Source organism: Nonomuraea recticatena, from assembly GCF_039533245.1.
GTDB classification, from domain to species: Bacteria; Actinomycetota; Actinomycetes; order Streptosporangiales; family Streptosporangiaceae; genus Nonomuraea; species Nonomuraea roseola.
In genome coordinates, this window is sequence record NZ_BAAATE010000001.1 from 563294 (window position 1) to 617772 (window position 54479).

Here is a 54479-nt window from a genome sequence, read left to right on the forward strand (position 1 = left end):
TCCTAGCGAGCCATGCGCCCGCGTGGAGGGCGTCGCCGCCGTTGTCGCCGCTGCCGACGAGGACGAGCACGCGTGAGCCGTACACCCTGCCGAGCAGGCCCGCGCAGACGACGGCCAGGCCGGTGGCGGCGCGCTGCATGAGCGCGCCCTCGGGCAGCGTGGCCATCAGCGTCAGCTCTGCGGCCCTGATCTGGTCGGCGGTGTAGGCGGTGCGCATGATCCGAAACTAACCTTCGGCGATCACGTAGGCCAGCGCGATGCCCCCGTCGTGGCTGAGCGAGAGGTGCCAGCGCTTCACCCCGAGCCCGTAGGCCACCTCGGCGGCCTGGCCGCTGATGTGCAGCTCGGGTTTGCCGTGCTCGCCCGTGCGGACCTCGGCGTCGAGGTGGCTGAGACCGGGCGGCGCGCCGAGCGCCTTGGCGACCGCCTCCTTGGCCGCGAACCTGGCCGCGAGCGACTGGGTGCCGAGCGTCCGCTCGCCCTCGGTGAACAGCCGCGAGCGGAGCCCCGGCGTGCGCTCCATGGTCGCCTCGAACCTGGCCACATCGACCACGTCCACCCCGATGCCCAGAATCATCCACCCAGCGTAGCCAGGGCTAGAAGCCGCCTCGGTGCCACGGCCCCCAGATGGCGAACGACAGGCCCTTGCCGGACTGGATGTTGACGTACAGCGTGCGCCCGCCGGGGCCGAAGGTGGAGCCTGCGAACTCCGCGCCCGAGTCGCCCGCCACCGGTTCGAGCCGCGCGAAGTCGAAGATCTCCCCACGCCTGGTCAGCCCGCGCAGGTAGTTGCCGTCTCCCCCGTCCTCGCACAGCACCAGCGCGCCCTTCGGGCTGGTGGTGATGTTGTCGGGCAGGTCGAGCACCATCGAGCCAGGCGACTCGTAGACCAGCCGCAGCCGCTTGCTCCACGTCTCGTACGCCCACACCTGCCCGCGGCCCTTGCCGAACCCCGACGGCGGGGTGTCCCCCGTGGCCGTGGCCCCGCCCTGGGTGGAGACGAAGTAGATCACCCCATGGTGGTGAACCGCGCCCTCCAGCCTGGAGAAGAGCGCCGCTCCCTGGTCGCGCCCCTGCTTGCCGACGGCCTGGATGGCCACCTCGTTGGAGGGCGTGCCGGAGAAGGCGGGATCGGGGTCGTCGATGTCCACCCACGTCACGTCGTACGAGGCTCCGGCGGGCTGGCCGGCCGACAGGTCCTTGTTCGGCGCTCCCCTGACCGCCAGCATCTGCAGCCGCCCGCCGTCGTCGATCCTGCCGCTTTTGAGCGGGTTGCTCGGCGGCAGGTACCTGTAGAAGCCCGACGCGAACGCGAAGTTGTCCTCGGTCAGGTAGATGGCCCCGCTCAGCGGGTCGAAGGCCGCCGACTCGTGCGCGAACCTGCCCGCCGACCTGATGGGGCGCGCGCTCGCGGCCGCGTCGATCGGGACCTCGAAGATGTAGCCGTGCTTCTCGCGCAGCTTGGTGTTGTCCCCGCCGGAGAAGTCGTTGCCCACGTCGGGCCCGTTGACGGTCTCCTCGCACGTCACCCATGAACCCCACGGCATCGGGCCGCCCGAGCAGTTCATCTGCGTGCCGTTGAGCGAGGGGCCACTGTGCAGCACCTGGCCGTCCCTGGTGACCTGGAGCGTCGCCGTACCGCCCCCCGCCGCGGGATCGTAGGCCGTGGAGAGGTCGCCGAACGCCCCCACGGGCCCGTTGACCTCGTGGTTGCGCACCAGGATGGTCGTCCCCCTCGGACCGCGGAAGGCGGCCATCCCGTCGTGGCGTCCCGGCGTCGGCGATCCGTCGGTGAACGCCTCTCCCGCCGGGTTGAACGAGCGGTAGCCGAACCCGTCGGGCAGGTGGAGCCTGACCTGTCCGTCTCTGAGGTCCTGCACCGGCTTGAGCGGGCCGTAGTCCGCCCCCGGTCGCGGTCCTCCGTTGACCGCGGCGCTGGCGGCCCCGGTGAACGGCCCTGCCACGCCTGCGGCAACGGCTCCTGCGAGAAAACGGCGACGATCCATCAGCCCTCCCTGGCGACGTTCACGTCACGTTAATCCCATGCCACCAAATGGCCATATGTCAGAAATCGCCAAGGCGGGAGGACCCAGAGGGCTACCCACTTCTCGCATCGGTAATCCCATGTGTTTATCCACAGGCTGTGCATGACCGGGTCATGGCCGAGGGCATGCCCCGCCTCCATGCACTGTTGCGCGGTCAATAGGCTTTCAGGGTGAACAACGGCTACGTGGAACTGAGCAGGGAGCAGTGGAGCGAGCTCCGCAAGAACACGCCCTTGACTCTCACCGCAGACGAGCTGGAAGACCTCCGTGGCGTCGACGATCCGATCGACCTGGCCGAGGTCACCGACATCTACCTCCCGTTGACCCGGTTGCTGAACCTCCACTTCACCGGGTCCAAGCAGCGCAGCAGCGTGCTGAGCGCCTTCCTCGGCAACGACGGGGAGCGCGTGCCGTACATCCTGGGCATCGCCGGCAGCGTCGCGGTCGGCAAGTCGACCACGGCGCGGCTGCTCAGGACCCTGTTGACCAGGTGGCCCGAGCACCCGAACGTCGCGCTGATCACCACCGACAGCTTCCTCTACCCCAACGAGGTGCTGGAGGCCAAGGGCATCATGCACCGCAAGGGCTTCCCCGAGAGCTACGACAGGCGGGCGCTGGTGCGCTTCGTGGCCGAGGTCAAGGCGGGCGGCGCCGAGGTGCACGCGCCCGTCTACTCCCACCTGGAGTACGACATCGTCCCCGGCGCGACCCAGGTCGTGAAGAAGCCCGACATCCTCATCATCGAGGGGCTGAACGTCCTGCAGCCCGCCCCGCCCACCGCCCTCGCGGTCAACGACTACTTCGACTTCTCCATCTACGTGGACGCCAAGGTGGAGGACATCCGCAACTGGTACGTCCACCGCTTCCACCAGCTGCGCCGTACCGCCTTCGAGGACCCCAAGTCGTACTTCAAGCACATCGCCGAGCTCTCTGAGGAGCAGGCCACCGCCTTCGCCAAGAACGTCTGGCGCGACATCAACGAGCGCAACCTCGTCGACAACATCCTGCCCACCAGGGGACGCGCAGGCCTCGTGCTGCAGAAGGGCCCCGACCACGCCATCAGGCGGGTACGGCTGCGCCGTACCTGACCAACTCCAGCTCCTCCGCCACGAAGGCCGCGAACCGGCCGTGGCACCCGAGATCGTCGATATCGGCGAACCAGCACGGCTCGCCCTCCTCGTGACAGCAGATCGTCATGGAGGGCAGCCTGCGGGAGCCCCGTCAACGCGCGGTCACAAACGAATCGACGACAATGGGCGGCGTGCTTCATCTGCGACTCATCAGTCCCTCCGCCCGCACGGACGAAGTCGTCAGTGTCCTCGAGGACTGCACGGGCGTGACCAACATCGCCGTCGTCGAGGGCGCGGCGCGCGAGCCACGCGGCGACCTGATCTTCTGCGACATGGCGCGCGAGGCCGCCAACGAGGTCATCGACAGGGTCAGGTGGCTGGAGCACGAGGGCTCGATCGCGGTCGAGCACGTCGACCTGTCGATCTCGCACGCCGCCTCCGAGGCGGAGGAGCAGGCCCCCGGCGACGGCGACGACGCCGTGGTGTGGGCCGAACTGGCCCAGCGCGTCGACGACGACCTGCGCCTCACCTGGGCTTACCTGGCCTTCATCGCCATCGCCACCCAGCTCGCCGGCATCGGCGTCGTCACCAATTCCCTGGTGGTCATCGTGGGCGCGATGGTCCTCGGGCCCGAGTTCGGCGCGATCGCGGCCGCCTGCTTCGGCCTGCTGACCGGCCGCTTCCGCCTGGTCGGCAGGGCCCTCAGGATCCTCGCGATCGGTTTCGCCGTGGGGATCGCGATCACCTTCGCGTGCGCGCTGGTCTCAAGGGGATTCGGCTGGATCGACGGCGACTCCCTGGACGTCGGCCACGAAGAGGTCCAGTTCATCGTCAAGCCCGACAGGTGGTCCTTCATCGTCGCGCTGCTCGCGGGGGCGGCCGGCGTGCTGTCCGTCACCGCGGGCAAGTCCTCCGCCCTGGTCGGCGTCTTCATCTCGGTCACCACCATCCCCGCCGCCGGATACGCCGCCGTCGCGATGGCCCTCGGCGACTGGCCCGAGGTGGGCGGGTCGGCGCTGCAACTGTTCGTCAACATCGCGGGCATGGTCATCTCCGGCACGGCCGTGCTGTACCTCCAGCGCACCATCTGGCCCCAGGGGATGAGCCGCGGTTCGTCCGCGCGAACGAGGCCGCAGGGCGGGCTTCGCGGGTAGTGTCCGGATCATGCACATCCTCGCGACCGAGGGGCTGACCCAACGCTTCCCCACGGTGACCGCGCTGGACCAGCTCTCCGTCACGGTCGAAGCGGGCGTCACCGGCCTCGTGGGCGCCAACGGAGCGGGCAAGTCCACGCTGATCAAGATCCTGCTCGGCCTCCTGCCCCAGACGGCGGGCAGGGCCGAGGTGTTCGGCCTCGACGTCGTCACCCAGGGCCCGCAGATCCGCGCTCTCGTCGGCTACATGCCCGAGCACGACTGCCTGCCGCCCGACGTTTCCGCGACCGAGCTGGTCGTCCACCTCGCGCAGATCTCCGGGCTGCCGCGCACCGCCGCCCGCGAGCGCGCCGCCGACGTGCTGCGCCACGTCGGCCTGTACGAGGAGCGCTACCGCGCCATCGGCGGCTACTCCACCGGCATGAAGCAGCGCGTCAAGCTCGCGCAGGCGCTCGTCCACGACCCGCAGCTGGTCTTCCTCGACGAGCCGACCAACGGCCTCGACCCGCAGGGCCGCGACGAGATGCTCACGCTGATCAGGCGCATCGGCACCGAGTTCGGCATCAGCGTCCTGGTCACCTCGCACCTGCTCGGCGAGCTCGAACGCGTCTGCGACCACGTCATCGTCATCGACGGCGGACGCCTGCTGCGCTCCAGCGCCATCACCGAGTTCACCCAGAGCACCCAGATCCTCACCGTCGAGGTCGAGGAGGGCGCCGAGCCGCTGGCGGCGAGGCTGGCCGAGCTCGGGCAGTCCGTCACCGCCCACGGCCGCGGCCTGCTGGTGCAGGTCGACGGCCCCGAGACCTACGACACCATCCGCGACGCCGTGTGCGACCTGGACCTGTGCCTCATCCGCCTCGAACAGGGCAGGCAGCGAATCGAGGACGTGTTCCGTGTCTGAGATCTACGACATCGGCTACCGCCACTACGAGGGGCCCCGGCTGGGCCGCGCCCACGCCGTGCGCGCGCTGATCACCCAGAACCTGCGCAGCATCTTCGGCCTGGGCCGCAGGGCCCGCAGCAAGCTCATGCCGTTCCTGCTGGCCGCCTCCATGCTGCTGCTGCCCGTCGTGTCGATCGCGATGATGGCGATGCTCGGGCGCAACGACATCGGCTACACCAACTACCCGGTCATCATGCAGGCCGTGATCGCGATCTTCCTGGCGTCGCAGTCGCCCACGATCACCGCGCCCGACCTGCGCTTCAAGGTGCTCCCGCTGTACCTGTCGCGGCCGGTCTCGACGCTCGACTACGTCGCCGCCAAGGTGGTGGCCATGACCACCGCGCTGTTCGCGCTGGTCGCCCTGCCGCTGACGGTGATGTACGCGGGCGAGCTGCTGGTCGACCCGCCGGGCCCTCCGCACACCAAGGAGTACGTCGCGGGGCTCGTCACCGCGCTGCTGCTGGCACTGCTGCTGTCGACCTTCGGCCTCGCGCTGGCCTCCTTCACCCCGCGCCGCGGGCTGGGCGTCGCCTCGGTCATCGCGGTCTACCTGCTCGCCTCCGCCGTCTCGACCGTGCTGTTCGCGACCTTCGAGTCGATGGGACGCGCCGACGTGGCCCAGTGGGCGTGGCTGGTCAACCCGTTCTTCCTGGTCGACTCGGTGCAGTCGTGGCTGTTCGGCACCACCCCCGCCAACGGCTACACCTACCCGGCGGGCGTCTTCTCCGCGCTCCTGCTCGCCGCGCTGCTCGGCCTGAGCCTGACGGCGTTCATCCTCCGCTACCGGAAGGCGGCCTCCCGGTGAAGATCGAGCTATCCCAGGTCTCACGCTGGTACGGCAACGTCGTGGCCGTCAACGACATCTCCATGACCATCGGCCCAGGCGTCACAGGGCTGCTCGGGCCCAACGGCGCGGGCAAGTCGACGCTGCTGCACATGATGGCGGGATTCCTGGCCGCCTCGGGCGGCACGGTCACCCTCGACGGCACGCCGACCTGGAAGAACCACCAGATCTACCGCCACATCGGGCTGGTGCCCGAGCGCGAGGGCGTCTACGGATTCCTGACCGGCTGGCAGTTCGTGCTGTCGGCGGCCAAGCTCCACGGCCTGCCCTCGCCCGAGGACGCCGCCACCAAGGCGCTGGCCATGGTCGAGATGGAGCCCGCGCGCGACCGCCGCGTCGAGACCTACTCCAAGGGTATGAAGCAGCGCGTCAAGGTGGCCGCCGCCCTCGTCCACGACCCCCAGGTGCTCCTGCTCGACGAGCCCTTCAACGGCATGGACCCACGCCAGCGGATGCACCTCATGGACCTCATCAAGGCCATGGGCACCGCGGGCAAGACCATCCTGTTCAGCTCGCACATCCTGGAGGAGGTCGAGCGCGTCGCCCAGCACATCGAGGTCGTGGTGGCGGGACGGCACGCCGCCTCCGGCGACTTCCGCGAGATCCGCCGCCTGATGACCGACAGGCCGCACCTGTTCAGGATCCGCTCCAGCGACGACAGGAAGCTGGCCGCCGCGCTGATCGTGGACCGGTCGGCGGGCGGCGTCACCCTCACGCCCAACGGCCTGGAGGTCCAGGCGACGGAGTTCCGCCGCTTCGCCTGGCTGCTGCCGCGCGTCGCCCGCCACGAGGGCGTCCACCTGCACCAGGTCTCCCCCGCCGACGAGGACCTGGAGAGCGTCTTCGCCTACCTGATCACGAGGAGCTCGTAGTGAACGGCGTCGTAGCGGGCATCACCTACCGCGCGGTCCTCGGCCGCCGCCGCATCCTGCTGCTCATCCTGCTCCCGCTCGGCCTCGTGGGCCTGGCGGTGCTGCTGCGGCTGGTCGGCAGCGCGGACGAGCGCTCGGCCGTCACGCTCATGCAGAGCTTCGCCATCGGCACCATGCTGCCGCTGCTCGGACTGATCGCGGGCACCGGCGTGATCGCGCCGGAGATCGACGACGGCACCGTGCTGCACCTGCTGTCCAAGCCGATCTCGCGGCCCGTCATCGCCCAGACCAAGTTCGCGGTCGCCGCCTCGCTGCTGGCCCTCTTCGCCGCCCTGCCGACCTTCGTGGCGGCCTGGCTGCTGGTCGGAGGGGAGTCGGGCATCGCCACCGGCTTCACCGTCGGCGCGCTGTGCGGAGGGATCGCCTATGCCGCGCTCTTCCTGCTGCTGGGCGTCGTCACCAGGCACGCGGTCACCATCGGGATCATCTACGCGCTGGTGTGGGAGGGCCTGATCGGCAACTTCGTGCCGGGAGCCAGGCAGTTCTCCGTCCAGCAGTGGGCACGCTCGATCGCCGACCAGCTCAGCTCCTCGCCGTTCCTGGCGACCGACGTGAAGCTGAGCTTCGCCGTGCCCGCGCTGATCGTCGTCACGGTCGGCGGGGTGCTGTGGGCGGGCCAGCGCCTGCGCGCCTACTCCCTGACCGGCGACGAGTAGGCCGCCTGCCCGGAAAGAGAAGAACCGGAAAGAGAAGAGAGGTACGGCACCGGCGTGCCGTACCTCTCTTCTGTCGTGCGGAACTCTCAGACGCAGGCCGTGCGGACCACGTCGGCGAGCTGACCTGCGACCCTGCTGGCCTGCTCCTCCGACGAGGCCTCGACCATCACCCTGATCATCGGCTCGGTGCCGCTGGGCCTGATGAGCACGCGGCCCGTCTCGCCCAGCTCCGCCTCGGCCGCGGCGACGGCCTCGGACAGCTGCGGAGCCGCCGCCTTGCCCCTGTCGACGTCCTTGACGTTGATCAGGATCTGCGGCAGCGCCGTCATCACCGAGGCGAGATCGCGCAGCGACCTGCCCGTCCTCGCCACCACTGACAGCAGGTGCAGCGAGGTCAGCAGGCCGTCGCCCGTGGTCGCGTGGTCGAGCAGGATCACGTGACCCGACTGCTCGCCACCCAGGTTGTAGCCCTCGGCCTTCATCGCCTCCAGCACGTAGCGGTCGCCGACCGCGGTCTGGATGACGTTGATGCCGGCCTCACGCATGGCCAGCTTGAAGCCCAGGTTCGACATCACGGTCGCGACCACGGTGTCGCGGGTCAGGCGACCTTCGGCGTGCATGGCCAGCGCCAGGATGGCCATGATCTGGTCGCCGTCGATCACCGCGCCCTTGTGGTCGACCGCGAGGCAGCGGTCGGCGTCGCCGTCGTAGGCGATGCCGAGGTCGGCGCCGCGCGAGATGACGACCTGCTGCAGCTTGTCCAGGTGGGTGGAGCCGCAGCCCGCGTTGATGTTGAGCCCGTCGGGACGCGCGCCGATGGCCTCGACCTGCGCGCCCGCGCGCAGCAGCGCCTCGGGCGCCACCACGCTGGCCGCGCCGTTGGCGCAGTCGACGACGATGTTGAGCCCGTCGAGCCTGCCGTCGACGGTGTCGAGCAGGTGCGAGATGTAGCGGTCGGCCTCGCCGTACGCCTCGCGCACCCGGCCGACCCCCGAACCGACGGGACGCTCCCACCGCTCGCCGAGCCTGCGCTCGATCTCGTCCTCGACCGTGTCGGACAGCTTGAAGCCGCCGCGGGCCAGGAACTTGATGCCGTTGTCGGGCGCGGGGTTGTGGGAGGCCGACAGCATGACGCCGAGATCGGCGCCGAGCGCGGCCGTGAGATGGGCGACGGCGGGGGTGGGCAGCACGCCGAGGCGCAGCACATCCACCCCGGACGACGCGAGGCCGGCGACCACCGCGGCCTCCAGGAATTCACCTGAAGCGCGGGGGTCCCGGCCAACGACCGCCACAGGCCTCTTGTGGCCTGTGGCGGTGAAAGCGCCTGCATCGCCGAGGACATGAGCCGCCGCGACCGAAAGGTCCATGGCGAGCTCGGCCGTGAGGTCGCGACCAGCGACCCCACGTACCCCGTCGGTGCCGAAAAGGCGCCCCAATTTAGCGCTTGCTGTACTGCGGAGCCTTGCGGGCCTTCTTGAGGCCGTACTTCTTCCGCTCCGTGGCGCGGGCGTCACGGGTGAGGAAGCCGGCCTTCTTCAGCGGCGGACGGTTGTTCTCGACATCGAGAACGGCCAGCGCGCGGGACAGGCCCATGCGCAGGGCACCGGCCTGGCCGGTGACGCCGCCGCCGTCGATGCGGGCGATGACGTCGAAGGCCTCCTCGGCACCGAGCACCACGAAGGGCTCGTTGACGATCTGCTGGTGGACCTTGTTCGGGAAGTAGGTGTCAAGCGAACGACCGTTGATCGTCCACTTGCCGGTGCCGGGGACGATGCGCACGCGGGCGATCGCCTCCTTGCGGCGGCCGGTGCCGTACGAGTTGCCCGTGGTGATGGGCTTGCGCACGGGAGCGTCAGCGCTGGCAGCGGACTCGGTGGTGTACTCGGACGGGAACTCCTCAGGGGAGAAGTCCTCCTGCTCGGCCTCGATCACGGCCGTCTCGACACCGGTGGGCTCAGCCACGGTTCTCCTCTAAATCTTTCGCGAACTACTACTGGGCGATCTGGGTGATCTCGAACGGCACGGGCTGCTGGGCCGAGTGCGGGTGCTCGGACCCGGCGTAGACCTTCAGCTTCTTGGCCATCTTCCGGCCAAGAGCGTTCTTGGGGAGCATGCCCTTGACGGCCTTCTCGACGGCGCGGTCGGGCCGCTTCTCCATCAGCTCGCCGTAGGTCACGGAACGCAGACCGCCCGGGTAGCCCGAGTGGCGGTAGGCCTTCTTCTGCTCGAGCTTGTTGCCGCTCAGCGCAATCTTGTCGGCATTGATGACGATGACGAAGTCACCGGTGTCGACGTGGTTTGCGAAGATCGGCTTGTGCTTACCGCGGAGCAGGGTCGCGACGTGGCTGGCCAGCCGGCCCAGCACCACGTCGGTAGCGTCGATGACGTACCACTGACGCTGGACGTCGGCGGGCTTCGGTGTGTACGTGCGCACGGTCGTAGCCTTCTTTAATAGCGTCTTCGGCGCTGTCGGATGCGACAGCTCTATGGTCGGTCGGTGCGGGCGCACGACAGCCCGGACCTTCCGTCTCCAGCAGATGGGAGATGACGCCGGACGCGCCGCGCATCGGTCACTGACGGACCGACTCGCATACAACGAACGCTTAGGTTACCGCTACTCCATGACATGGGTCAAAACGAGCGGGGGCCACCTCGGCACAGTCTACCCGCGGCACGGTTCTGTTTCGGTTCGCGGCATCCCCTTCTCCAGGAATATCTGACGTCCCTATCGTTGACTGCGGTATGTGGCAGTCCCCTCACACCCGGCACACCCAGCCCAGTTCCCGGCGCCGGAACCTCCTGGGGCTGCTGGGCTGCCTGCTTGCCGTCCTGTTCGCGGGCGTGCTCATCGGCAGGCTCTCGGTCAGCCCCCTCGACGCGTCCGACCAGATCTACCTGAACAACACCGCGCCGCCGTCGGCGAGCACGCCGGTCGCCTCTCCCACGCCCTCCGCCTCCCCCTCGGCCAAGCGGCCCCGCGCCCACGTCGAGAGCCGCGCGCGCCGCACCGCCAAGCCGCCGGCCAAGCCCTCCACGACGGCCTCGAAGCTGACAGAGGTCCCAGGAGAGCTTCCAGGCGATCCCACCCAGGTGCTCGGTTCACCGCTGATCGAGGTCTCCTCCTCGATGGCCACGCAGGTCGTCACGCTCACCAACGCCGCCCGCGCCCGCAAGGGCTGCCGTCCGCTGCGGGTCGACAGGCGGCTGACCAGCTCGGCGCGCGCCCACTCCCTGGAGATGGCCCAGTCGGGCGTCTTCTCCCACGACTCCCCCGACGGCGCCTCCCCATGGAACCGCATGGAGCGCGCCGGATACCGCGACGGCGCCGCCGAGAACATCGGCCGCGGCTACGTCAGCGCCAGAGAGGCGGTGAGCGGCTGGATGGCCAGCCCCGAGCACCGCCGCAACCTCCTGCACTGCGGCTACCGCGCGATCGGGGTCGGCGTCGTGGCGGGCCCAGGAGGCCCCTGGTGGACACAGGACTTCGGCTTCTCGTGACCTCGCCCACGGTCAAGCCCGGCTAATCTCGGCGCATGGGTTCCGCCAAGAAGACCGAAGAAACCCCCTCCCAGCCGCGCAGGGCGATGTGGAGCCCCTATGACGAGGGCCCCCGCTCAAGGACGCCGCTGTGGTTCGCCCTCGGTGGCCTCGCCGTCCTCGCGGCGCTGGTGGCCGGTCTCGTGATGATGTGGAACACGAAGGGCCCCGATCCCACGGCCGACCCCGCGCAGCGCGCGAGCACGCCCCCGGTGGCGGCGCCCGTCGTGCCCGCCGACAAGTACGGCTACGCCTCCGCCCGCGAGACCGACCCGCAGTCGCTCACGCAGAAGGAGCTCTTCCCGAAGAAGAAGTTCACGGCCGCGGGGCGCTCGTACGAGATCACCATCCTCAAGACGGACAAGAAGTGCGCCGACGCGGCCGAGGGCGACAAGCTCGACAAGGCGCTCAAGTCCGGTAAGTGCACGCAGCTCGTGCGGGCCACCTTCAAGGACAAGACCGGCAAGGTCGTCGGCACGGTCGGCGTCGCCAACCTCGTCGACAGCAAGGCCGCGGGCAAGGTGGCCGCCTCCGTGCGCACCAAGGGTGAGAGCAAGCTCTTCGTGAAGCCGCTGGCCGGCACCGACACCGTCACCAAGTTCATCGGCGCAGGCGAGGCCAGCGTCCACGTGGCCACCCACGGCCACTACGCGGTCATGCTGTACGTCCAGTTCAAGGACGGCCACAAGCCCACCAAGAAGGACGCCAAGCTGCTCTCGCAGGCCAGTGCCGACGTGACCCAGGCGACCGTCTATCGCGCGCTCGACTCACGTTCGCTCAGCGGCCGCAGGGCGAGCTGAAACCGGTCAGTCGCCATCTAAGGCCGACAAAGCACCCCGCAGATCAGGGCGAGAACGCCCATACGGGCATGCCGATCTCCTGACTATGGTTAGGCTCCCCCTATGCGTGGCCAGGAATCTGGGTCTGAGCACGAGCGCGAGACGGACGGCTCGGCCGCACCGGCGACGCCACCGCCGAGTTTCGGCAGGCCGGCGGTGCGGACCGAGCCGAACGTCTCCCCGCCCTACCCCGGGGGCTCCCACCACCCGTCGCACGGCGACGCGCTGGCCGAGCCCCCTTTCGCCGACCCCGGCGCGGCGGGCGCGAGGCCGCCCATCCCCGTCTACCAGGGGCCGCCGCCCGACCTTCCCTCACCGGAGCCCATCCCCGACTTCGCTCCGCCGGGAGCCGACCCTTCGCAGGGGGGCGGGTTCCCCCCGAGCGGAGACGACGCCACGGCCGAGCACGCGCGGCAGGGGCTGCCGCTGACCGCCAGGCCGCTGCCGGCCTTCCCTGGGGTGCCTGCCGAGTCGTGGTCGAAGTCCGCGCAGCCGTGGGAGCACGGCACGGACGACGCCCGGCCGTACGACTGGTTCGCCGATCCCGAGCCCGACGCCGACCCGTCGTGGCCCGACCCCCAGCAGCCCGTCTCCCGGCAGCCCGCGTCCCAGCAGGCCGCGCCCCAGCAGCCCTCGTCGCAACAGCCCTCGTCGCAACAGCCTTCGTCGCAACAGCCTTCGTCGCAACAGCCCGCTTCGCCGCAGCCCGCCCAGCAGGCGCCGCATCAGCCGAACGGGCAGTGGGGCGGCCCCGCCGAGGGCCCGCGGGACGACTCGCCATGGGCCCCCTCACCCGCGGCGTGGCAGCAGGGCGTCGAGCCGGTCGTGCCGGGCGCGCCGCCCTGGCAGCCCCCTCCGGGCTTCACCGCCGCCGCCGCGGGGATGAAGGTCTGGCCCTCGCCCTCCGACGACGGCCCCGCCATCCCGCCGTGGCCCGCCGCCACCGGTGAGCCCATCGACGACGCCACCGGCGACGACGAGCCGCTCGACCCGTCCATGACGGTCCCCTTCGCGCACAGCGCCGAGCCTGGCGACATCCCCGTGTGGCCTCCGCTGCCCCCGGGAGAGGAGCCCGACGACCGCATCCCCGACCTGCCGTTCGACAGCTCGACATGGGGACGGCCCAAGGACAGCGACACCCCCGCCGACGTCCTCGACGACGTTCCGGCTCCGCCCGTCACCGGCGAGGAGAACGCCTTCCCTTCAGACGCGAAGGACCCCGACCCGCGGCCCGAGGCCGAAGGCCCCGCCCGCTTCCACGGAGCCATCCCGCTGCCCCCCGGCGAGGCCGCTCCGCCCCCGCCCGACGGCGCGTTCGCCCCGCAGGCCGCCCCCGCGCCCGGCGCTCAACCTTCGGCGCCCGTCAGCCCCGGGCAGGAGCCGCCCGCGCAGGGATCACCCGCTCAGGGCGCGCTCGCAGGGCCGCCGTCCGGGCCGCAGCAGGGGCCGCCCATGGGTGGCGGCCCATCGGGGCCGGCAGGCTCGCCAGGCACGCCCGTGGCCGAACTGCCGACGCCGCCGCACGGCGCGCCGATGGCGCCCTTCGACCCCTTCTCACCGATGCCCCCCGGCGGTCTCCTCCCGCAGCCCGAGCCCCCCGCCAAGGCGGGCAACGGCAAGAAGGCCCTGTTCGCCACCCTCGGCGTGCTGATCGTGGCGGGGGTGGCCACCGGCGGCTTCTTCGCCTACAGGTCGATGAGCGCCGACAGGCCCGCCGACGCGAGCGTGGGCCCCACCGCCCAGCCGTCCGTGTCGGCCGCCCCCGGTGACGCCGCGGGGAGCAGCTCGCTGCTCGACTCCGAGGGCAGCGACCCGGAGAAGATGTCGGTCAACGAGGCCTTCCCCGACAAGAAGATCGAGGTGGGCGGGCGCGTCTACACGCGCGTCAAGGTCGACATGGCCGACGACTGCAAGGCGGCGGCCACCGGGCCCTTCGCCACCGCGCTGCAGGACAAGAAGTGCAGCCGCGTGCTGAGAGCCACCTACGTCGACGGCAAGAAGCGCTACGCGGTCACCACGGGCATCGCCGTCCTGCCGACCAAGGAGGCGGCGGCGGAGGCCGACCAGGCGAAGGACCTCGGCAAGAACCTCTGGTTCCGTCCGCTGCCGGGCTCGGCCTCCAGCGGCGCCGACCGCGTGCACATCGCGGGCGGCTACGCGGCGGGGCTGCTGTGGGGGCGCTACATCGTCTTCAGCTACGCCACCTACGCCGACGGGCACACGCCGACCGCCAAGGAGAAGGGGCTGGACACCGTCAGCGGCGCCTTCCGCGACCACACCTCACTGGTGCTGGAGCGCAGGATCACTGAGTGAGCGTGCGGACCCGTCGCGTCGCGGCCGCCCTGGCGGCCAGCTCCGCGGGCGGCGGGTAGCCGACCTCCTCCAGGCACAGGCCGTGCGCGGGCGCCACGTGCACCCCCGAGTCCCGTACGGCTCCCGCCAGCACCCGCGCGGGCCACTCGCGTGGCCGCCTGCCGTCGCCCACGGCCAGCAGGCACCCCACCAGCGCCCTGACCATCGAGTGGCAGAACGCGTCGGCCACCACGGTCGCCTCGAGGACGCCTTCGGCCGTCCGCACCCAGTCGAGCCGCTGCAGCTCCCTGATCGTGGTGGCGCCCTCGCGCTTCTTGCAGAAGGCGGCGAAGTCGTGCTCGCCGAGCAGGTGCGCGGCTCCGGCGATCATCGCGTCGAGGTCGAGGGGGCGCAGGTGCCACACGATCTCCCCGCGCCGCAGCGGATCGACGCCGCCGGGCGCGTCCTGCACGCGGTAGACGTAGCGCCTCGAGAGCGCGGAGAAGCGGGCGTCGAAGCCCTCAGGAGCCACGCTGACGCGATGGACCCGCACATCCGGCGGCAGGACGCCCGCCAACCTCCGCAGGAGCGCAGGGAGCCGCTCATCGACGCTCGCGGGTTGCGGGTCGCGGACCAGCTCGTCGAACGACGCCTCGGGCAGGTCGACGTGGGCGACCTGCCCTCGCGCGTGGACGCCCGCGTCCGTCCTGCCGGCCACGGTGAGCGAGACCGCGTCACCGAGCCGCAGGATCGTGCCCAGCGCGTCCTCCAACTCGCCCTGCACCGTGCGCCGCCCCGGCTGGCGCGCCCATCCTGAGAAGTCCGCGCCGTCGTAGCCGAGGTCGAGGCGGAGCCGTACCACGATCACCCTCCTGGAAACGGGGAAGGCCCGGCACCCCGAGGGGTGCCGGGCCCATGGGCCTGAAGGATCAGGCCTCGTCCTTCTTCGCCTCGGCGGGGGCCTCGGTGGCCTCCGCCTTCTCGGCGGACTCCTCGGTCTCGGCCTCGGCGGGAGCCTCGGTCGTCTCCTCGACGACCTCGTCCTTGGCCTCGGCGGGAGCGGCGGCGGCGGCCGGAGCCGTGCGCGCGACGCTGACCTGGTTCAGAGCCTCGGTCACCAGCTCGATGACCGCCATGGGCGCGTTGTCGCCCTTACGGTTGCCGATCTTGGTGATGCGGGTGTAGCCACCGGGACGCTCGGCGAAGGTCACCGCGATCTCGGTGAAGAGGTGGTGGACGACGCCCTTGTCCTTGACGACGGTCAGCACCTGGCGACGGTTGTGGATGTCGCCCTTCTTGGCCTTGGTGATCAGGCGCTCCGCCAGCGGGCGGACGCGCTTGGCCTTGGTCACGGTGGTGGTGATGCGGCCGTGGCGGAACAGGTCCGTGGCGAGGTTCGCCAGGATCAGCCGCTCGTGAGCCGGGCTGCCGCCAAGACGTGCACCCTTGGTGGGCTTGGGCATTGCGTTCTCCTTGAGAGTGAACCCGCCCCGGCCGTGTCAGGTACCGGAGTCGGGCCGCCAGGCCCCCGTGAGGAGGCCCGCGATGATCTTCTAGTACTGCTCGGTCTCGACGTACGCGCTGTCGTCGTCGTCGTAGCCGCCGCCGGCCACCGCGCTCGGGTCGAACCCGGGCGGGGAGTCCTTGAGCGCCAGCGACATCTCGTGCAGCTTCTGCTTGACCTCTTCGATCGACTTGGCGCCGAAATTCCTTATATCGAGCAGGTCCTGCTCGCTGCGGGCCACGAGCTCACCCACGGTGTGGATGCCCTCGCGCTTGAGGCAGTTGTAGGAACGGACCGTGAGGTTGAGCTCCTCGATCGGCAGCGCCAGGTCGGCGGCCAGGGCCGCGTCCGTCGGCGACGGGCCGATGTCGATGCCCTCGGCCTCGACGTTGAGCTCGCGGGCCAGGCCGAACAGCTCGACGAGGGTCTTGCCCGCCGAGGCCACCGCGTCGCGGGGCTTCATGGCGGCCTTGGTCTCGACGTCGAGGATCAGCCTGTCGAAGTCGGTGCGCTGCTCGACACGGGTCGCCTCGACCTTGTAGGTGACCTTGAGCACCGGCGAGTAGATCGAGTCGATCGGGATGCGGCCGATCTCCTGGCCAGGCTGCTTGTTCTGCGCGGCGGAGACGTAGCCGCGACCGCGCTCGACGGTCAGCTCCATCTCCAGCTTCGCCTTGCCGTTCAGCGTGGCGATGCGCAGCTCGGGGTTGTGCACCTCGACACCGGCAGGCGGCGCGATGTCAGCGGCGGTGACCTCACCCGGGCCCTGCTTGCGCAGGTACATCACGACCGGCTCGTCGTGCTCGGAGGAGACGACCAGCTCCTTGAGGTTCAGGATGATGTCGGTGACGTCTTCCTTCACACCGGGAACGGTCGAGAACTCGTGCAGCACGCCCTCGATGCGGATGCTCGTCACGGCCGCGCCGGGAATGGACGACAGCAGCGTGCGACGCAGCGAGTTGCCGATGGTGTAGCCGAAGCCCGGCTCCAGCGGCTCGATGATGAACTTGGACCGGGTCTCGTCGATCGACTCTTCGAGAAGAGTCGGACGCTGAGCGATCAGCATTTCTTCGGGTCTCCCCTTGTCGTGCGGCGCCCGCTATATGACGCCACTCCGATATACAGCCTAAATGGGGTACGGCATGCCGTACCCCATATGTGCCCTCTCGGGGCCAGGAAACCCTGGCCTTCGAGGCAGCTCCCCGGACCTGAACGGCCGGGGCAGGTCTCGCGAGGCCCGGCGAACCGGGCGCTCGCAGCGAGCTCCTACTTGGAGTAGAGCTCGACGATCAGCTGCTCCTGGACCTGGGTGTCGATCTGCTGGCGAACCGGCAGCTGGTGAACCAGGACGCGGAGCTTCTCCGGCACGACGCCCAGCCAGGCCGGGACCGTCTTGTCGCCCGCGGTCGCCTTGGCCACCTCGTAGGGCAGCAGGTTGGCGGCCTTCTCGCGGACCTCGACGATGTCGTGCTCGCGCACGCGGTACGACGGGATGTCGACCTTCTTGCCGTTCACCAGGATGTGTCCGTGACGGACCTGCTGGCGAGCGGCGTCGCGCGACTGGGCGAAACCGGCGCGGTAGACCACGTTGTCGAGACGGCTCTCCAGGATCTGGAGAAGGTTCTCGCCGGTCTTGCCGCCCTTCTTGTTGGCTTCCTCGTAGTAGTTGCGGAACTGCTTCTCGAGGACGCCGTAGATGCGGCGGGTCTTCTGCTTCTCACGAAGCTGGAGCTGGTACTCAGACTCCTTGGGACGACCGCGACCGTGCTCACCCGGGGGGTAAGGACGGATTTCGATGGGGCACTTCGCGGACTCACACTTGCTGCCCTTGAGGAAGAGCTTGGTCTTCTCGCGACGGCAGAGCTTGCAGTCCGCACCCGTGTAACGAGCCATTTCTCAATATCTCCTGGGTGTCAGACGCGGCGGCGCTTCGGCGGACGGCAGCCGTTGTGCGGAACCGGGGTCACGTCCTGGATGGAGCCGACCTCGAGGCCCGTCGCCTGCAGCGAACGGATCGCGGTCTCACGGCCGGAGCCGGGGCCCTTCACGAAGACGTCGACCTTGCGCATGCCGTGCTCCATGGCGCGGCGGGCGGCGTTCTCCGCAGCCATCTGCGCGGCGAACGGGGTGGACTTACGGGAGCCCTTGAAACCCACGTGGCCCGCGCTGGCCCAGGAGATCACGTTCCCGTTCGGGTCGGTGATCGAAACGATCGTGTTGTTGAACGTGCTCTTGATGTGGGCGTGCCCGTGAGCGACGTTCTTCTTTTCCTTGCGGCGCACCTTCTTGGGCGCACCCTGGCGGCTCTTAGGAGGCATTCTTTGCCTTCACTCCTGAGTTCATCGGTCCCGCGGCTGCGAGGACTACTTCTTACCGGGCTTCTTCTTGCCGGCGACGGTCTTCTTCTTGCCCTTACGGGTACGCGCGTTGGTCTGGGTGCGCTGGCCGTGGACGGGAAGACCCTTCCGGTGCCTGATGCCCTGGTAGCAACCGATTTCGATCTTGCGGCGGATGTCGGCCTGAACCTCGCGGCGCAGGTCACCCTCGATCTTGTAGTTCGCCTCGATGTAGTCACGCATCGGGACGAGCTCAGCGTCGCTCAGCTGGTGAACGCGAAGGTCACCGCTGACGCCGGTGGCCTGGAGGATCTCCAGAGCGCGGGTGCGGCCGATTCCGTAAATGTAGGTGAGAGCGATCTCCAGCCGCTTTTCGCGGGGGAGGTCGACGCCAACCAGGCGAGCCATGGTCGGGCATTCTCCTTCACTGTGGCGGAGGTCTTGCGCCTCACTCCCCTCCCCATGCCCGGGGTGAGGGCCTCGGCCTCCGACCGAGGGTGTCCCGCCCGAAGGCGGGTGTGAAACGCGATTACTGATTCAGGCTTGTCATGCGTCGAGCCCGCACCATCGAGGGGCGGACTCGGAAAAGCCTTCGCGACCTAGCCCTGACGCTGCTTGTGGCGCAGGTTGTCGCAGATCACCATGACACGACCGTGCCGGCGGATCACCTTGCACTTGTCGCAGATCTTCTTAACGCTCGGCTTAACCTTCATAGTCCTTCGTGATTCCTCAGACGTTTTACTTGTATCGGTAGACGATCCGCCCACGACTGAGGTCGTAAGGGCTCAGTTCCACGACTACCCGGTCGTCCGGCAGGATTCGGATGTAGTGCATCCGCATCCGTCCGCTGATGTGGGCCAGGACCTTATGGCCGTTGTCGAGTTGCACCCTGAACATCGCGTTCGGGAGCGACTCAACCACAGTGCCCTCGATCTCGATGGCGCCGTCTTTCTTGGCCATGTCCCTCGCGTTTCACTGATCGGTCGTCTGAGGTTTCGGTTCACTAAGCAGCCGCGGCCATCCGCATCGAATGAGAGCGGCGGTCTGCAGGACCGCCAACACAGGATGGCCATAGTGAGCCGACTAAGGAGTGTACGACACCCGGGCACAAAATGCGAAACGCATGCCAGGTGTCCTGACACAACCATGCTCCAGGCTACCTCAGGTCCGACACTGCGTACGCCGCCCGGTAGACCGCGTGCACGATGAGGTTGTCGGTGTACGACCTGTGAATCCGGTCAAAGGCCCCGCCACAGGTCACCAGCACCAGCTTGCGCTCGCGTGTCGCCCCGTAGACCTCGTCGGCGGGAAAGCGCGACTTGGGAGTGCGCTCAAGCCGCTCGACGGAGAACACCGCCACAGTACCGTCCGCCCTGACCGCGGCGACCGTCTCGCCCGCGCGCAGCTCCGACAGCCTCGCGAAGACCGCGGGCCCCGTCGTGGTGTCGAGGTGGCCCACGATGACCGCCGAGCCTTTCTCGCCCGGCGTGGGGCCGCCGCCGTACCAGCCGGCGATGTTGGCGTGGTCGAGCGGAGGCACGGCGAGCCGCCCGTCGTCGGCCACTCCCAGCACCACGAGCGGAGCCTTGACCCCGAGCCGCGGGATGAGGACGTGCGTCGGCTCGGCCCTCCTCGGCTCCCCCGCCAGCGGTGTGGGCCAGGGGTCGCGCGCCGTGGACGCGCTCGGCACCGGCGCCCGCGCCACGGGGCGCGGCGACGCCTCGACGGGCATGCAGCCCGCCGAGGCCAGCAGCGTGAGCGCGACGATGACGTGTCCACCCGGCCCCATCGGCCGCCGACACGCGGGGCCGGGTGGACACGTGTTCATGGGGCGCCGTCTCGTCCAGGACGACGCCTTCTCCTGACGAGGGCCGCGGCGGTGCCCGCCACCGCCATGAGGACGGCGAGCGCGCCCGCCAGCCACGGCGCGCGAGACGAGGACGCGCCGGCCGACTCCGCGCCCATGGCGAGTCCTCCGCCGCCGGTGTCGGGTCCGGAGGTCGGGTGCCGGGAGGCGCGCTGGACCACCCGGAAGTAGCCCGTCGCGTCCTCGTTCGCGCAGCGCACCGCCACCGCGTACTGGCTCGGGTACACGCCGCTGGGCAGCGTGGTCGTGCCGAGCATCCGGCCGTTCCTGAGCGAGAGGGGCACGCTGTATCCGGGGAAGGCCCTGGACACCGCCGTCACGTTGGCCGACTTCGCGCAGGCGTTGGTGGTGATCGTCACCTGACTGCCGGGCTGGGCCGGGTTCGGCGTCATGGTGACGTACTCCTCGTCCTTGCCCGCCTGGTCCTGCGGAGGAGAGCCGGCTGTCAGCGCTCCGGTCGCCACCGCCGTAAGCGTGACCCGCGCCAGCAGACCGGAGTACCGCCCCAGGCCCATCGTCCCCCCAATGCGACGGTTTCCCTCGTCAAAGATCACCTACCCGGCCCGATTGCCGCCAACTACCACCAGCGGTAAAGACTGCGTCTATTGCCTGTCGTACCAGGACAGAGGAACAGCGAAGGCCCGCCGGTGACCAGGTCACCGGCGGGCCTTCTACGTTCAGAGCCCCCCTGAAACGCCCCAGGGGTTTAGTAGATGCGGAACTTCTTGCCGCAGTTGTCGAACTTGGAGGAGCCCCAGCAGGTGTAGGTGTAGATCTTCTTGATCCCCTTGCCGTTCCACGAGCCGCTGTGCTTGCCGTCCCAGCCCTGGCTGAACTTGTTCCAGTGGCCGCCCTTGTAGTACTCGAACCAGACGTAGCCGCGCTTGCCGCCGAACTTGTCCACGCCGTGCCACTGCGTGTAGACCTTGCCGTGCGATTTGAAGGTCTTGCCGAAGGTGTAGGCCTTGCCGTCGCTGGAGAAGTACTTGCCCCATCCGCCGGTCGAGGCGCTCGCCTCGACGGTGGCGGCCTGTGCGGCGGGGGCGACGGCCAGGCCGGTGGCGACCGAGCCCGCGAGGGCGGCTGCTACGAGAAACTTGCGCATTTCTTCCTCCTGTGAGCGATGTACGACTCACGTTAGGGAGATCGCGCCAGGCCTTCCGCGCACAAATCCACACAGTGCACTACTGCACAGATGGCCCTATTTCTTGCCCCCGAAGATGGTGCTCACCAGCAACAGCGCGCCCCACGGCCCCGCCACCCACATCGGCCAGAAGTAGCCGCCGAAGTCGGTCAGCAGCCAGATCACCGACGTCACCGCGACGGCGGAGGCCCACGCCCCCCATGCGCCCTTCATCCCCGGGTGCAGGCCCGCGGGGGCGGGGCTCGGGGCGGGCATCCGAGCGGGCTGGGCGCGCAGGTCGACCTCGGGCAGGTCGGCCGTCACCCTGGCCAGTTCGCCGTAGGTCTTGCTCGCGTAGACCTGTTCCAGCCGTTCGTTGAACTCGTCGACCGTGATGCGTCCCTGCGCCGTGTGCTCGCGGAGGATGGCGGCCACCCGGTCGCGGTCGACGTCCGATGCACGCATTTCGGGGCTCTGCGCCATCCCCATCACTCCCGCCGTCAGTTCAGCTGCGACAGGCGCTCTTCGCCCCCATCGAGGGCGGTTAGCACCCAAGGTCCATTATGTGTCACGGCGACGCTGTGCTCGAAGTGCGCGGAGGCCTTACCGTCGATCGTCACGACGGTCCAGTCGTCGTCCAGCACGCGCGTGCGCTGCGTGCCGAGGTTGACCATGGGCTCGATCGCGAGGCACATGCCCGCCTCCAGCACGGGGCCGCGGCCGGGCTTGCCGTGGTTGGCGACCCAGGGGTCCATGTGCATCTCGGTGCCGATGCCGTGCCCGCCGTACTCCTGGGGGATGCCGTAGCGCCCCTGCGAGCGGACGTACTTCTCGACCTCGTAGCCGATGTCGGACAGGTGGCGCCCGACGGTCAGCGCGGCGATGCCGCGCCACATCGACTCCTCCGTCACCCTCATCAGCTCGGTGAGCGCCGGCGAGACCTCACCCACAGGGACGGTCACCGCCGAGTCCCCGTGCCACCCCTCGAGGATCGCCCCGCAGTCGATGGAGATGATGTCGCCCTCGCGCAGCTTGCGCTCGTTGGAGGGGATGCCGTGCACGACCTCGTGGTTGACCGAGGCGCAGATGGTCGCGGGGAAGCCCTGGTAGCCCTTGAAGGAGGGGATCGCCCCCTCGCTCCTGATCGCCTTCTCCGCGATCGCGTCGAGGTCGAGCGGCGTCATGCCCGGCTCGACCGAGCGCCTCAGCAGTTCCAGCGTGCGCCCGACCACCAGACCGGCCGCGCGCATCTTCTCCAGCTGCTCGGGCGACTTGATCTGGATTCCATGCCTGTTCTTCTTGAACAAGTTCGACACCCCCCAGGGTGGTTCAACGGGCGAACACCGGAGCCCAATTCCCCCATAGAGGGGCTGATCACGCAACAACGCCGACCCCGATCATCGGGGTCGGCGTCGTCGCTTCGTGCTAACCGGCGTACGGGCGGATTTCCTTCATCGCACGCTGGGTGACTTCTTCGACAGGCCCTGTCGCGTCGACCCCGACCAGGATGTCCTCGTTGGCGTAGAAGCGGATCAGCGGCGCGGTCTGCTGCTGGTAGACCTCCAGGCGGTGCCTGACGGTGTCTTCCTTGTCGTCGTCCCGCTGGAAGAGCATGCCGCCGCAGGCGTCGCAGACGTCGTCCTTCTTGTCGTCGAACTCGACGTGCCAGATGCGGCCGCACTGGCTGCAGGTGCGCCGCCCGGCCAGACGCCGGACGACCTCCTCGTCGTCGACCACGAGCTCCAGGACCAGGTCGAGCTTCTGGTCCCACTCCTTGAGCATGTCGCGAAGGATCTCGGCCTGAGGGACGTTACGGGGGAACCCGTCGAGCAGGAAACCGTCCTGCGCGTCGTCCTCCGACAGGCGGTCGCGGACCATGGCGATGGTCACCTCGTCGGGCACGAGGTCGCCGCGGTCCATATATGTCTTGGCGAGCTTGCCGAGCTCCGTGCCGCCCGAGACGTTGGCACGGAAGATGTCACCTGTCGAGATCTTCGGGATGGACAGGTTCGATGCGATGAACTGGGCCTGTGTCCCCTTACCCGCTCCGGGGGGCCCGACCAGAACGAGACGCACTACCGCAGGAAACCTTCGTAGTTACGCTGCTGAAGCTGGCTCTCGATCTGCTTCACCGTGTCAAGGCCGACACCAACCATGATCAGGATGCTCGTCCCTCCGAACGGGAAGTTCTGGCTTGCCCCCGCGACCGCCAGCGCGATGATCGGCACCATCGAGATGAGGCCGAGGTAGAGCGCGCCGGGAGCGGTGAGACGGGTCAGAACGAAGTTCAGGTACTCGGCCGTGGGCCGACCCGGACGGATGCCCGGGATGAACCCACCGTACTTCTTCATGTTGTCGGCGACTTCAGCGGGGTTGAAGGTAATCGACACGTAGAAGTAGGTGAAGAACACGATGAGCAGGAAGAACGTGATCATGTAGACGGGTGTGTCGCCCGTGACCAGGTTCTGGGAGATCCACTCGACCACCGGGTTGATGTTCTCCGCGGTCGCGTTGGCGAACAGGGAGACCAGCAGCTGTGGGAGATAGAGCAGCGAGGAGGCGAAGATGACCGGGATGATGCCGGCCTGGTTCACCTTCAGCGGGATGTAGGTCGAGGTGCCGCCGTACATGCGCCTGCCGACCATCCGCTTGGCGTACTGCACGGGGATGCGGCGCTGGGCCTGCTCGACGAAGACCACCGCGGCGATCATGAAGATGCCGACGACCATGACGATCGCGAAGGTGAACGGGTTCACGCGGTAGATGTTCAGCAGCTCCGACGGGAAGACCGCGACGACCTGCGTGAAGATGAGGATCGACATGCCGTTGCCGACGCCGCGGTCGGTGACGAGCTCTCCCAGCCACATGATGACCGAGGTGCCTGCCGTCATGATGACGACCATCGTCACGATGCTGAAGATGTTGTCGGGGTCGAGCAGCACCTGCTGGTTGCACTCAGGGAACAGCTGTCCCGAGCGCGCCAGCGCGATGAAGGCGGTCGACTGGAGGACGGCGAGACCGATCGTCAGATAACGCGTGTACTGCGTGATCTTCGTCTGGCCTGCCTGCCCCTCCTTCTTCAGGGCCTCGAGGCGTGGAATGACGACGACGAGCAGTTGGAGAATGATGCTCGCCGTGATGTAGGGCATGATGCCCAGGGCGAAAACCGACAACTTGAGCAGAGCGCCGCCGCTGAACAGCTGCACCATGCCGTAGAGGTTGCCGGAACTGCCGGCCTGGGCCTGGGTGAGACAGGCGCGAATGTTCTCGGTGTGAACACCCGGAGTCGGAAGAACCGAGCCGAGGCGGAACAGCGCGATGATGCCCAGTGTGAAGAGCAACTTCTTGCGCAGGTCCGGCGTCCGGAACGCCCGGGTAAACGCGGTCAGCACGGTCCCTCCAGCACGCCATGATGGCGGTATGGGTCTGCGATGGTGCGGGGATCAGCCATCTGAAGTCTCAAGGTCAGGCGAGCAGGACAGAACCCTGCCGTCTCGCGAACTCTAACGCACTACAGGCACGGGGGCCCATTATCAGAACCCCCGTGCCGAGTAATGCCACTTACAGCTCGGTAACGGACCCACCGGCAGCAGCGATCTTCTCCTTGGCGGAACCCGAGAAGGCGTGAGCCTGCACGTTCACCGCGACGGAGATCTCGCCAGTGCCGAGGACCTTCACCGGCTGGTTCTTGCGAACAGCGCCCTTGGAGATCAGCGTCTCGACGGTGACATCGCCACCCTCGGGGAACAGCTCACCGATCTTGTCCAGGTTGACGACCTGGTAGGTCGTCTTGAACAGCGCGTTGGAGAAGCCCTTGAGCTTCGGCAGACGACGCTGCAGCGGAACCTGGCCACCCTCGAAACCGAGGGGAACCGTGGTCCTGGACCTCGTGCCCTTGGTACCGCGACCGGCCGTCTTGCCCTTGGACGCCTCGCCACGACCCTTGCGGACCTTGGCCTTGTTGGCGCCCTTGGCGGGACGCAGGTCGTGAATCTTCAGCGGAGCCTTGTCAGTCATGACTAGTCGACCTCTTCCACCTCGACGAGGTGCGTCACCACGGAGACCATCCCACGAATCTCGGGACGGTCCTCCTTGACGACGACATCGCCGATTCGCTTCAGGCCAAGCGAACGCAGCGAGTCACGCTGGTTCTGCTTGCCACCGATCTTCGAGCGAACCTGAGTGATCTTCAGGCGTGCCATGACTAGCTCACCGCCTTAGCCGCCGCAGCAGCCTCGGCCAGGCCCTCGGCGCGAGCCTTGAGCATCCTCGCCGGAGCGACGTCCTCGATCGCCAGACCACGACGCGCGGCGATCGCCTCGGGCGTGGAAAGGCCCTTCAGCGCCGCCACCGTGGCGTGCACGATGTTGATGGGGTTGTCCGAGCCGAGCGACTTGGACAGAACGTCGTGGATACCGGCGCACTCCAGAACGGCGCGCACCGGACCACCGGCGATGACACCGGTACCGGCGGAGGCCGGACGCAGGAAGACGACGCCGGCCGCCTCCTCACCCTGCACGGTGTGCGGGATGGTGCCCTGGATGCGGGGGACGCGGAAGAAGTGCTTCTTCGCCTCCTCGACACCCTTGGCGATGGCCGCGGGGACTTCCTTGGCCTTGCCGTAGCCGACGCCGACCAGGCCGTTGCCGTCACCGACGACAACCAGGGCGGTGAAGCTGAAGCGACGACCACCCTTCACGACCTTGGCCACTCGGTTGATCTTCACTACACGCTCGATGTACGAGACGCCCTTGTCAGCGGCGCCACCGCGGCGATCGTCACGACGGTCACGCCGCTCGCCACCGGTGCCGCCACCGCGACGCGGAGCTGCAGCCATCAGTGGTTCCTCTTCTCAGTAGCCATTAGAACTCGAGCCCGCCTTCGCGAGCGCTGTCCGCGAGAGCCGCGATGCGACCCGCGTAGCGGTTACCACCACGGTCGAAGACGACAGCGGTGATCCCGGCTTCCTTGGCCCGCTGAGCGAGGAGCTCGCCGACCTTCTTGGCCTTCTCGGTCTTGTCGCCCTCGGCAGTGCGCAGGCTGGCGTCCATGGTGGAGGCGCTGACCAGCGTGTGGCCGACGGTGTCGTCCACGATCTGCACGAACAGGTGACGGGTCGAGCGGTTGACGACCAGGCGCGGGCGCGCGGCCGTACCGACAACCTTCTTGCGGACGCGGCCGTGACGGCGGGCCCGCGAGACGGTGCGAGCAGCCGTGTGCTTGCTGTACGCAGTCTTGGGAGCCATGCCTACTTACCAGCCTTTCCGACCTTGCGGCGGATAACTTCGCCCTGGTAACGCACACCCTTGCCCTTGTAGGGGTCAGGCTTGCGCAACTTGCGGATGTTGGCGGCGACCTCGCCGACCTTCTGCTTGTCGATGCCGTCCACGTGGAACAGGGTCGGCTTGTCGACGCGGAAGGAGACGCCCTCAGGGGCGTCCACGATCACCGGGTGGCTGAAGCCCAGAGCGAACTCCAGCTGCGTCGGGCCCTTGGCCGCGACGCGGTAACCGACACCGACGATCTCCAGGGTCTTGGAGTACCCCTGGGTGACACCGGCCACCATGTTGGCGATCAGCGTCCGAGAGAGGCCGTGCAGAGCGCGGACCTTCTGCTCGTCGTTGGGCCGGGAGACGGCGATGGTGCCGTCCTCGTCGCGAGCCACCGTGATGGGCTCAGCGACCGTGTGTGAAAGCGTGCCCTTCGGGCCCTTGACCTGGACATCCTGGCCGTCGATCGTGATGTCGACGCCGCTCGGTACAGGGATGGGCAGCCGTCCGATTCGCGACATGCTGTGTTCCTCCCCCCGCTACCAGACGTAGGCGAGGACTTCCCCGCCCACTCCACGCTTGCCAGCCTGCTTGTCGGTCATGAGACCGGCGGACGTCGAGATGATCGCGACACCCAGCCCGCCCAGAACTCGAGGCAGATTGTCCTTCTTCGCGTAAACACGCAGCCCGGGCTTGGAAACCCGGCGCAGCCCCGCGAGCGAACGCTCACGGCTCGGCCCGAACTTGAGCTCCACCACGAGGCTCTTTCCGACCTTGGCGTCTTCGACGGCCCAGGACTGGATATAACCCTCCTGCTGGAGGATCTCGGCGATGTGCGCCTTGATCTTCGAATACGGCATCGCCACGCTCTCGTGGTATGCCGAGTTCGCGTTACGCAGACGTGTCAACATGTCTGCGATCGGGTCGGTCATCGTCATGGCCAACGGCCTTCCTCGCCGCGGTTTCCAGTCGGTGAAGCGGTGCTCTACCGGTGGACCTTCGGCGCGGTCATGGGCGCTTGCAACAGCGCCCGGTTGATAGTTCTTCGTACGGCAGGCAGTGCCGAGGGGCGGTCCGCGAGGAGCCGCCCCTCACAGTACCTACCAGCTCGACTTGGTGATGCCGGGCAGCTCGCCGCGGTGCGCCATCTCACGGAAGCAGATCCGGCACAGGCCGAACTTCCTGTAGACAGCGTGCGCACGCCCGCAACGCGAGCAGCGGGTGTAGGCGCGAACCGCGAACTTCGGCTTGCGCGCCGCCTTCACCTTCAGAGACGTCTTAGCCATGCTCAGGCCTCCTTGAACGGGAAACCGAGAAGCTTCAGCAGCGCCCGGCCCTCATCGTCGTTCTTCGCCGTGGTCACGACCGTGATGTCCATGCCTCGCGGCCGGTCGACCTTGTCCGGGTCGATCTCGTGGAACATGACCTGCTCGGTGAGACCGAAGGTGTAGTTTCCGTTGCCGTCGAACTGCTTGGGCGACAGGCCGCGGAAGTCCCTGATGCGGGGAAGCGCCAGCGAGAGCAGACGGTCGAGGAACTCCCACATGCGGTCGCCGCGCAGCGTGACGTGCGCGCCGATCGGCATGCCCTCACGCAGCTTGAACTGCGCGATGGACTTGCGGGCCCTGACGACCGCCGGCTTCTGGCCGGTGATCGTGGTGAGGTCACGGACAGCGCCCTCGATGAGCTTCGAGTCGCGAGCAGCCTCGCCGACACCCATGTTGACCTTGATCTTGGTCAGGCCGGGCACCAGCATGATGTTCTCGATGCCGAACTCCTCACGAAGCTTCGCGATGATCTCCTCGCGGTACTTCGTCTTGAGGCGCGGCGTCGGACGCTCGGTCTCAGTGGTCGTCGCAGTCATCAGTTGTCCTCACCCGACTCGTCGGCCTTCTTGTCGGCCTTCTTGGCAGGCTTCTCTTCATCCTTGAGCTTCTTGACGTTGCTCACGTGGATGGGAGCCTCCATGGTCTCGACGCCGCCCTGCTTGGCGCCGCGAGGACCGTTGAGGTTCTCCTTCGAGTGCTTCTTGATCATGTTGACGCCCTCGACGATCACGCGGTCCTCGCGCGGGTTCGTCGAGATCACACGACCCTTGGCACCCTTGTCCTTGCCGGCGATGACCTGAACCAGGTCACCCTTCTTCACGTGCAGCTTCGTCATCACAGCACCTCCGGCGCGAGCGAGATGATGCGCATGAACTTCTTGTCACGCAGCTCACGGCCCACCGGGCCGAAGATGCGGGTGCCACGAGGGTCACCGCTGTCCTTGATGATGACGGCGGCGTTCTCGTCGAAGCGGATGTAGGAGCCGTCGGGACGGCGGCGCTCCTTCACCGTACGGACGACGACGGCCTTGACCACGTCGCCCTTCTTCACACCAGTGCTGCCGGGAAGTGCGTCCTTCACGGTGGCGACGATGATGTCGCCGATTCCCGCGTAGCGCCGACCCGAGCCACCGAGAACGCGGATGCAAAGAATCTCCTTGGCACCCGTGTTGTCGGCGACCTTGAGTCGCGACTCCTGCTGGATCACGTCAACTCCTGTTGGTCTCCGCCGGTTCTCATCGCTGAGCCTGGCGGAACTGTGTGTTGTCTTGTTCCCCCGGCCACAACCCACGAAGGGGCCGCACCGCAGGCGACGCGAGGGCTCACGCCCTCGCGTCCTTGGACACCGTCATGGGGGGTGTCTCCACCCCCCACGAGGCGCGCATCTATGCGGAAGACCTTACTTGGCCTTCTCAAGCACCTCGACGACACGCCAGCGCTTGGTGGCGGACAGCGGCCTGGTCTCCATGAGGAGAACGCGGTCGCCGACACCACACGTGTTGGCCTCGTCGTGCGCCTTGTACTTGGTCGTACGGCGGATGACCTTGCCGTACAGCGGGTGCTTCACGCGGTCCTCGACGGCGACGACGACGGTCTTGTCCATCTTGTCGCTGACGACCAGGCCCTCACGGGTCTTGCGGTAGTGCCGCGTGGTCTTCTCGGTTGCCTCAGACATCGCTCGTCTCCTTCTCGACCGTGACGATGCCGAGCTCCCGCTCGCGCATCACGGTGTAGATACGGGCGATCTCGCGGCGGACGGCACGCAGCCGCCCGTGGCTCTCCAGCTGACCGGTCGCCGCCTGGAAGCGGAGGTTGAACAGCTCCTCCTTCGCCTCCTTCAGCTTCTGAACCAGGGCGTCCTGGTCCTCGAGCCGCAGCTCTCCGGCGGTCAGGCCCTTAGCCATCACGCCTCACCCACTTCACGCTTAACAATCTTGCACTTCATCGGAAGCTTGTGGATCGCGCGCGTCAGCGCCTCGCGAGCGATGGGCTCGGCGACGCCGGACAGCTCGAACATCACGCGCCCAGGCTTGACGTTGGCGATCCACCACTCCGGCGAACCCTTACCGGAACCCATGCGGGTCTCGGCGGGCTTCTTGGTGAGCGGACGGTCGGGGTAGATGTTGATCCACACCTTGCCACCACGCTTGATGTGGCGGGTCATGGCGATACGAGCCGACTCGATCTGGCGGTTGGTCACGTAGGAGTGCTCAATCGCCTGAATGCCGAACTCGCCGAACACAACCCTGGTGCCGCCCTTGGCGGCGCCACTGCGGTCGGGCCGGTGCTGCTTGCGGTGCTTGACCCTGCGAGGGATCAGCATGGTCAGCTCCCTTCAGCACCCGGCTGCGCAGCCGGGCCGGTCTCGGGGGCAGCCTGCGCGGCCGCCTCAGTCCTGGGGGCGCGGTCTCCACGACCGGCGCCGCCACCGCGGCGAGCGCCACCGGCGCCACCACCACGACGGGGACGGTCGCCACCGGCGCCGCCACCGCGACGGTCGTCGCGGTCACGACGCTGGCCGGCACGAGCGCCGGCGGCAGCCGCCTCACGCTCGGCGCGGCTCGTCGGAGCCTCACCCTTGTAGATCCACACCTTCACGCCGATACGGCCGAAGGTGGTACGGGCCTCGTAGAAGCCGTAGTCGATGTCCGCGCGAAGCGTGTGCAGCGGCACACGACCCTCGCGGTAGAACTCCGACCTCGACATCTCGGCGCCGCCCAGACGACCCGAGCACGCGACCCGGATGCCCTTGGCGCCGCTCTTCATGGCCGACTGCATCGCCTTGCGCATGGCGCGACGGAACGAGACACGGCTGGAGAGCTGCTCGGCCACGCCCTGCGCGACCAGCTGAGCGTCGATCTCGGGGTTCTTGACCTCGAGGATGTTGAGCTGAACCTGCTTCTTGGTCAGCTTCTCCAGGTCACCGCGGATGCGGTCGGCCTCGGCGCCGCGGCGGCCGATGACGATGCCGGGACGCGCGGTGTGGATGTCGACCTGGACGCGGTCGGTCGTACGCTCGATCTCGACCTTGGAGATGCCGGCCCGCTCCATGCCCTTCTGCAGCATGCGACGGATCGCGACGTCCTCAGCGACGTACGACTTGTACAGCTTGTCGGCGTACCACCGGCTCTTGAAGTCGGTCGTGATGCCGAGGCGGAACCCGTGCGGGTTAACCTTCTGGCCCACTATCGGGTCCTTCCCTTCGGCTCGCGGGACTCCACGATCACGGTGATGTGGCTCGTCCGCTTGTTGATCCGATAGGCGCGACCCTGGGCACGCGGACGGAACCGCTTCAGCGTCGGGCCCTCGTCGACCCACGCGCGGCTCACGACGAGCGTCTGCGGGTCGAGCTTGAAGTTGTGCTCAGCGTTCGCCATCGCGCTCGAGAGCACCTTGTAAATCGGCTCGCTCGCTGCCTGAGCAGCGAACTGCAGCACGGCCTGCGCCTCCGAAGCGGGCAGCCCGCGAATAAGGTCCACCACGCGGCGGGCCTTCTGGGGCGTGACACGGACGAACCGCGCCTGAGCCCTGGCTTCCATCGCTTACTCCTCTGATGCTTCTGAAGGCGCTTACCGCCGGCTGCGGCGGTCTTCCTTGACGTGGCTACGGAAGGTCCGCGTGGGAGCGAACTCGCCGAGCTTGTGACCGATCATCGACTCGGTGACGAACACCGGGACGTGCTTGCGGCCGTCGTGAACGGCGATCGTGTGACCGAGCATGTCGGGCACGATCATGGAACGCCGCGACCACGTCTTGATGACGTTCTTGGTGCCCTTCTCGTTCTGGACGTCGACCTTCTTCTGAAGGTGGTCGTCCACGAAGGGGCCCTTCTTAAGGCTACGTGGCATTTCGGCTGCTCCTACCGCTTCTTCCTCTTGGACCGACGGCGGATGATCAGCCTGTCGCTGGCCTTGTTCGCCTGACGGGTACGGCCCTCGGGCTTGCCCTTGGGGTTGACCGGGTGGCGACCACCGGAGGTCTTACCCTCACCACCACCGTGCGGGTGGTCGACGGGGTTCATGGCCACACCACGGACGGTCGGGCGCTTGCCCTTCCACCGCATACGGCCGGCCTTACCCCAGTTGATGTTGGCCTGCTCGGCGTTGCCGACCTGACCGACACTCGCGCGGCAGCGCACGTCGACCATGCGCATTTCGCCGGAGGGCATACGCAGCGTGGCGTACTGGCCCTCCTTGGCGAGCAGCTGGATCTGCGCGCCGGCGGAACGGCCGAGCTTGGCGCCGCCGCCCGGACGGAGCTCCACCGCGTGGATGAAGGTACCGGTCGGGATGTTGCGCAGCGGCAGGCAGTTGCCCGGCTTGATGTCGGCCCCGGGGCCGTTCTCGATCCTGTCGCCCTGCTTGAGGCCGGTCGGCGCGATGATGTAGCGCTTCTCGCCGTCGGCGTAGTGCAGCAGGGCAATGTTGGCGGTGCGGTTGGGGTCGTACTCGATGTGAGCGACCTTCGCCGGAATGCCATCCTTGTCATGCCTGCGGAAGTCGATGATCCGGTAGGCGCGCTTGTGACCGCCACCCTGGTGGCGAGCGGTGACCCGGCCGTGGACGTTACGGCCACCCTTGCTGTGAAGGGGAGCAAGCAGCGACTTCTCCGGCGTGCTGCGGGTGATCTCGGAGAAGTCCGAGACACTCGAGCCGCGGCGACCAGGAGTCGTCGGCTTGTACTTACGGATGCCCATCTTTTTCGTTCATCCTTCGTCGGTTACATGGGTGAGCCCGCCACGCTTTCGCGAGGCGGTCTCATCCCCCGCAAGCCGTACGGCTTGCGCTTGCTTACGTGTCGGCTAACCGATCTGACCGAAGATGTCGATCCGGTCGCCCTCGGCCAAGCTCACGATCGCGCGCTTGGTGTCGGGCCGCTTGCCGAACCCGGCGCGGGTGCGCTTGCGCTTGCCCTGCCGGTTGATGGTGTTCACGCTGGTGACCTTGACGCCGAAGATCTGCTCAACCGCGATCTTGACCTGGGTCTTGTTCGCGGTCTTCTTCACCATGAACGTGTACTTGTTGTTCTCATCGATCAGGCCGTAGCTCTTCTCGGAGACAACGGGCTTGATGATGATGTCGCGCGGGTCGGAGACCCTCTCCAGTCGGCCCTTGGGCTTCTCGGAGGCGACAGCCTGCGGGTCGGTGATGTTCTCCATCAGGCGTCTTCCTTCCCGCTCTTGCTCAGCCGCGCCACGACCTGGTCGTACGCTTCCTGCGTGAAGACCACGTCGTCGTGGACGAGCACGTCGTAGGTGTTCAGCTGCCCGGCGTCCAGCAGGTGGACCTCCGGAGCGTTGCGCAGGCTCAGCCAGGTGAGCTCGTCGGTCTCCTCGACCACGACCAGAACGGTCCTGGCGTCGGTGATCTTGCGCAGGGCCTCGAGGGCCGCCTTGGTCTTGGGGGTCTCCCCGGTGACCAGGCTGCTCACGACGTGCACGCGACCGCCGGTCGCCCTGTCGGACAGGGCGCCGCGCAGCGCGGCGGCCTTCATCTTCTTGGGCGTCTTCTGCGAGTAGTCGCGCGGGAGGGGACCGTGAACGGTGCCACCACCGGCGAACTGCGGCGCGCGGGTCGAGCCCTGACGGGCGCGACCGGTGCCCTTCTGGCGGTACGGCTTCTTGCCACCGCCCCTGACCTCACCACGGGTCTTGGCCTTGTGGGTGCCCTGCCGGCGAGCGGCGAGCTGGGCCACGACGACCTGGTGGATCAGCGGAACATTGACCTTCGCGCCGAAGATGTCTTCGGGCAGGTCGACGGAGCCGGTCTTCGCGCCGCTGGCGTCGAGGACGTCAATGCTGGTCACTTGGCAGCCCCCTTCTTTGCAGCGGTGCGGACGAGGACCAGGCTGCCGTTGGCGCCGGGGATCGCACCCTTGATCAGGATGAGACCGTTCTCGGCGTCCACGGCGTGAACCTTGAGGCTCTGCACGGTGGTGCGGACGTTACCCATCCGACCGGCCATGCGGAGACCCTTGAATACGCGGCCAGGGGTGGCGCAGCCACCGATGGAACCCGGCGACCGGTGCTTGCGCTGCGTACCGTGCGACGCGCCCAGGCCCTTGAAGCCGTGACGCTTCATGACACCGGCGAACCCCTTGCCCTTGGACTTGCCAGTGACGTCGACGTACTGGCCGGCCTCGAAGGTGTCAGCCAGGAGCTCCTGGCCGAGGGTGTAGTCGCTCGCGTCGTCCGTGCGGATCTCCGCAAAGTAACGGCGCGGGGTGATGTCGTGCTTACGCAGGTAGTCGCCGAGCGGCTTGTTGACCTTCCGGGGGTCGACCTGTCCGTAGCCGAGCTGAACGGCGGTGTAGCCGTCCTTGTCTGCGGTCCGGACCCTGGTCACCACGCACGGACCGGCCTCGACCACGGTCACCGGAACCATCCGGTTGTCCGCGTCGAAGACCTGGGTCATGCCGAGCTTCTTGCCCAGGACGCCCTTGATCGTCTTAGCCATGTCAGTGCGTTCCCTCAGAGCTTGATCGAAATGTCGACGCCGGCGGGGAGGTCGAGTCGCATGAGCGAGTCGACCGTCTTCGGCGTCGGGTCGATGATGTCAATCAGCCGCTTGTGCGTGCGCATCTCGAAGTGCTCGCGGCTGTCCTTGTACTTGTGCGGCGAGCGGATGACGCAGTACACGTTCTTCTCGGTCGGCAGCGGCACCGGGCCCGCGACCTTCGCGCCAGTCCGCGTCACCGTCTCGACGATCTTCTTGGCCGAGCTATCGATGACCTCGTGGTCATAGGCCTTAAGCCGGATGCGGATCTTCTGTCCCGCCATAATGGCCTCGGTGTCCTTCGCTGTCGTCTGAAAAAGTATCGTGCGGCCTGTTGCCGCTGTAGTACGGGCGGAGACCGCCCGCTGACCCCACGTAGCAGACGTATTCGATCTGCTGTTTCTTCCGTGATCCGGCAGTTACTTCGGTCACGATTCCGAAGCGACTGCGAGATCACGGCCTAGCCGTGGAGCCGTGGCGGGAGCCGGGAGGCTCCCGTTGCCCGGTTGGGCGGCCGGTTCCCTGTGCGAGAACCGGCCGCCGCCCCAGTGGTGGTACTACTTGAGGATCTTCACCACGTTGCCGGCGCCGACGGTGCGGCCACCCTCACGAATGGCGAACTTGAGGCCGTCCTCCATGGCGATGGGCTGGATCAGCTCAACGCGCATCTCGGTGTTGTCGCCCGGCATGACCATCTCGGTGCCCTCGGGGAGGTGCACCACACCGGTCACGTCAGTCGTACGGAAGTAGAACTGAGGACGGTAGTTGTTGAAGAACGGCGTGTGACGGCCGCCCTCGTCCTTGCTCAGGATGTAGACCTGGGCCTCGAACTCGGTGTGCGGGGTGGTCGTGCCCGGCTTGATGATGCACTGGCCGCGCTCGACGTCCTCACGCTTGATGCCGCGCAGGAGCAGACCGACGTTGTCACCGGCCTGGCCCTCGTCGAGCAGCTTGCGGAACATCTCGACACCGGTGACCGTGGTGGTGGTCTTCTCGGTCTTGATGCCGATGATGTCGACGGTCTCGTTGACCTTGACGATGCCGCGCTCGATACGACCGGTCACGACGGTGCCGCGGCCGGTGATCGAGAAGACGTCCTCGATCGGCATCAGGAAGGGCTTGTCGATGGCGCGGGTGGGCTCCGGCACGCTCTCGTCGACAGCGGTCATCAGCTCGATGATGCTGTCGCCCCACTTCTGGTCGCCCTCGAGGGCCTTCAGAGCGGAGACGCGCACGACGGGCAGGTCGTCGCCGGGGAACTCCTGAGCGGACAGGAGCTCACGAACCTCGAGCTCGACGAGCTCCAGGATCTCCTCGTCGTCGACCATGTCGGCCTTGTTGAGCGCCACGACGATGTAGGGGACGCCGACCTGGCGGGCCAGGAGGACGTGCTCCTTCGTCTGCGGCATCGGGCCGTCGGTCGCCGCGACCACGAGGATCGCGCCGTCCATCTGAGCCGCACCGGTGATCATGTTCTTCACGTAGTCGGCGTGACCGGGGCAGTCCACGTGAGCGTAGTGGCGCTTCTCGGTCTGGTACTCGACGTGCGCGATGGAGATCGTGATGCCACGAGCCTTCTCCTCGGGCGCCTTGTCGATCTTGTCGAACGGGGTCGCCTCGTTAAGCTCAGGGAAACGCTCGTGAAGCACCTTGGTGATCGCCGCGGTCAGAGTGGTCTTGCCGTGGTCGATGTGCCCAATGGTGCCGATGTTCACGTGCGGCTTAGTCCGCTCGAACTTGGCCTTAGCCACTGGTTCTCTCCTTAGAGAATCTGACTGACTTACTTCACACTCGGGCCCGGGTAACCCCGAACCCCTGAACAGCGGGGCGACATCTCATCACCCCACCAGGGACCTGGGCTGGTCGCCCTGATCCCGAAAGGTCCGGGGCACTCGCCCCGGACCGGCGGGACCAGGAACTATTCGCCCCGGGCCTTCGCGACGATCTCCTTGGCGATGCCCGGGGGCACCTCCGCGTAGGAGTCGAACTGCATGCTGTAGCTCGCCCTGCCCTGAGTGCGGCTGCGCAGGTCACCCACGTAGCCGAACATCTCCGACAGCGGAACGAGCGCCGCGATGACACGGGCGCCAGCGCGCTCGTCCATCGACTGGATCTGCCCGCGGCGACCGTTGAGGTCACCGATGACGTCACCCATGTAGTCCTCGGGCGTGGTGACCTCAACGGCCATCATCGGCTCGAGGAGCACAGCGTCGGCCTTGCGAGCGGCCTCCTTGAAGGCCATCGAGCCGGCGATCTTGAAGGCCATTTCCGAGGAGTCGACGTCGTGCGCCGCACCGTCGGTCAGCGTCACCTTCACGCCGACCATCGGGTAACCGGCCAGCACGCCGAACTCGGCGGCCTCCTGGGCGCCCGCGTCGACCGAGGGGATGTACTCCCTCGGGACACGACCACCCGAAACCTTGTTCTCGAACTCGTAGCCGTCGTTGCCCTCGCCCAGCGGCTCCAGGTTGATGATGACCCGCGCGAACTGACCGGAACCACCGGTCTGCTTCTTGTGGGTGTAGTCAACCTTCTCCACCTTGCGGCGGATGGTCTCGCGGTAGGCGACCTGCGGGCGACCGACGTTGGCCTCGACCTTGAACTCGCGACGCATACGGTCGACGAGGATCTCGAGGTGAAGCTCGCCCATGCCCCAGATGACCGTCTGACCGGTCTCCTCGTCGCGACGGACCTGGAAGGACGGGTCCTCCTCGGCCAGACGCTGGATGGCGGTGCCGAGCTTCTCCTGGTCGCCCTTGGTCTTGGGCTCGATGGCGACGTTGATGACCGGAGCCGGGAACGTCATCGACTCGAGCACGACCTGGTTCGACGGGTCGGAGAGCGTGTCACCCGTGGTGGTGTCCTTCAGACCCATCACGGCGACGATCTGACCAGCGTGCGCGGACGGGCGCTCCTCGCGCTTGTTCGCGTGCATCTGGTAGATCTTGCCGATCCGCTCCTTCTTGCCCTTCACCGAGTTGATGACCCCGGTGCCGGTCTCGAGCGTGCCCGAGTAGATGCGGATGTAGGTGAGACGACCCAGGTGCTGGTCACTCATGATCTTGAAGGCCAGCGCGGAGAAGGGCTCGGTGACGTCCGCGTGACGCTCGACGACCTCGTCCTCCTTGCCGACCGCGTGCCCCTTGAAGGCGGGGATGTCGGTCGGCGCGGGCAGGTAGGCCACGATCGCGTCGAGCAGGGGCTGCACGCCCTTGTTCTTGAACGCGGTGCCGGTGAGAACCGGGTTGATGGCGCTGGCCAGCGTGGCGCGGCGAATGGCCGCCACCAGCTGCTCCTCGGTGGGCTCAGTGCCCTCGAGGAAGAGCTCCATCAGCTCGTCGTCGTTCTCGGAGACGGTCTCGACCAGCTTCTCGCGCCACTCACGAGCCGTGTCGGCGTACTCGGCCGGGATGTCGACGGTGTCGTACATCTCGCCCTTGGCGGCCTCTTCGCTCCAGAGCAGACCCTTCATCTTCACCAGGTCGATGACGCCCTTGAAACCGGACTCGACGCCCCAGGGAAGCTGGATGACAGCCGGCGTCGCCGCCAGACGGCTGATCATCATGTCGACGCAGCGGTGGAACTCCGCGCCGACGCGGTCCATCTTGTTCACGAAGCAGATGCGCGGCACGCCATAGCGGTCAGCCTGGCGCCACACCGTCTCCGACTGCGGCTCGACACCCGCGACACCGTCGAACACCGCGACGGCGCCGTCGAGGACGCGGAGCGAGCGCTCCACCTCGATGGTGAAGTCGACGTGACCGGGAGTGTCGATGATGTTGATGGTGTGGTCGAGCCACTCACAGGTCGTCGCGGCAGACGTGATCGTGATGCCGCGCTCCTGCTCCTGCTCCATCCAGTCCATGGTGGCAGCGCCCTCGTGGACTTCACCGATCTTGTAGTTGATGCCGGTGTAGAACAGGATGCGCTCGGTCGTGGTGGTCTTGCCCGCGTCGATGTGGGCCATGATCCCGATGTTGCGGATCTTGGCCAGGTCAAGAGCGGTCGTGGTGGCCACTTCTCTCGCGTCCTCGTCGTCTCGTCGAACCCGCTGTTACCAGCGGTAGTGGGCGAAGGCCTTGTTGGACTCGGCCATCTTGTGGGTGTCCTCGCGCTTCTTGACGCTCGCCCCGAGGCCGTTGCTGGCGTCGAGGAGCTCGTTCATGAGGCGCTCGGTCATGGTCTTCTCGCGGCGGGCGCGGGAGTACTGCACCAGCCAACGCAGGGCCAGGGTGGTGCTGCGCGCGGCGCGCACCTCGACCGGGACCTGGTAGGTCGCGCCACCGACACGGCGGCTGCGGACCTCGAGGGTGGGCTTGACGTTGTCGAGGGCGCGCTTCAGCGTGACGACCGGGTCGTTGCCGGTCTTGTCCTTGCAGCCCTCGAGCGCCCCGTAGACGATCGACTGCGCGATGGAGCGCTTGCCGTCAAGGAGCACCTTGTTGATCAGAGCGGTCACCAGCGGCGAGCTGTAAACCGGGTCAGACATGAGCTGACGACGGCCAGGAGAACCCTTGCGAGGCATGGTTACTTCTCCCTCTTCGTGCCGTAGCGGCTGCGGGCCTGCTTGCGGTTACGGACGCCCTGCGTGTCGAGGGAGCCACGGATGATCTTGTAGCGAACACCCGGCAGGTCCTTCACACGACCGCCACGCACGAGCACGATGGAGTGCTCCTGCAGGTTGTGGCCCACACCGGGGATGTAAGCCGTGACCTCGATGCCGTTGGTGAGCCGAACACGGGCGACCTTGCGGAGGGCCGAGTTGGGCTTCTTGGGCGTCGTGGTGTAGACGCGCTGGCAGGTGCCGCGACGCTGCGGGCTCCCCTTGAGGGCAGGAGTCTTGGTCTTGGTGACCTTGTCCTGCCGGCCCTTGCGGACCAACTGCTGAATAGTGGGCACTGCCACTCCGTTCGTGCCTTGGCCGGTAATACGTCAAGTCGTGCTTTTCGCAGGTACTGCCGGTGTCATGACCTGCTGGTTTTCCTCTTGCGCCGACCCACGCGGTCGGGCGTGTCGCGCTCTGTCGAGCCACTACCCGGCGTAATCGAACGCTGGAGAGAGACCATGCCGCGCAGCCTGTCGGAGCGCATGCATGAGGGCCCATGAACCCACGGGCACGAAGGGCAAGACTACCCAGCCCAGCGCAGCACGTCAAAACGACTGCGATCGGCCGCTGTCGATGCGACCGTACATTCGTGCCGTGGCCTTATCAGACCCTCGTCTAGCTTACCCGCATCTCTCGAGTTGTCTGGCCCTTCTCCACACGCGTTTCGCGGCGGCTTCACCGTCCGTCGCGGCCGGTGCCGCTCGACGTGCTCACCTGCCCGCTCACCTGTGCGCGTCACCACCACGGGCAGGCGTGCCGCGTCCGCGGAAGCGTGACGGCCCCTCAGGGCCTCAGGGGCCATGGCGTGACGGCGGGCGAAGGCGCGTGCCGTGTGTCAGGTCAGGACAGCGGCCCGCCGCCCTGGAAAAGGGGAACGCCCCGTGCCTTGCCGGAGCAAGGCACGGGGCGTTCCGCGCAACCGATCACTCAGCGGTTGTACTGACCGAAGTCGTACTCCTCCAGCGGCACGGCCTCGCCGCTGCCGGTGCCGAAGGTGTAGTCCGCGGCCGAACCGTCGTAGCCGCCGACCGTGTACATCGCGGCCTTGGCCTCCTCGGTCGGCTCCACCCGGATGTTGCGGTACTGGGGCATGCCAGTGCCGGCCGGGATCAGCTTTCCGATGATGACGTTCTCCTTCAGGCCCAGGAGCGAGTCGGACTTGGCGTGGATCGCCGCGTCCGTCAGGACCCTGGTGGTCTCCTGGAAGGAGGCCGCCGACAGCCACGACTCGGTGGCCAGCGACGCCTTCGTGATGCCCATGAGGACCGGACGCCCGGAGGCGGGCGTGCCACCCTCGGCGACGGTCTCGCGGTTCATCAGCTCGAAGCGCGGACGCTCGACGAGCTCACCGGGCAGCAGGTCGGTCTCACCGGACTCGAGCACGTTGACGCGCTTGAGCATCTGCCGAACGATGATCTCGATGTGCTTGTCGTGGATCGACACACCCTGCGAGCGGTAGACCTGCTGGACCTCGGCGACCAGGTGCAGCTGCACCGCACGCGGGCCGAGGATGCGCAGGACCTCGTTCGGGTTGACCGCACCGGCGATGAGCTGGGTGCCCACCGAGACACGCTGGCCGTCCTGGATGAGCAGGCGCGAGCGCATCGAGACGGGGTAGGCGATCTCCTCCGAACCGTCGTCGGGGGTGATCACGATCTTGCGGGTCTTGTCGGTCTCGTCGATGCGAGCCCTGCCCTCGGCCTCGGAGATCGGGGCGACACCCTTGGGGATGCGCGCCTCGAAGAGCTCCTGGACACGGGGCAGACCGTGGGTGATGTCCGCGCCCGCCACACCACCGGTGTGGAAGGTACGCATCGTCAGCTGGGTGCCGGGCTCACCGATCGACTGGGCGGCGATGATGCCGACCGCCTCGCCGACGTCCACGAGCTTGCCGGTGGCCAGCGAGCGGCCGTAGCAGGTCGCGCAGACACCGATCTTGGCCTCGCAGACGAGCGCGCTGCGGGTGCGGACCGTCTCGATGCCGGCCTCGACCAGCGCCGTGACGTGGATGTCGTTGATGTCGACACCAGCCGAGGCGATGACCTTGCCGTCGACCTCGACGTCCTCGGCCAGGATGCGGCCGTGCACGTTCGACTCGGCGTTCTCGGCCTTGACCAGGTTGCCCGACGAGTCGCGCTCACCGACGTGCAGCGGGACCGCGCGGTCGGTGCCGCAGTCGATCTCACGCACGATGACGTCCTGCGCCACGTCCACCAGACGACGGGTCAGGTAACCCGAGTCGGCGGTACGGAGCGCGGTGTCGGCCAGACCCTTTCGCTGACCGTGGGTGGAGATGAAGTACTCCAGCACCGACAGGCCCTCACGGAAGGAGGCCTTGATCGGCCGCGGGATCGTCTCACCCTTGGTGTTGGACACCAGACCACGGATACCGGCGATCTGACGCACCTGCATCTTGTTACCGCGGGCGCCGGAGTTGACCATCATCCAGACCGGGTTCGTCGCGGGGAACGCGTTGACCATGTCGGTCTCGACGTCCGCCGTGGCGTGGGTCCAGATCTCGATGAGCTCCTGACGGCGCTCCTCGTCGGTGATCAGACCGCGCTCGTACTCACGCTGGACCTTGTCGGCCCTGCGCTCGTAGCTCTCCATGATGTCGGCCTTGTTGGGCGGCGCGACGACGTCGTCGATCGAGATCGTGACGCCGGAGCGGGTCGCCCAGCGGAAGCCGGCGTCCTTGAGCGCGTCGAGCGAGGTGGCGACGTCGACCTTGGGGTAGGTCTCGGCCAGCTCGTTGACGATCGCGGACAGCTGCTTCTTGCCGACCTGGAAGTTGACGAACGGGTAGTTGCTCGGCAGCGTCTGGTTGAACAGGCAGCGGCCGAACGTCGTCTCCAGGCGGATGGAGTCACCGGCCTCCCAGCCCTCGGGAGCGGCCCAGCCGCGCGGCGGCTGGACGTCACCGGCGAGCCGGATCTGGATCTTGGCCTGGATCTCCAGCTCACGACGGTCGAAGGCCATCTGGGCCTCGGCCACCGAGCCGAACACCCTGCCCTCGCCGATCGCGCCGTCCTTCTGCGTGGTCAGCCAGTAGAGGCCGATGACCATGTCCTGGGTGGGCATCGTCACGGGCTTGCCGTCGGCCGGCTTGAGGATGTTGTTGGTCGAGAGCATCAGGATGCGCGCCTCGGCCTGGGCCTCAGCCGACAGGGGCAGGTGCACGGCCATCTGGTCGCCGTCGAAGTCCGCGTTGAACGCGGTGCAGACGAGCGGGTGGATCTGGATGGCCTTGCCCTCGACCAGCTGCGGCTCGAACGCCTGGATGCCCAGCCGGTGCAGCGTGGGCGCGCGGTTGAGCAGCACGGGGTGCTCGGTGATGACCTCTTCGAGCACGTCCCACACCACAGGGCGGGCGCGCTCGACCATGCGCTTGGCCGACTTGATGTTCTGCGCGTGGTTCAGGTCGACCAGGCGCTTCATCACGAACGGCTTGAACAGCTCCAGCGCCATCTGCTTGGGCAGACCGCACTGGTGCAGCTTCAGCTGCGGGCCGACGACGATGACCGAACGGCCGGAGTAGTCGACTCGCTTGCCCAGCAGGTTCTGACGGAAACGACCCTGCTTGCCCTTCAGCATGTCGCTGAGGGACTTCAGGGGCCTGTTGCCGGGACCCGTGACGGGACGGCCGCGACGGCCGTTGTCGAACAGCGAGTCGACGGCCTCCTGGAGCATCCGCTTCTCGTTGTTCACGATGATCTCGGGCGCGCCGAGGTCGAGAAGTCGCTTGAGGCGGTTGTTCCTGTTGATGACCCTGCGGTACAGGTCGTTCAGGTCGGAGGTCGCGAACCTGCCACCGTCGAGCTGCACCATCGGGCGCAGGTCCGGCGGGATGACAGGGATGCAGTCGAGCACCATGCCGCGAGGCGAGTTGGTCGTGTTGAGGAACGCCGACACGACCTTGAGCCGCTTGAGGGCGCGGGCCTTCTTCTGGCCCTTGCCGCTGCGGATCGTCTCGCGCAGGTTCTCGGCCTCGGCGTCGAGGTCGAAGCTGATCAGCCGCTCCTGGATCGCCTGAGCGCCCATGCCGCCCTTGAAGTAGCGGCCGAAGCGGTCGCGCATCTCGCGGTAGAGCATCTCGTCGCCCTCGAGGTCCTGGACCTTGAGGTTCTTGAAGCGGCTCCACACCTCGTCGAGCCTGTCGAGCTCGCGCTGCGCCCTGTCGCGGAGCTGACGCATCTCGCGCTCGGCACCCTCGCGAACCTTGCGGCGCTGGTCACCCTTGGCGCCGGCCGCCTCGAGCTCGGCCAGGTCGCCCTCGAGCTTCTTCTGCCTGGCCTCGATGTCGGCGTCACGACGCTGCTCGATGTGCTGCCGCTCGACGGAGATCTTCGCCTCGAGCGAGGGCAGGTCACGCTCACGCAGTTCGGTCTCGACATGCGTGATCATGTAGGCCGCGAAGTAGATGACCTTCTCGAGGTCCTTCGGGGCCAGGTCGAGCAGGTACCCAAGGCGCGAAGGAACGCCCTTGAAGTACCAGATGTGCGTGACAGGCGCGGCCAGCTCGATGTGGCCCATCCGCTCACGACGCACCTTGGCGCGAGTGACCTCGACGCCGCAGCGCTCACAGATGATGCCCTTGAAACGGACGCGCTTGTACTTACCGCAGTAGCACTCCCAGTCGCGGGTCGGGCCGAAGATCTTCTCGCAGAAGAGTCCGTCCTTTTCCGGCTTGAGAGTCCGGTAGTTGATGGTCTCGGGCTTCTTCACCTCGCCGTGCGACCACTGACGGATGTCGTCAGCGGTTGCGAGGCCGATCCGGAGCTCGTCGAAGAAGTTGACGTCCAGCATGTGCGATCTCCCCCTCAGACTTCTTCCACGCTGCTCGGCTCGCGCCGGGACAGGTCGATACCGAGCTCCTCGGCGGCCCTGAAGACGTCCTCGTCGGTGTCACGCATCTCGATGGACATGCCGTCGCTGGAGAGCACCTCGACGTTCAGGCACAGCGACTGCATTTCCTTGATGAGGACCTTGAAGGACTCGGGGATGCCGGGCTCGGGGATGTTCTCGCCCTTGACGATGGCCTCGTAGACCTTGACTCGGCCGAGGACGTCGTCGGACTTGATGGTGAGCAGCTCCTGCAGGGCGTAGGCGGCGCCGTAGGCCTCAAGGGCCCACACCTCCATCTCGCCGAAGCGCTGGCCACCGAACTGCGCCTTACCACCCAGCGGCTGCTGAGTGATCATGGAGTACGGACCGGTCGACCGTGCGTGGATCTTGTCGTCGACCAGGTGCAGCAGCTTCAGGATGTAGATGTAGCCGACCGAGATCGGGTACGGGAACGGCTCGCCTGAGCGGCCGTCGAACAGCCTGGCCTTGCCGGTCTCCTGCACCATGCGGTCACCGTCGCGGTTGGCGATGGTGCTGCTGAGCAGGCCGACGATCTCCTCCTCGTGCGCGCCGTCGAACACCGGGGTGGCGACGTTGGTGCGCGGCGCGACCTGGCCGAAGCCCTTGTCGCGCAGTCGCTCGGCCCAGGCCTCCTGGACACCGGTGATGTCCCAGCCCCTGGCCGCGATCCACCCGAGGTGGGTCTCGAGCACCTGACCGACGTTCATTCGGCCGGGCACACCCAGCGGGTTGAGGATGATGTCGACAGGCGTGCCGTCCTCGAGGAAGGGCATGTCCTCGACCGGGAGGATCTTGGAAATGACACCCTTGTTGCCGTGACGGCCGGCGAGCTTGTCGCCGTCGGTGATCTTACGCTTCTGGGCCACGTAGACGCGGACCAGCTCGTTGACGCCCGGAGGAAGCTCGTCGCCCTCCTCGCGGGAGAACACGCGCACACCGATGACCTTGCCGGACTCGCCGTGCGGCACCTTCAGCGAGGTGTCGCGGACCTCACGCGCCTTCTCACCGAAGATCGCGCGCAGCAGCCGCTCCTCGGGGGTCAGCTCGGTCTCACCCTTGGGCGTAACCTTGCCGACCAGGATGTCGCCGGGGACGACCTCGGCGCCGATGCGGATGATGCCGCGCTCGTCGAGGTCGGCCAGGACCTCCTCGGAGACGTTGGGGATGTCCCTGGTGATCTCCTCGGGGCCCAGCTTGGTGTCACGGGCGTCGACCTCGTGCTCCTCGATGTGGATCGAGGAGAGGACGTCGTCCTGGACCAGCCGCTGGGACAGGATGATCGCGTCTTCGTAGTTGTGACCCTCCCACGGCATGAACGCCACGAGCAGGTTCTTGCCGAGCGCCATCTCGCCCTGGTCGGTGCAGGGACCGTCGGCGATGACCTGGTTGACCTCGACCCTGTCGCCCTCGGCGACGATGGGCTTCTGGTTGAAGGAGGTGCCCTGGTTGGAGCGCTTGAACTTGGCGACACGGTAGGTGGTGCGCGTGCCGTCGTCGTTCATGACGGTGACGTAGTCGGCGGAGACCTCCTCGACCACGCCGGCCTTCTCGGCGCTGATGACGTCGCCCGCGTCGGTCGCGGCACGGTACTCCATGCCGGTGCCGACCAGGGGCGCCTCGCTCTTCAGCAGGGGCACGGACTGCCTCTGCATGTTGGAGCCCATGAGCGCGCGGTTGGCGTCGTCGTGCTCCAGGAAGGGGATCATCGCGGTGGCGACGGAGACCATCTGGCGAGCGGAGACGTCGACGTAGTCGACCTCCTCGGCGCGCGCGAGCTCGGTCTCACCGCCCTTGGTGCGAACCAGGACGCGAGGCTCGGCGAAGGAGCCGTCGGGGTTGAGCTGCGTGTTGGCCTGAGCCTTGACGTAGCGGTCTTCCTCGTCGGCCGTGAGGTAGTCGATCTGCTCGGTCACCTTGCCGTCGACGACCTTGCGGTAAGGCGTCTCGACGAAGCCGAACGCGTTGATGCGCCCGTAGGAGGCCAGCGAACCGATCAGGCCGATGTTGGGACCTTCGGGGGTCTCGATCGGGCACATCCGGCCGTAGTGGGACGGGTGCACGTCTCGAACCTCGAAGCCCGCCCGCTCACGCGACAGACCACCGGGGCCCAGCGCGGACAGACGCCGCTTGTGCGTCAGGCCGGCCAGCGGGTTGGTCTGGTCCATGAACTGCGACAGCTGCGACGTGCCGAAGAACTCCTTGATCGACGCCACGACCGGGCGAATGTTGATCAGGGTCTGCGGCGTGATCGCCTCGACGTCCTGCGTGGTCATGCGCTCGCGGACGACGCGCTCCATGCGGGCCAGGCCCAGGCGGACCTGGTTCTGGATGAGCTCGCCGACGCTGCGCAGGCGACGGTTGCCGAAGTGGTCGATGTCGTCGGTCTCGACGATGACCTCACGGCCCTCGGCGCCGGGCATCGAGTCCTCGCCGGCGTGCAGCCTGACGATGTACTCGATGGTGGCGACGATGTCCTCTTCGGTCAGCGTGCCCTGGGTGATCTCGGCGTCGATCCCCAGCTTCTTGTTGATCTTGTAGCGACCAACCTTGGCCAGGTCGTAACGCTTGGGGTTGAAGTAGAGGTTCTCCAGCAGGGTCTGCGCCGACTCCTTGGTCGGCGGCTCGCCCGGACGGAGCTTGCGGTAGATGTCGAGCAGGGCGTCATCCTGGCCGGCCGTGTGGTCCTTCTCCAGGGTGGCCCGCATGGACTCGTACTGGCCGAAGCGCTCGAGGATCTGGTCGTTGGTCCATCCCAGTGCCTTGAGAAGCACGGTGACGGCCTGCTTGCGCTTACGGTCGATGCGCACACCGACGCTGTCGCGCTTGTCGATCTCGAACTCGAGCCAGGCACCCCTGGACGGGATGACCCTGCAGCCGTAGAGGTCCTTGTCGGAGGTCTTGTCGACGCTGCGGTCGAAGTAGACACCGGGGGACCTGACCAGCTGCGAGACCACGACACGCTCGGTGCCGTTGATGATGAAGGTGCCCTTCGGCGTCATGAGCGGGAAATCGCCCATGAACACCGTCTGACTCTTGATCTCACCAGTGGTGTTATTGATGAACTCCGCCGTCACGAACATGGGGGCGGAGAAGGTCATGTCCTTGTCTTTGCACTCATCGACTGAGTACTTGGGCGGCTCGAACCGATGGTCGCGGAACGACAAGGACATGGTCCCCGAGAAGTCCTCAATGGGACTGATCTCTTCGAAGATCTCTTCGAGGCCCGACTGGGTCGGGACGTCCTTGCGCCCGGCCTGACGAGCCGCCTCTACCCGGGCCTTCCACTTCTCGTTGCCAAGCAACCAGTCGAAGGACTCGGTCTGCAGAGCGAGAAGGTCAGGAACTTCGAGGGGCTCCTGGATACGCGAAAAAGAGACGCGACGGGGACCGGCGGGTACGGCGGAGGCGTTGCGCGAGGCTGCCAACAGATGTCCTTCCGAGGGCTCGCGGCGGACTGACTACACGCACGCCAGACAACCTCGCAACGTGAGCAAAGGAAGCGGGTCGTCAAAGGGCAGCGCAAAGGGGCAGTGTAGCCGAACGGCACACGCCTGTCCACTTCGCTCTCGCTGCATGCTCCACGTTGACCGCAGCATCGCCCGTCCGAGCGGAAACGTCAAGCCCGCGAGCCGGACTTTCGGCCAACTCAAAGCCTGGACGCTGGGATTTCTCCCCAAGGTGACAGCTCACTAGCCGACAGCCCCAAGACGATACCCGCGAGCCGGGGCCGCTAACGCTCTGTCACACCGGAGGCCGAACCCATGCTGCCGTGCGGTGGAACTGTGACTGAAGTACCCGCGCCGAGAGCTTCGCCAAACCTGGATTTTGATAACAATTGAAAGTCGGGACATGCCCGGACATCATGCGCTACCGAGCAGCGTGGACAGATCGCCGACCAGCCATCTCGAACCAGTTTTCACCATGACGAACCTGACCCGGTTCTGGATCACCTGGTGCCTCGGCTCGGCGCTGCCCGGCGCCTGCTTGACCGTCCCCATGTTCACGAACAGCAGCACGGCCACCCGGTCGGGCGTGGCGCTCTCGACGGCGGCCCCCGCCACCGAGACCTCCTGCACGGTCCGCTGCTCGGTGACCCTGGGCACCAGCGAGGCGCGCAGCTCACGGTAGCGCGCCGTCAGCGCGCCCGTGGTGAGTGCCTCGGCCCGCTTCAGGTCCTCCTCGATCGTCGCGTGGTTGTAGGACAGCAGGTCGGGCGCCATCGCGCGGGCGGCGGCCATGGCCTGCTCCCCCGACTCCCTGCCGCCGCGCAGGTCGTTCAGCTCGCCCAGCATGCGCACCGCGGTCCAGCCCACGAAGGCCACCGCCAGGGCCAGCACCGCCGCCATCGCGACCCTCACAGCACCTGCTCCGCTTTCGAGACCAGCCAGACGCCCTTGACCTTGGCCAGGTCCATGGACCACCTGAAGTAGCGGTCCTGGTCAGGGGTGCCCGATCCGACCCAGTTGATATGGGAGTCGGCGACGACCAGCACCTTCGCCGTGCCTTCACCCATGGACACCACCCCCGCGGCCTTCACGGCGCCGGTCTGGACGACCTTGTTGGCGATGGTGGTCTCCTTGAGCTTGGGCGCGCCCGCCGAGTACTCGGCGAAGGCCGTCCCTGTGGAGGTGGCGAGGATCTTCTGGATGCTGGCGTCGGCGCTCTGGTAGTTGAGCGAGAGCAGGTTCACCGCGTGGGCCGAGGCCGCCGCGAGCGCCGCCCGTCTGTCGGCCGCCGCCGCCTCCTCGTCGCGCACCTGCGCGCTCAGCCAGACGGCCGACCCCGCCACCAGCAGCAGGGCCGCCGCCAGCGCGACGGTCAGCCTGCGCAGCACGGTCACCGACCTGGAGGAGCCAGCTGTGCCTGCCATATCGCGGGATCATAACGCCCGGTTCATTCCTTCAGGCGCCGAATGGCCGGGCCGGCAGCGGAGCGGTGTCACCGCCGGCGCTCAGCGGCGATCTTCGCGCGGACCGGCGGCGCCGGCGAGGTGCTCGGGCGTGCGCGGGGAGTCGCCGATCGCCTCCCTTTCGGCTGACAGGCCCTTGACCAGGGCGTGCAGGTTGCCGATCAGGCTGCCGTACGCGTCGTCACGTCCTGCGATATCGGCGAGCACGACGGTGAGGTTGTCGACCACGCTGCCGATCACTTCTTCGCGGTCGGCGAGCGGGCCGGTGACGGAGGAGATGTGGCCGAGCAGGCTTTCGACCGTGCCCTCCTCGCCCTGCAGCACCTGGACGATCTGTCGGCTCAGGGTGTCGCCGTCCTCGGGGCGGATCGCCTTCAGCAGCGGCCTGAAGCCTTTCGACAGCGCTGTCACGTCGAGCGCGGGGCGGGTGGTGGCCACGCGCTCTCCCGGCTTCAGGTAGCCGGTGGCGTCGCTGCCGGGGGTCAGGGCGAGGTAGCGCCGGCCGGCCAGGTTGCGCCAGCGGATCGCCGCGACGACGCCGCGCGGCAGCGGGGTGCTCCGCCTGACGGAGAAGGCGACCTCGGCCTGCGTGCCGTACAGGGAGATCTCCTCCACGCGGCCGACGCGAACGCCCGCCACGCGCACGTCGTCGCCAGGCCGCAGGCCGGTGGCGTCGGTGAAGAGGCCCCTGTAGACCTGTGCGGGGGCGACCGTGGCGCCGGAGATCATCAGGGCCAGCATGGCCGCGCACGCGGTGGTCAGCAGGGCGAACAGCGTGAGCTTCAGCCCCGTGCCGAGGGTGTTGGTCATCGGATCAGCTCGGTGAGGTCAGCGAGTTCGGGCAGGTCGCGCCCGATCGGCATGCATCAGTGCACGCCGTTCATGTGTGCGTTGACGAGCCGGGGGTACTCCTCCAGCCAGTTGCGGCCGCGCTCGTCGACGAAGGAGCCCTGGGGCGGGATCACCCCGTTGGCGGCCAGCCACGCGCCGGGCGGCTTCTGGGTGCGGCGGATGCCGTTGCCGCTGGGCATCAGCTGCGGCGGGATCGGCGGCAGCGTGCCGGGGTCGTGGCCCTGCTGCGCCTCGGCCTCCAGCTCGGAGATGTCCTTCTCCTCCGACATGCCGATGGGACCGTGCCTGCGGGCGTTGAGGAACTGCCTGACCACGGGCTCGTCGCTGGACAGCAGCATCTCGCGCGGCCCGAACATCACCAGCTCGCGCCTGAACAGCAGCCCGATGTCGTCGGGGACGGTGCGGGCGGTGTTGATGTCGTGGGTGACGATGAGGAAGGTCGCCTCGATCTCGGCGTTGAGGTCGACGATCAGCTGGTTGAGGTAGGAGGTGCGGACCGGGTCGAGGCCCGAGTCGGGCTCGTCGAACAGGATGATCTCGGGGTCGAGCACGAGCGCCCTGGCCAGGCCGGCCCGCTTGCGCATGCCGCCGGAGATCTCGCCAGGCAGCTTGCCCTCGGCGCCGACCAGGCCGACCAGCTCCATCTTCTCCATGACGATCTGACGGATCTGCGACTCGCTCTTCTTGGTGTGCTCGCGCAGCGGGAAGGCGATGTTGTCGTAGAGGCTCAGCGAGCCGAACAGCGCGCCGTCCTGGAAGAGCACCCCGAACAGCCTGCGCAGCTCGTAGAGCTTGTTCTCGCTGCAGTTGGCCAGGTCGTAGCCGTCGATCCAGATGTGGCCGCGCTCGGGGCGCAGCAGGCCCACGAGGGTCTTGAGGAAGACGGACTTGCCTGTGCCCGAAGGGCCGAGCAGCACCGAGATCTCGCCGGCGGGGAGCGTCAGCGAGACGTCCTCCCAGATGACCTGCCTACCGAACGACTTGGTCAAGCCGTCGACCACGACCTCGACGCCCACAGGTCACCTTCCCGTCGCAGGTGGTAACGAGACGAACACTTTACCGACGCGCACGATCGTCGTAGGGAGCTTCCCGCGAATTGGACTCCATTCCAATAACCGGACGGGATTGTTACTTGCCGGTTATGTGAGGGCTCACAGGGCGGTGACTATCCGACCGTGGCGGCCACCCACGTGTACGGCCCCGCGCCCCCCTTCAGCACCGCCACGACCTCGGCGCTCGGCGTCGAGGCGTTCAGCAGGCCGCCTCCGCCACCGCCGCCGGAACCGCCCCGCCAAGAACCCTTCCCGCCGCCCACCGCCCTGGAAGCCGTCCTGAGGGCCGTCCTGGACCCCGCCACCGGGCGCGGGGGCGGACTGCGGCTGAGCTCTCCTCGGGCCGTTCGGCCCGCCGAACCCGCCTCCCGTGGGCGGGCCCGCCGTCGGGATCGCCCCCGCGTGCCCCGAGGCGGCCGTCTCCACCGCGCACGCCGCCGGCCCCGCCAGGCACACCATGGTCAGCAGCAGCACGAGCAGCGCGTCGGGATTGTTGAAGCGGAACATCAGCACCGCCACGGGCGTCAGCGCGAGCACCGATCCGGCCAGCAGCGCCGACCAGGCGGGGTAGCTCCTGCGCACGGTCGCGTAGAGGGTCGCGACGGCGGCCACGCCCATCAGCGCCTGCGGCTCAGCCCCCAGAGGTGGAGCACCGCCGTCGCGAGCAGCAGCCCCGCCGGCGCGGTCCGCTCCCGCCTTCGCCCGATCGAGTTCATGCTCCGACGCTAGGAACGCTCTCTGAGATCAGGGTGAGATCCGGCTGTAGTTCGCATACGGGCGTCCTGACATACAAAAAGAGCGGAACCCACCCGGCACCAGGGTGGTGTTCCGCTCTTTCCGAAGAGACGTGCCGTCTTACTTGACGGTGACGGTGGCGCCGGCGCCCTCGAGGGCAGCCTTGGCCTTCTCCGCCTGCTCCTTGTTGACCTTGGCGTCGAAGACGGGCTTCGGAGCGCCGTCGACCAGGTCCTTGGCCTCCTTCAGGCCGAGGGAGGTCAGCGCGCGGATCTCCTTGATGACCTGGATCTTCTTGTCGCCGGCAGCCTCGAGGATGACGTCGAACTCGTCCTGCTCCGCAGCCTCTTCAGCCGGAGCGGCGCCGACCGGGCCGGCGGCGGCAACGGCGACCGGGGCGGCAGCCTTGACGTCGAAGGTGTCCTCGAAGAGCTTCACGAACTCGGACAGCTCGAGGAGGGTCATCTCCTTGAACGCGTCGAGCAGCTCGTCGGTGCTGAGCTTCGCCATGATGTTTCCTCCGTATGGATCTTGCTAAATGGTGTAACGGGACCGCGGTGAAGTTGCGGCAATCCCCGGTCTTACTCGCCAGCCTCTTCGCGCTTGGCGCGAAGGGCTTCGGCCAGCTGAGCCATGTTGGTGGGCAGCGCGGCGAACACGGCGGCAGCAGCGGACTGCTTCGCCTTCATCGCACCGGCCAGCTTCGCGAGGAGAACCTCACGGGACTCGAGGTCAGCGAGCTTGGTGATCTCAGCGGCGTCGAGGGCCTTGCCCTCCATGAAGCCGCCCTTGATCACCAGAAGGGGATTGGCCTTGGCGAAGTCACGCAGACCCTTCGCGGCCTCGACGACGTCGCCCGTGACGAAGGCAACGGCAGTCGGGCCGACCAGCAGGTCATCGAGACCGGTCACGCCGGCCTCGTTGGCCGCGATCTTGGTCAGGGTGTTCTTCGCCACGGCGAACTTCGCGTTCCCACCGAGCGCAACACGCAGCTGCTTGAGCTGTGCGACGGTGAGACCGCGGTACTCGGTCAGAACGGCGGCGCTGCTGCCCTCGAACTCGTTCTTGAGCTCGGCAACCGCTGTCGCCTTATCCGCCCTCGCCATGGGCCTCCTTCCAGATGTGCCGCCGGCGAAGGCCTCCGAACATGAAACAAGCCCCGGCGCAGGCGCACGGGGCTCACCATGTGGAATCCACACAGAAGAACTTCGCATCTCACCTACGCGGGCCGTCCACGATGTGGATCCTTCGGTCACCAGGCCTTGAGGCACCCAGCGACGACCGGCGGTCTTTGGCAAGCACCAGAATAGGGGGCGATTAGTCAAGATGCCAAATCGCCCCCCGCTGGGGTCAGTTACCGGTGTGCTTCGGCAGCTCGCCCACCTGCTCGGCGGGCGGCGCGACGATGGAGACCGGCTCGTTGAAGCCCTTGAAGAACAGGTTGGCGTTGAACGTGGCGCCCTTCTCCGCGCCGGTCATCGCCAGCTTGCGGGGCAGGCCGTCCGCGCCGACCCAGATGTCGAAGGTGACGTTCTTGAGCTCGCTCATGTGCTGCTTGGCCTGCTCCTGCTTGTCCGCGGGCAGCTGCTGCACCGCGGCGTCCACGGGGAACGTGCCGCTGTAGTGGGTGGTGTCGACGCCGCCCACGGCCTCGGTGCCGACCTGCTTGACGTTCTGCGAGGCGGTCACGAGCTTGGTGACGTTGGCCAGGTCGAACTGCTGGACCTGGTCGAGGTACTTGCTCGCGTCACCGCCTGCCGCCTCGTTCAGCGGAACCTTGATCCACGGCTTGGTCGCGCCGAGCATCTTGTTCAGCGCCTCGACGCGCAGGTAGACGGTGTCTCCCTGCAGGACGGCGCGAGCACCGCCCGGAAGGCTCTTCCCGCCGAAGTTTGCGCTGTCGAGCGTCAGGTCGGCGGCGAGCTGGGGCTTGCTCTGGTAGACCATCCGCCCCTGGACCTTGCCCGAACCCTCCTGCGGGTCCGTCACGTCCACGACGGCGTCCACGGTGTAGCTGGTGACGTCCTGCGTCTTCTGCGCGGCCTGCTCCAGGACCTCGGCGGCGGCCAGATTCACCTGGATGGGCACCGCCCCGGACGCGGTCGCTCCTGTCGATCCACAACCGGCGACCGCGACCAGGGCGGCGGCGCCCGTCGCGACGGCGGCGAGAGTAATCCTGCGCTTCAGCATGCTCCGACACTACGTCGCGAGGCCGCCTCAGGCGCACAGGGATGACCCGGAGATAACCCTGAGTCTGTTTTCTCCCTATATACGTCTTTAATCCCATTCAGCACGGCAGGACGCCGGAAAACGAAAGACCCCCGCAGGAATTCCTGCGGGGGTCTGACGAGAAAAGCGGGATCAGCCGTCGAGCTCGGCGGTCATCGCGCGGGTCACGTTGGGGTCGACCGGGACGCCCGGGCCCATCGTGGTGGAGAAGGTGACCTTCTTGACGTAACGCCCCTTGGCCGCGGACGGCTTGAGACGCAGCACCTCGTCAAGGGCGGCGGCGTAGTTCTCGATGAGCTGGCGCTCGCCGAACGACGTCTTGCCGATGATGAAGTGCAGGTTCGCCTGACGGTCGGTGCGGAACTCGATCTTGCCGCCCTTGATCTCGGTCACGGCCTTGGCCACGTCCGGGGTCACGGTGCCGGTCTTCGGGTTCGGCATGAGACCACGCGGGCCGAGGACGCGGCCCAGACGGCCGACCTTGCCCATCAGGTCAGGGGTGGCGACGACGGCGTCGAACTCGTTGAGCCTGTTGCCCTTGGCGATGTCGTCGATGAGCTCGTCGGCGCCGATGATGTCGGCGCCGGCCTCGCGGGCAGCCTCGGCACGGTCACCGGTCGCGAAGACCAGGACCCGGGCGGTCTTACCGGTGCCGTGCGGGAGGTTGACCGTGCCGCGCACGATCTGGTCGGCCTTGCGAGGGTCGACACCCAGCCGCAGCGCCACCTCAACGGTGGCGTCGAACTTGGTGGTGGAGGTCGCCTTGGCCAGCTTCGCGGCCTCGGCGGGGGTGTAGAGCTTGTCGCGGTCGACCTGCGTCGACGCGTTCTTGTGCGCCTTGCTGCGCTTCACTTCTGTCTCCTCGGTGGAGTCTGTGGTCGCGGGCCAGCGCGTGGCCCTCCCACGGAACGAACGGAAAGGTCTTAGTCAGCGACGGTGATGCCCATCGACCGGGCGGTGCCGGCGATGATCTTCTCGGCGGCCTCGACGTCGT

At 67.5% G+C, this 54479-nt stretch carries 68 protein-coding genes (2 of these 68 running past the window's edge); 9 read left to right on the forward strand and 59 right to left on the reverse strand.

Annotated elements, in window-relative coordinates; all coding sequences use genetic code 11:
- The 3 genes in view from ABFX50_RS02575 to ABFX50_RS02585 are tightly spaced (at most 19 nt apart) and all read right to left on the reverse strand, a layout consistent with a single transcriptional unit that may run on beyond the window.
- Positions 1–217: the start of an NAD(P)H-hydrate dehydratase gene (locus ABFX50_RS02575; RefSeq protein ID WP_346142857.1), read on the reverse strand. The gene continues 1247 nt to the left of window position 1, outside the view; the window shows 217 of its 1464 coding nt (coding positions 1–217); its start codon is at positions 215–217; its stop codon lies off the left edge, out of view.
- Between the two features lie 9 nt (positions 218–226).
- Positions 227–577, reverse strand: coding sequence for a holo-ACP synthase (locus ABFX50_RS02580; RefSeq protein ID WP_183650790.1), 351 nt, complete (start codon positions 575–577; stop codon positions 227–229).
- 19 nt (positions 578–596) lie between these two features.
- Positions 597–2006 carry an alkaline phosphatase PhoX gene (locus ABFX50_RS02585; RefSeq protein WP_346142859.1) on the reverse strand — a complete coding sequence of 470 codons (1410 nt, stop codon included), beginning with the start codon at positions 2004–2006 and terminating at the stop codon, positions 597–599.
- A 224-nt stretch (positions 2007–2230) separates the two neighbouring features.
- On the opposite strand from ABFX50_RS02585, the gene coaA reads away from it, so the two are divergent.
- Positions 2231–3133 (forward strand): type I pantothenate kinase, encoded by a 903-nt coding sequence (gene coaA, locus ABFX50_RS02590; RefSeq protein ID WP_346143047.1) that lies wholly within the window; start codon positions 2231–2233, stop codon positions 3131–3133.
- On the opposite strand, the gene ABFX50_RS02595 is transcribed toward coaA, so the two are convergent.
- A complete protein-coding gene (locus ABFX50_RS02595) occupies positions 3105–3242 on the reverse strand; it encodes a hypothetical protein (protein ID WP_346126298.1) in 138 nt (45 codons plus the stop codon). The two genes, coaA and ABFX50_RS02595, sit on opposite strands and share 29 nt — an antisense overlap.
- 64 nt (positions 3243–3306) lie before the next feature.
- Here ABFX50_RS02595 and ABFX50_RS02600 point away from each other — a divergent pair, with 64 nt between their 5' ends.
- The 5 genes from ABFX50_RS02600 to ABFX50_RS02620 are packed head-to-tail and all read left to right on the forward strand — an operon-like array spanning position 3307 to position 7647.
- Positions 3307–4269, forward strand: coding sequence for a DUF389 domain-containing protein (locus tag ABFX50_RS02600; protein WP_346142861.1), 963 nt, complete (start codon positions 3307–3309; stop codon positions 4267–4269).
- 10 nt (positions 4270–4279) lie between these two features.
- Positions 4280–5173, forward strand: a complete 894-nt coding sequence (locus ABFX50_RS02605; protein ID WP_346126300.1) for an ABC transporter ATP-binding protein — start codon at positions 4280–4282, stop codon at positions 5171–5173.
- Complete coding sequence (locus ABFX50_RS02610; RefSeq protein WP_346126301.1) at positions 5166–6020, forward strand: ABC transporter permease; 855 nt, start codon at positions 5166–5168, stop codon at positions 6018–6020. The genes ABFX50_RS02605 and ABFX50_RS02610 overlap by 8 nt, the downstream gene beginning before the upstream one ends.
- Complete coding sequence (locus tag ABFX50_RS02615; protein WP_346142864.1) at positions 6017–6931, forward strand: ABC transporter ATP-binding protein; 915 nt, start codon at positions 6017–6019, stop codon at positions 6929–6931. Before ABFX50_RS02610 ends, ABFX50_RS02615 begins: the two co-directional genes overlap by 4 nt.
- The gene (locus tag ABFX50_RS02620) at positions 6931–7647 is read left to right on the forward strand and encodes an ABC transporter permease (protein ID WP_183650808.1); all 717 of its coding nucleotides are present in this window, start codon (positions 6931–6933) and stop codon (positions 7645–7647) included. Before ABFX50_RS02615 ends, ABFX50_RS02620 begins: the two co-directional genes overlap by 1 nt.
- An 86-nt stretch (positions 7648–7733) precedes the next feature.
- On the opposite strand, the gene glmM is transcribed toward ABFX50_RS02620, so the two are convergent.
- The 3 genes from glmM to rplM are packed head-to-tail and all read right to left on the reverse strand — an operon-like array spanning position 7734 to position 10081.
- Entirely contained in the window at positions 7734–9083 is a 1350-nt protein-coding gene (glmM, locus tag ABFX50_RS02625; RefSeq protein WP_183650811.1) for a phosphoglucosamine mutase, read from the reverse strand.
- Position 9084: 1 nt separating this feature from the next.
- Entirely contained in the window at positions 9085–9609 is a 525-nt protein-coding gene (gene rpsI / locus ABFX50_RS02630) for a 30S ribosomal protein S9 (RefSeq protein ID WP_346142867.1), read from the reverse strand.
- A gap of 28 nt (positions 9610–9637) precedes the next feature.
- Positions 9638–10081, reverse strand: coding sequence for a 50S ribosomal protein L13 (gene rplM / locus ABFX50_RS02635; RefSeq protein ID WP_183650817.1), 444 nt, complete (start codon positions 10079–10081; stop codon positions 9638–9640).
- Between the two features lie 308 nt (positions 10082–10389).
- On the opposite strand from rplM, the gene ABFX50_RS02640 reads away from it, so the two are divergent.
- The 3 genes from ABFX50_RS02640 to ABFX50_RS02650 all read left to right on the forward strand — a co-directional run bounded on the left by ABFX50_RS02640 (position 10390) and on the right by ABFX50_RS02650 (position 14336).
- Entirely contained in the window at positions 10390–11145 is a 756-nt protein-coding gene (locus ABFX50_RS02640) for a CAP domain-containing protein (protein WP_346142870.1), read from the forward strand.
- A gap of 35 nt (positions 11146–11180) precedes the next feature.
- The gene (locus ABFX50_RS02645; protein WP_346142871.1) at positions 11181–11984 is read left to right on the forward strand and encodes a hypothetical protein; all 804 of its coding nucleotides are present in this window, start codon (positions 11181–11183) and stop codon (positions 11982–11984) included.
- A 102-nt stretch (positions 11985–12086) separates the two neighbouring features.
- On the forward strand, positions 12087–14336 hold the full coding sequence (locus tag ABFX50_RS02650; protein WP_346142872.1) for a hypothetical protein: 2250 nt from the start codon (positions 12087–12089) through the stop codon (positions 14334–14336).
- Here the strand turns inward: ABFX50_RS02650 and truA are convergent.
- From truA to rplK, 52 genes are all read right to left on the reverse strand, one after another.
- Positions 14326–15177, reverse strand: a complete 852-nt coding sequence (gene truA / locus ABFX50_RS02655; protein WP_346142874.1) for a tRNA pseudouridine(38-40) synthase TruA — start codon at positions 15175–15177, stop codon at positions 14326–14328. The two genes, ABFX50_RS02650 and truA, sit on opposite strands and share 11 nt — an antisense overlap.
- A gap of 67 nt (positions 15178–15244) precedes the next feature.
- The gene (gene rplQ / locus ABFX50_RS02660) at positions 15245–15778 is read right to left on the reverse strand and encodes a 50S ribosomal protein L17 (protein WP_346142876.1); all 534 of its coding nucleotides are present in this window, start codon (positions 15776–15778) and stop codon (positions 15245–15247) included.
- 90 nt (positions 15779–15868) lie between these two features.
- Positions 15869–16885: a DNA-directed RNA polymerase subunit alpha gene (locus ABFX50_RS02665; RefSeq protein WP_183650833.1), complete on the reverse strand. Its 1017-nt coding sequence runs from the start codon at positions 16883–16885 to the stop codon at positions 15869–15871.
- Positions 16886–17085: 200 nt separating this feature from the next.
- A complete protein-coding gene (rpsD, locus tag ABFX50_RS02670) occupies positions 17086–17712 on the reverse strand; it encodes a 30S ribosomal protein S4 (RefSeq protein WP_183650836.1) in 627 nt (208 codons plus the stop codon).
- A gap of 20 nt (positions 17713–17732) precedes the next feature.
- Positions 17733–18137 carry a 30S ribosomal protein S11 gene (gene rpsK, locus ABFX50_RS02675; protein ID WP_020542285.1) on the reverse strand — a complete coding sequence of 135 codons (405 nt, stop codon included), beginning with the start codon at positions 18135–18137 and terminating at the stop codon, positions 17733–17735.
- Positions 18138–18182: 45 nt separating this feature from the next.
- Complete coding sequence (gene rpsM / locus ABFX50_RS02680; protein WP_183650839.1) at positions 18183–18563, reverse strand: 30S ribosomal protein S13; 381 nt, start codon at positions 18561–18563, stop codon at positions 18183–18185.
- Positions 18564–18754: 191 nt separating this feature from the next.
- On the reverse strand, positions 18755–18868 hold the full coding sequence (gene rpmJ / locus ABFX50_RS02685) for a 50S ribosomal protein L36 (protein ID WP_003956441.1): 114 nt from the start codon (positions 18866–18868) through the stop codon (positions 18755–18757).
- 25 nt (positions 18869–18893) lie between these two features.
- Positions 18894–19115: a translation initiation factor IF-1 gene (gene infA, locus ABFX50_RS02690; RefSeq protein WP_012887858.1), complete on the reverse strand. Its 222-nt coding sequence runs from the start codon at positions 19113–19115 to the stop codon at positions 18894–18896.
- Between the two features lie 196 nt (positions 19116–19311).
- Complete coding sequence (locus tag ABFX50_RS02695) at positions 19312–19944, reverse strand: class F sortase (RefSeq protein WP_346142881.1); 633 nt, start codon at positions 19942–19944, stop codon at positions 19312–19314.
- Positions 19945–19979: 35 nt separating this feature from the next.
- On the reverse strand, positions 19980–20537 hold the full coding sequence (locus ABFX50_RS02700) for a hypothetical protein (RefSeq protein WP_346142883.1): 558 nt from the start codon (positions 20535–20537) through the stop codon (positions 19980–19982).
- Positions 20538–20728: 191 nt separating this feature from the next.
- On the reverse strand, positions 20729–21127 hold the full coding sequence (locus ABFX50_RS02705) for a hypothetical protein (protein WP_183650844.1): 399 nt from the start codon (positions 21125–21127) through the stop codon (positions 20729–20731).
- 96 nt (positions 21128–21223) lie between these two features.
- Positions 21224–21610, reverse strand: coding sequence for a DUF1707 SHOCT-like domain-containing protein (locus tag ABFX50_RS02710; RefSeq protein ID WP_346142885.1), 387 nt, complete (start codon positions 21608–21610; stop codon positions 21224–21226).
- A gap of 35 nt (positions 21611–21645) precedes the next feature.
- Complete coding sequence (map, locus tag ABFX50_RS02715) at positions 21646–22452, reverse strand: type I methionyl aminopeptidase (protein WP_183650848.1); 807 nt, start codon at positions 22450–22452, stop codon at positions 21646–21648.
- 118 nt (positions 22453–22570) lie between these two features.
- Positions 22571–23221: an adenylate kinase gene (locus ABFX50_RS02720; protein ID WP_346142888.1), complete on the reverse strand. Its 651-nt coding sequence runs from the start codon at positions 23219–23221 to the stop codon at positions 22571–22573.
- Complete coding sequence (gene secY, locus ABFX50_RS02725) at positions 23221–24537, reverse strand: preprotein translocase subunit SecY (protein ID WP_346142889.1); 1317 nt, start codon at positions 24535–24537, stop codon at positions 23221–23223. The genes ABFX50_RS02720 and secY overlap by 1 nt, the downstream gene beginning before the upstream one ends.
- Before the next feature lie 169 nt (positions 24538–24706).
- Positions 24707–25162 carry a 50S ribosomal protein L15 gene (gene rplO / locus ABFX50_RS02730; RefSeq protein WP_183650854.1) on the reverse strand — a complete coding sequence of 152 codons (456 nt, stop codon included), beginning with the start codon at positions 25160–25162 and terminating at the stop codon, positions 24707–24709.
- Between the two features lie 2 nt (positions 25163–25164).
- Complete coding sequence (gene rpmD / locus ABFX50_RS02735) at positions 25165–25347, reverse strand: 50S ribosomal protein L30 (RefSeq protein ID WP_080043226.1); 183 nt, start codon at positions 25345–25347, stop codon at positions 25165–25167.
- 2 nt (positions 25348–25349) lie between these two features.
- A complete protein-coding gene (rpsE, locus tag ABFX50_RS02740; RefSeq protein WP_183650857.1) occupies positions 25350–25982 on the reverse strand; it encodes a 30S ribosomal protein S5 in 633 nt (210 codons plus the stop codon).
- Positions 25983–26007: 25 nt separating this feature from the next.
- A complete protein-coding gene (gene rplR, locus ABFX50_RS02745) occupies positions 26008–26391 on the reverse strand; it encodes a 50S ribosomal protein L18 (protein ID WP_183650860.1) in 384 nt (127 codons plus the stop codon).
- A gap of 2 nt (positions 26392–26393) precedes the next feature.
- Positions 26394–26936: a 50S ribosomal protein L6 gene (rplF, locus tag ABFX50_RS02750; protein WP_183650863.1), complete on the reverse strand. Its 543-nt coding sequence runs from the start codon at positions 26934–26936 to the stop codon at positions 26394–26396.
- Between the two features lie 18 nt (positions 26937–26954).
- On the reverse strand, positions 26955–27353 hold the full coding sequence (rpsH, locus tag ABFX50_RS02755; protein WP_183650868.1) for a 30S ribosomal protein S8: 399 nt from the start codon (positions 27351–27353) through the stop codon (positions 26955–26957).
- Between the two features lie 162 nt (positions 27354–27515).
- Positions 27516–27701: a type Z 30S ribosomal protein S14 gene (locus ABFX50_RS02760; protein WP_183650871.1), complete on the reverse strand. Its 186-nt coding sequence runs from the start codon at positions 27699–27701 to the stop codon at positions 27516–27518.
- Between the two features lie 2 nt (positions 27702–27703).
- The gene (gene rplE, locus ABFX50_RS02765) at positions 27704–28279 is read right to left on the reverse strand and encodes a 50S ribosomal protein L5 (RefSeq protein WP_183650874.1); all 576 of its coding nucleotides are present in this window, start codon (positions 28277–28279) and stop codon (positions 27704–27706) included.
- Positions 28279–28569: a 50S ribosomal protein L24 gene (rplX, locus tag ABFX50_RS02770; RefSeq protein WP_221241980.1), complete on the reverse strand. Its 291-nt coding sequence runs from the start codon at positions 28567–28569 to the stop codon at positions 28279–28281. Before rplX ends, rplE begins: the two co-directional genes overlap by 1 nt.
- Positions 28570–28577: 8 nt before the next feature.
- The gene (rplN, locus tag ABFX50_RS02775; RefSeq protein ID WP_090769698.1) at positions 28578–28949 is read right to left on the reverse strand and encodes a 50S ribosomal protein L14; all 372 of its coding nucleotides are present in this window, start codon (positions 28947–28949) and stop codon (positions 28578–28580) included.
- Positions 28950–29141: 192 nt separating this feature from the next.
- The gene (gene rpsQ / locus ABFX50_RS02780; RefSeq protein ID WP_183650880.1) at positions 29142–29417 is read right to left on the reverse strand and encodes a 30S ribosomal protein S17; all 276 of its coding nucleotides are present in this window, start codon (positions 29415–29417) and stop codon (positions 29142–29144) included.
- Positions 29410–29646 (reverse strand): 50S ribosomal protein L29, encoded by a 237-nt coding sequence (gene rpmC / locus ABFX50_RS02785; protein WP_183650883.1) that lies wholly within the window; start codon positions 29644–29646, stop codon positions 29410–29412. The genes rpsQ and rpmC overlap by 8 nt, the downstream gene beginning before the upstream one ends.
- Positions 29646–30065, reverse strand: a complete 420-nt coding sequence (gene rplP / locus ABFX50_RS02790; RefSeq protein ID WP_049572692.1) for a 50S ribosomal protein L16 — start codon at positions 30063–30065, stop codon at positions 29646–29648. The genes rpmC and rplP overlap by 1 nt, the downstream gene beginning before the upstream one ends.
- Positions 30066–30067: 2 nt before the next feature.
- Positions 30068–30928 carry a 30S ribosomal protein S3 gene (gene rpsC, locus ABFX50_RS02795; protein ID WP_183650887.1) on the reverse strand — a complete coding sequence of 287 codons (861 nt, stop codon included), beginning with the start codon at positions 30926–30928 and terminating at the stop codon, positions 30068–30070.
- Entirely contained in the window at positions 30928–31281 is a 354-nt protein-coding gene (rplV, locus tag ABFX50_RS02800) for a 50S ribosomal protein L22 (protein WP_183650890.1), read from the reverse strand. The genes rpsC and rplV overlap by 1 nt, the downstream gene beginning before the upstream one ends.
- Before the next feature lie 30 nt (positions 31282–31311).
- Positions 31312–31590 (reverse strand): 30S ribosomal protein S19, encoded by a 279-nt coding sequence (rpsS, locus tag ABFX50_RS02805; RefSeq protein ID WP_012887835.1) that lies wholly within the window; start codon positions 31588–31590, stop codon positions 31312–31314.
- Between the two features lie 11 nt (positions 31591–31601).
- Positions 31602–32438, reverse strand: a complete 837-nt coding sequence (gene rplB / locus ABFX50_RS02810; protein WP_138694759.1) for a 50S ribosomal protein L2 — start codon at positions 32436–32438, stop codon at positions 31602–31604.
- Positions 32439–32543: 105 nt separating this feature from the next.
- Positions 32544–32900, reverse strand: a complete 357-nt coding sequence (gene rplW / locus ABFX50_RS02815) for a 50S ribosomal protein L23 (RefSeq protein ID WP_183650892.1) — start codon at positions 32898–32900, stop codon at positions 32544–32546.
- On the reverse strand, positions 32900–33547 hold the full coding sequence (gene rplD / locus ABFX50_RS02820; RefSeq protein ID WP_183650894.1) for a 50S ribosomal protein L4: 648 nt from the start codon (positions 33545–33547) through the stop codon (positions 32900–32902). Before rplD ends, rplW begins: the two co-directional genes overlap by 1 nt.
- Positions 33544–34197 (reverse strand): 50S ribosomal protein L3, encoded by a 654-nt coding sequence (gene rplC, locus ABFX50_RS02825; protein WP_183650897.1) that lies wholly within the window; start codon positions 34195–34197, stop codon positions 33544–33546. The genes rplD and rplC overlap by 4 nt, the downstream gene beginning before the upstream one ends.
- A 14-nt stretch (positions 34198–34211) precedes the next feature.
- A complete protein-coding gene (gene rpsJ, locus ABFX50_RS02830; protein WP_012887830.1) occupies positions 34212–34520 on the reverse strand; it encodes a 30S ribosomal protein S10 in 309 nt (102 codons plus the stop codon).
- A 273-nt stretch (positions 34521–34793) separates the two neighbouring features.
- Complete coding sequence (tuf, locus tag ABFX50_RS02835; RefSeq protein ID WP_183650899.1) at positions 34794–35987, reverse strand: elongation factor Tu; 1194 nt, start codon at positions 35985–35987, stop codon at positions 34794–34796.
- Positions 35988–36154: 167 nt separating this feature from the next.
- On the reverse strand, positions 36155–38203 hold the full coding sequence (gene fusA, locus ABFX50_RS02840) for an elongation factor G (protein ID WP_221241982.1): 2049 nt from the start codon (positions 38201–38203) through the stop codon (positions 36155–36157).
- A gap of 87 nt (positions 38204–38290) precedes the next feature.
- Positions 38291–38761 carry a 30S ribosomal protein S7 gene (rpsG, locus tag ABFX50_RS02845; RefSeq protein ID WP_183650905.1) on the reverse strand — a complete coding sequence of 157 codons (471 nt, stop codon included), beginning with the start codon at positions 38759–38761 and terminating at the stop codon, positions 38291–38293.
- A gap of 2 nt (positions 38762–38763) precedes the next feature.
- Entirely contained in the window at positions 38764–39135 is a 372-nt protein-coding gene (rpsL, locus tag ABFX50_RS02850) for a 30S ribosomal protein S12 (protein WP_183650908.1), read from the reverse strand.
- 634 nt (positions 39136–39769) lie between these two features.
- Positions 39770–43648 (reverse strand): DNA-directed RNA polymerase subunit beta', encoded by a 3879-nt coding sequence (locus ABFX50_RS02855; protein ID WP_183650911.1) that lies wholly within the window; start codon positions 43646–43648, stop codon positions 39770–39772.
- Positions 43649–43662: 14 nt separating this feature from the next.
- Positions 43663–47133, reverse strand: coding sequence for a DNA-directed RNA polymerase subunit beta (rpoB, locus tag ABFX50_RS02860; RefSeq protein WP_346126319.1), 3471 nt, complete (start codon positions 47131–47133; stop codon positions 43663–43665).
- 435 nt (positions 47134–47568) lie between these two features.
- The gene (locus ABFX50_RS02865) at positions 47569–48066 is read right to left on the reverse strand and encodes a hypothetical protein (protein ID WP_346142900.1); all 498 of its coding nucleotides are present in this window, start codon (positions 48064–48066) and stop codon (positions 47569–47571) included.
- A complete protein-coding gene (locus ABFX50_RS02870) occupies positions 48063–48578 on the reverse strand; it encodes a hypothetical protein (protein ID WP_246452037.1) in 516 nt (171 codons plus the stop codon). Before ABFX50_RS02870 ends, ABFX50_RS02865 begins: the two co-directional genes overlap by 4 nt.
- 81 nt (positions 48579–48659) lie before the next feature.
- A complete protein-coding gene (locus ABFX50_RS02875) occupies positions 48660–49427 on the reverse strand; it encodes an MlaD family protein (RefSeq protein ID WP_346142902.1) in 768 nt (255 codons plus the stop codon).
- Positions 49428–49483: 56 nt separating this feature from the next.
- Entirely contained in the window at positions 49484–50485 is a 1002-nt protein-coding gene (locus ABFX50_RS02880) for an ABC transporter ATP-binding protein (RefSeq protein ID WP_183650920.1), read from the reverse strand.
- A 135-nt stretch (positions 50486–50620) separates the two neighbouring features.
- On the reverse strand, positions 50621–51133 hold the full coding sequence (locus tag ABFX50_RS02885; protein WP_346142904.1) for a glycosyltransferase family 39 protein: 513 nt from the start codon (positions 51131–51133) through the stop codon (positions 50621–50623).
- A 243-nt stretch (positions 51134–51376) separates the two neighbouring features.
- Positions 51377–51766 (reverse strand): 50S ribosomal protein L7/L12, encoded by a 390-nt coding sequence (gene rplL, locus ABFX50_RS02890; protein WP_183650926.1) that lies wholly within the window; start codon positions 51764–51766, stop codon positions 51377–51379.
- A 71-nt stretch (positions 51767–51837) separates the two neighbouring features.
- Complete coding sequence (gene rplJ, locus ABFX50_RS02895; protein WP_183650929.1) at positions 51838–52362, reverse strand: 50S ribosomal protein L10; 525 nt, start codon at positions 52360–52362, stop codon at positions 51838–51840.
- 244 nt (positions 52363–52606) lie between these two features.
- Positions 52607–53446, reverse strand: a complete 840-nt coding sequence (locus ABFX50_RS02900) for an SCO4651 family lipoprotein (protein ID WP_346142906.1) — start codon at positions 53444–53446, stop codon at positions 52607–52609.
- Positions 53447–53617: 171 nt separating this feature from the next.
- Positions 53618–54337, reverse strand: a complete 720-nt coding sequence (gene rplA / locus ABFX50_RS02905; protein ID WP_183650932.1) for a 50S ribosomal protein L1 — start codon at positions 54335–54337, stop codon at positions 53618–53620.
- Between the two features lie 71 nt (positions 54338–54408).
- Positions 54409–54479, reverse strand: the 3' portion of a protein-coding gene (gene rplK / locus ABFX50_RS02910) for a 50S ribosomal protein L11 (RefSeq protein ID WP_183650935.1). 361 nt of this gene lie beyond the right edge of the window; the window shows 71 of its 432 coding nt (coding positions 362–432); its start codon lies beyond the right edge, outside the window; the stop codon is at positions 54409–54411.

Bases quoted from the DNA above. Each gene is read 5' to 3' on its own strand.
- ABFX50_RS02580 (WP_183650790.1), bottom strand. From the start codon at position 577: ATGATTCTGGGCATCGGGGTGGACGTGGTCGATGTGGCCAGGTTCGAG.
- ABFX50_RS02585 (WP_346142859.1), bottom strand. From the start codon at position 2,006: ATGGATCGTCGCCGTTTTCTCGCAGGAGCCGTTGCCGCAGGCGTGGCA.
- ABFX50_RS02595 (WP_346126298.1), bottom strand. From the start codon at position 3,242: ATGACGATCTGCTGTCACGAGGAGGGCGAGCCGTGCTGGTTCGCCGAT.
- ABFX50_RS02605 (WP_346126300.1), top strand. From the start codon at position 4,280: ATGCACATCCTCGCGACCGAGGGGCTGACCCAACGCTTCCCCACGGTG.
- ABFX50_RS02640 (WP_346142870.1), top strand. From the start codon at position 10,390: ATGTGGCAGTCCCCTCACACCCGGCACACCCAGCCCAGTTCCCGGCGC.
- ABFX50_RS02645 (WP_346142871.1), top strand. From the start codon at position 11,181: ATGGGTTCCGCCAAGAAGACCGAAGAAACCCCCTCCCAGCCGCGCAGG.
- ABFX50_RS02650 (WP_346142872.1), top strand. From the start codon at position 12,087: ATGCGTGGCCAGGAATCTGGGTCTGAGCACGAGCGCGAGACGGACGGC.
- rplQ (WP_346142876.1), bottom strand. From the start codon at position 15,778: ATGCCCAAGCCCACCAAGGGTGCACGTCTTGGCGGCAGCCCGGCTCAC.
- ABFX50_RS02665 (WP_183650833.1), bottom strand. From the start codon at position 16,885: ATGCTGATCGCTCAGCGTCCGACTCTTCTCGAAGAGTCGATCGACGAG.
- rpsD (WP_183650836.1), bottom strand. From the start codon at position 17,712: ATGGCTCGTTACACGGGTGCGGACTGCAAGCTCTGCCGTCGCGAGAAG.
- rpsK (WP_020542285.1), bottom strand. From the start codon at position 18,137: ATGCCTCCTAAGAGCCGCCAGGGTGCGCCCAAGAAGGTGCGCCGCAAG.
- rpsM (WP_183650839.1), bottom strand. From the start codon at position 18,563: ATGGCTCGCCTGGTTGGCGTCGACCTCCCCCGCGAAAAGCGGCTGGAG.
- rpmJ (WP_003956441.1), bottom strand. From the start codon at position 18,868: ATGAAGGTTAAGCCGAGCGTTAAGAAGATCTGCGACAAGTGCAAGGTG.
- infA (WP_012887858.1), bottom strand. From the start codon at position 19,115: ATGGCCAAGAAAGACGGCGCCATCGAGATCGAGGGCACTGTGGTTGAG.
- ABFX50_RS02695 (WP_346142881.1), bottom strand. From the start codon at position 19,944: ATGGGGCCGGGTGGACACGTCATCGTCGCGCTCACGCTGCTGGCCTCG.
- ABFX50_RS02700 (WP_346142883.1), bottom strand. From the start codon at position 20,537: ATGGGCCTGGGGCGGTACTCCGGTCTGCTGGCGCGGGTCACGCTTACG.
- ABFX50_RS02705 (WP_183650844.1), bottom strand. From the start codon at position 21,127: ATGCGCAAGTTTCTCGTAGCAGCCGCCCTCGCGGGCTCGGTCGCCACC.
- ABFX50_RS02710 (WP_346142885.1), bottom strand. From the start codon at position 21,610: ATGCGTGCATCGGACGTCGACCGCGACCGGGTGGCCGCCATCCTCCGC.
- rplO (WP_183650854.1), bottom strand. From the start codon at position 25,162: ATGACTGACAAGGCTCCGCTGAAGATTCACGACCTGCGTCCCGCCAAG.
- rpmD (WP_080043226.1), bottom strand. From the start codon at position 25,347: ATGGCACGCCTGAAGATCACTCAGGTTCGCTCGAAGATCGGTGGCAAG.
- rpsE (WP_183650857.1), bottom strand. From the start codon at position 25,982: ATGGCTGCAGCTCCGCGTCGCGGTGGCGGCACCGGTGGCGAGCGGCGT.
- rplR (WP_183650860.1), bottom strand. From the start codon at position 26,391: ATGGCTCCCAAGACTGCGTACAGCAAGCACACGGCTGCTCGCACCGTC.
- rplF (WP_183650863.1), bottom strand. From the start codon at position 26,936: ATGTCGCGAATCGGACGGCTGCCCATCCCTGTACCGAGCGGCGTCGAC.
- rpsH (WP_183650868.1), bottom strand. From the start codon at position 27,353: ATGACGATGACCGACCCGATCGCAGACATGTTGACACGTCTGCGTAAC.
- ABFX50_RS02760 (WP_183650871.1), bottom strand. From the start codon at position 27,701: ATGGCTAAGACGTCTCTGAAGGTGAAGGCGGCGCGCAAGCCGAAGTTC.
- rplE (WP_183650874.1), bottom strand. From the start codon at position 28,279: ATGACTGCGACGACCACTGAGACCGAGCGTCCGACGCCGCGCCTCAAG.
- rpsQ (WP_183650880.1), bottom strand. From the start codon at position 29,417: ATGTCTGAGGCAACCGAGAAGACCACGCGGCACTACCGCAAGACCCGT.
- rpmC (WP_183650883.1), bottom strand. From the start codon at position 29,646: ATGGCTAAGGGCCTGACCGCCGGAGAGCTGCGGCTCGAGGACCAGGAC.
- rplP (WP_049572692.1), bottom strand. From the start codon at position 30,065: ATGCTGATCCCTCGCAGGGTCAAGCACCGCAAGCAGCACCGGCCCGAC.
- rplV (WP_183650890.1), bottom strand. From the start codon at position 31,281: ATGGAAGCCAGGGCTCAGGCGCGGTTCGTCCGTGTCACGCCCCAGAAG.
- rpsS (WP_012887835.1), bottom strand. From the start codon at position 31,590: ATGCCACGTAGCCTTAAGAAGGGCCCCTTCGTGGACGACCACCTTCAG.
- rplB (WP_138694759.1), bottom strand. From the start codon at position 32,438: ATGGGCATCCGTAAGTACAAGCCGACGACTCCTGGTCGCCGCGGCTCG.
- rplW (WP_183650892.1), bottom strand. From the start codon at position 32,900: ATGGAGAACATCACCGACCCGCAGGCTGTCGCCTCCGAGAAGCCCAAG.
- rplC (WP_183650897.1), bottom strand. From the start codon at position 34,197: ATGGCTAAGACGATCAAGGGCGTCCTGGGCAAGAAGCTCGGCATGACC.
- rpsJ (WP_012887830.1), bottom strand. From the start codon at position 34,520: ATGGCGGGACAGAAGATCCGCATCCGGCTTAAGGCCTATGACCACGAG.
- fusA (WP_221241982.1), bottom strand. From the start codon at position 38,203: ATGGCCCACATCGACGCGGGCAAGACCACCACGACCGAGCGCATCCTG.
- rpsG (WP_183650905.1), bottom strand. From the start codon at position 38,761: ATGCCTCGCAAGGGTTCTCCTGGCCGTCGTCAGCTCATGTCTGACCCG.
- ABFX50_RS02855 (WP_183650911.1), bottom strand. From the start codon at position 43,648: ATGCTGGACGTCAACTTCTTCGACGAGCTCCGGATCGGCCTCGCAACC.
- ABFX50_RS02870 (WP_246452037.1), bottom strand. From the start codon at position 48,578: ATGGCAGGCACAGCTGGCTCCTCCAGGTCGGTGACCGTGCTGCGCAGG.
- ABFX50_RS02875 (WP_346142902.1), bottom strand. From the start codon at position 49,427: ATGACCAACACCCTCGGCACGGGGCTGAAGCTCACGCTGTTCGCCCTG.
- rplL (WP_183650926.1), bottom strand. From the start codon at position 51,766: ATGGCGAAGCTCAGCACCGACGAGCTGCTCGACGCGTTCAAGGAGATG.
- rplJ (WP_183650929.1), bottom strand. From the start codon at position 52,362: ATGGCGAGGGCGGATAAGGCGACAGCGGTTGCCGAGCTCAAGAACGAG.
- ABFX50_RS02900 (WP_346142906.1), bottom strand. From the start codon at position 53,446: ATGCTGAAGCGCAGGATTACTCTCGCCGCCGTCGCGACGGGCGCCGCC.